Source organism: Frankia sp. CpI1-P, assembly GCF_001421075.1.
In the GTDB taxonomy this organism is placed as follows: Bacteria; Actinomycetota; Actinomycetes; order Frankiales; family Frankiaceae; genus Frankia; species Frankia torreyi.
In genome coordinates, this window is the sequence record NZ_LJJX01000040.1 from 1 (window position 1) to 57,671 (window position 57,671).

32 protein-coding genes and 38 pseudogenes (1 of these 70 running past the window's edge) are annotated in these 57,671 nt (G+C 72.8%); 43 read left to right on the forward strand and 27 right to left on the reverse strand.

Translation table 11 applies throughout. The annotated features are described in order from the left end of the window. The 8 genes and pseudogenes from FF86_RS67745 to FF86_RS55125 all read right to left on the reverse strand — a co-directional run. Positions 1-212, reverse strand: a 212-nt coding sequence (locus FF86_RS67745; protein WP_206779003.1) for a transposase, incomplete at both ends; no start/stop codon positions are given. A 280-nt stretch (positions 213-492) separates the two neighbouring features. Further along, the coding region (locus FF86_RS67750; RefSeq protein WP_396230021.1) for a zinc-binding dehydrogenase at positions 493-652 on the reverse strand (160 nt) is incomplete at its 5' end. Between the two features lies 1 nt (position 653). Continuing rightward, positions 654-1,306, reverse strand: a pseudogene (locus tag FF86_RS67755) (NADP-dependent oxidoreductase); the annotation flags it as partial. 950 nt (positions 1,307-2,256) lie between these two features. Continuing rightward, complete coding sequence (locus FF86_RS22570) at positions 2,257-2,496, reverse strand: hypothetical protein (protein ID WP_044886869.1); 240 nt, start codon at positions 2,494-2,496, stop codon at positions 2,257-2,259. 125 nt (positions 2,497-2,621) lie between these two features. Beyond that, positions 2,622-2,887, reverse strand: a pseudogene (locus FF86_RS55110) (glucan biosynthesis protein C); the annotation flags it as partial. 1 nt (position 2,888) lies between these two features. Further along, positions 2,889-3,193 (reverse strand): annotated as a pseudogene (locus FF86_RS55115) (glucan biosynthesis protein C); the annotation flags it as partial. A 4-nt stretch (positions 3,194-3,197) separates the two neighbouring features. Then, positions 3,198-3,336: pseudogene (locus tag FF86_RS55120) on the reverse strand (glucan biosynthesis protein C); the annotation flags it as partial. A 1-nt stretch (position 3,337) separates the two neighbouring features. Then, a pseudogene (locus FF86_RS55125) lies at positions 3,338-3,947 on the reverse strand (acyltransferase family protein); the annotation flags it as partial. Positions 3,948-6,268: 2,321 nt separating this feature from the next. On the opposite strand from FF86_RS55125, the gene FF86_RS22590 reads away from it, so the two are divergent. Continuing rightward, the gene (locus FF86_RS22590; protein ID WP_044886866.1) at positions 6,269-6,763 is read left to right on the forward strand and encodes a hypothetical protein; all 495 of its coding nucleotides are present in this window, start codon (positions 6,269-6,271) and stop codon (positions 6,761-6,763) included. Next, positions 6,760-7,158, forward strand: a complete 399-nt coding sequence (locus FF86_RS22595) for a hypothetical protein (RefSeq protein WP_044886865.1) — start codon at positions 6,760-6,762, stop codon at positions 7,156-7,158. Before FF86_RS22590 ends, FF86_RS22595 begins: the two co-directional genes overlap by 4 nt. A gap of 370 nt (positions 7,159-7,528) precedes the next feature. Here FF86_RS22595 and FF86_RS55130 read toward each other — a convergent pair. The 4 genes and pseudogenes from FF86_RS55130 to FF86_RS67760 all read right to left on the reverse strand — a co-directional run. Then, a pseudogene (locus FF86_RS55130) lies at positions 7,529-7,686 on the reverse strand (hydrogenase accessory protein HypB); the annotation flags it as partial. Between the two features lies 1 nt (position 7,687). Beyond that, positions 7,688-8,398: pseudogene (hypB, locus tag FF86_RS22600) on the reverse strand (hydrogenase nickel incorporation protein HypB); the annotation flags it as partial. Between the two features lie 6 nt (positions 8,399-8,404). After that, the coding region (locus tag FF86_RS22605; protein ID WP_242419301.1) for a hydrogenase maturation nickel metallochaperone HypA at positions 8,405-8,698 on the reverse strand (294 nt) is incomplete at its 5' end. Position 8,699: 1 nt separating this feature from the next. Continuing rightward, positions 8,700-8,767: pseudogene (locus tag FF86_RS67760) on the reverse strand (hydrogenase maturation nickel metallochaperone HypA); the annotation flags it as partial. Positions 8,768-9,069: 302 nt separating this feature from the next. Here FF86_RS67760 and FF86_RS22610 point away from each other — a divergent pair. The 14 genes and pseudogenes from FF86_RS22610 to hypE form a co-directional block, all read left to right on the forward strand. Further along, positions 9,070-9,995, forward strand: a 926-nt coding sequence (locus tag FF86_RS22610; protein WP_255355880.1) for a hydrogenase, incomplete at its 3' end; no start/stop codon positions are given. 114 nt (positions 9,996-10,109) lie between these two features. Continuing rightward, positions 10,110-10,545, forward strand: a 436-nt coding sequence (locus FF86_RS55135; RefSeq protein WP_396230014.1) for a nickel-dependent hydrogenase large subunit, incomplete at its 3' end; no start/stop codon positions are given. Position 10,546: 1 nt separating this feature from the next. Then, a pseudogene (locus tag FF86_RS55140) lies at positions 10,547-10,760 on the forward strand (cytochrome-c3 hydrogenase); the annotation flags it as partial. A 1-nt stretch (position 10,761) separates the two neighbouring features. Further along, a pseudogene (locus FF86_RS55145) lies at positions 10,762-11,494 on the forward strand (nickel-dependent hydrogenase large subunit); the annotation flags it as partial. Between the two features lies 1 nt (position 11,495). Continuing rightward, positions 11,496-11,717, forward strand: a pseudogene (locus tag FF86_RS55150) (nickel-dependent hydrogenase large subunit); the annotation flags it as partial. Next, entirely contained in the window at positions 11,714-12,286 is a 573-nt protein-coding gene (locus FF86_RS22620; RefSeq protein WP_063870477.1) for a hydrogenase maturation protease, read from the forward strand. The pseudogene FF86_RS55150 and the gene FF86_RS22620, both read left to right, overlap by 4 nt. After that, positions 12,279-13,610, forward strand: coding sequence for a hypothetical protein (locus FF86_RS22625; RefSeq protein ID WP_236705702.1), 1,332 nt, complete (start codon positions 12,279-12,281; stop codon positions 13,608-13,610). Before FF86_RS22620 ends, FF86_RS22625 begins: the two co-directional genes overlap by 8 nt. Before the next feature lie 176 nt (positions 13,611-13,786). Next, positions 13,787-14,908, forward strand: a pseudogene (locus FF86_RS22630) (NHL repeat-containing protein); the annotation flags it as partial. Then, a partial coding sequence (locus FF86_RS55155; protein ID WP_242419302.1) for an acylphosphatase occupies positions 14,905-15,293 on the forward strand: 389 nt, incomplete at its 3' end. The pseudogene FF86_RS22630 and the gene FF86_RS55155, both read left to right, overlap by 4 nt. A 1-nt stretch (position 15,294) precedes the next feature. Then, a pseudogene (gene hypF, locus FF86_RS22635) lies at positions 15,295-17,367 on the forward strand (carbamoyltransferase HypF); the annotation flags it as partial. A 4-nt stretch (positions 17,368-17,371) separates the two neighbouring features. Then, the gene (locus FF86_RS22640) at positions 17,372-17,638 is read left to right on the forward strand and encodes a HypC/HybG/HupF family hydrogenase formation chaperone (RefSeq protein ID WP_044886859.1); all 267 of its coding nucleotides are present in this window, start codon (positions 17,372-17,374) and stop codon (positions 17,636-17,638) included. After that, on the forward strand, positions 17,635-18,259 hold a 625-nt coding region (hypD, locus tag FF86_RS55160), incomplete at its 3' end, for a hydrogenase formation protein HypD (RefSeq protein WP_242419303.1). The genes FF86_RS22640 and hypD, both read left to right, overlap by 4 nt. A gap of 1 nt (position 18,260) precedes the next feature. After that, positions 18,261-18,780, forward strand: a pseudogene (locus FF86_RS55165) (hydrogenase formation protein HypD); the annotation flags it as partial. Then, positions 18,777-19,898, forward strand: coding sequence for a hydrogenase expression/formation protein HypE (hypE, locus tag FF86_RS22650; RefSeq protein ID WP_044886857.1), 1,122 nt, complete (start codon positions 18,777-18,779; stop codon positions 19,896-19,898). The pseudogene FF86_RS55165 and the gene hypE, both read left to right, overlap by 4 nt. A 348-nt stretch (positions 19,899-20,246) precedes the next feature. Here the strand turns inward: hypE and FF86_RS55170 are convergent. Together FF86_RS55170 and FF86_RS55175 are read right to left on the reverse strand one after the other, a co-directional pair. Further along, a pseudogene (locus tag FF86_RS55170) lies at positions 20,247-21,431 on the reverse strand (protein kinase); the annotation flags it as partial. A 1-nt stretch (position 21,432) separates the two neighbouring features. Next, positions 21,433-21,873, reverse strand: a pseudogene (locus tag FF86_RS55175) (hypothetical protein); the annotation flags it as partial. A gap of 112 nt (positions 21,874-21,985) precedes the next feature. Between FF86_RS55175 and FF86_RS55180 the strand changes: the two are divergent. The 4 genes and pseudogenes from FF86_RS55180 to FF86_RS22670 all read left to right on the forward strand — a co-directional run. Beyond that, positions 21,986-22,326, forward strand: a 341-nt coding sequence (locus FF86_RS55180; RefSeq protein ID WP_242419304.1) for a DEAD/DEAH box helicase, incomplete at its 3' end; no start/stop codon positions are given. Between the two features lies 1 nt (position 22,327). After that, positions 22,328-22,501, forward strand: a pseudogene (locus FF86_RS55185) (hypothetical protein); the annotation flags it as partial. A 1-nt stretch (position 22,502) separates the two neighbouring features. Continuing rightward, a pseudogene (locus tag FF86_RS22660) lies at positions 22,503-23,953 on the forward strand (RecQ family ATP-dependent DNA helicase); the annotation flags it as partial. A 1,152-nt stretch (positions 23,954-25,105) separates the two neighbouring features. Next, on the forward strand, positions 25,106-26,248 hold a 1,143-nt coding region (locus tag FF86_RS22670; RefSeq protein ID WP_242419305.1), incomplete at its 3' end, for a serine/threonine protein kinase. A gap of 516 nt (positions 26,249-26,764) precedes the next feature. On the opposite strand, the gene FF86_RS22675 is transcribed toward FF86_RS22670, so the two are convergent. After that, positions 26,765-27,196 carry a hypothetical protein gene (locus tag FF86_RS22675; protein WP_044886852.1) on the reverse strand — a complete coding sequence of 144 codons (432 nt, stop codon included), beginning with the start codon at positions 27,194-27,196 and terminating at the stop codon, positions 26,765-26,767. A 594-nt stretch (positions 27,197-27,790) separates the two neighbouring features. Here FF86_RS22675 and FF86_RS55190 point away from each other — a divergent pair. From FF86_RS55190 to FF86_RS22700, 9 genes and pseudogenes are all read left to right on the forward strand, one after another. Further along, a pseudogene (locus FF86_RS55190) lies at positions 27,791-28,255 on the forward strand (ATP-binding protein); the annotation flags it as partial. 1 nt (position 28,256) lies between these two features. Beyond that, a pseudogene (locus FF86_RS55195) lies at positions 28,257-29,206 on the forward strand (sensor histidine kinase); the annotation flags it as partial. Between the two features lie 8 nt (positions 29,207-29,214). After that, positions 29,215-29,324: pseudogene (locus FF86_RS55200) on the forward strand (roadblock/LC7 domain-containing protein); the annotation flags it as partial. Position 29,325: 1 nt separating this feature from the next. Beyond that, a pseudogene (locus FF86_RS22685) lies at positions 29,326-29,652 on the forward strand (roadblock/LC7 domain-containing protein); the annotation flags it as partial. A gap of 82 nt (positions 29,653-29,734) precedes the next feature. Continuing rightward, positions 29,735-30,020 (forward strand): annotated as a pseudogene (locus FF86_RS22690) (DUF742 domain-containing protein); the annotation flags it as partial. Next, positions 30,017-30,141 (forward strand): annotated as a pseudogene (locus FF86_RS55210) (ATP-binding protein); the annotation flags it as partial. The pseudogenes FF86_RS22690 and FF86_RS55210, both read left to right, overlap by 4 nt. A 1-nt stretch (position 30,142) precedes the next feature. Beyond that, positions 30,143-30,541: pseudogene (locus tag FF86_RS22695) on the forward strand (GTP-binding protein); the annotation flags it as partial. Position 30,542: 1 nt separating this feature from the next. Further along, a pseudogene (locus tag FF86_RS55215) lies at positions 30,543-30,607 on the forward strand (ATP-binding protein); the annotation flags it as partial. A gap of 57 nt (positions 30,608-30,664) precedes the next feature. After that, complete coding sequence (locus FF86_RS22700; RefSeq protein WP_044886847.1) at positions 30,665-31,891, forward strand: styrene monooxygenase/indole monooxygenase family protein; 1,227 nt, start codon at positions 30,665-30,667, stop codon at positions 31,889-31,891. Positions 31,892-31,969: 78 nt separating this feature from the next. On the opposite strand, the pseudogene FF86_RS22705 reads toward FF86_RS22700, so the two are convergent. The 3 pseudogenes from FF86_RS22705 to FF86_RS64295 form a co-directional block, all read right to left on the reverse strand. Next, positions 31,970-32,887 (reverse strand): annotated as a pseudogene (locus FF86_RS22705) (cation:proton antiporter); the annotation flags it as partial. A gap of 1 nt (position 32,888) precedes the next feature. Next, positions 32,889-33,028 (reverse strand): annotated as a pseudogene (locus FF86_RS55220) (sodium:proton antiporter); the annotation flags it as partial. Between the two features lies 1 nt (position 33,029). Further along, positions 33,030-33,384, reverse strand: a pseudogene (locus FF86_RS64295) (hypothetical protein); the annotation flags it as partial. A gap of 856 nt (positions 33,385-34,240) precedes the next feature. Between FF86_RS64295 and FF86_RS55235 the strand changes: the two are divergent. The 3 genes and pseudogenes from FF86_RS55235 to FF86_RS22720 all read left to right on the forward strand — a co-directional run. Then, a pseudogene (locus tag FF86_RS55235) lies at positions 34,241-34,846 on the forward strand (arpA protein); the annotation flags it as partial. Positions 34,847-34,922: 76 nt separating this feature from the next. Further along, complete coding sequence (locus FF86_RS22715; protein ID WP_063870478.1) at positions 34,923-35,936, forward strand: class I SAM-dependent methyltransferase; 1,014 nt, start codon at positions 34,923-34,925, stop codon at positions 35,934-35,936. 373 nt (positions 35,937-36,309) lie between these two features. After that, positions 36,310-38,160 carry a choline/carnitine O-acyltransferase gene (locus FF86_RS22720; protein ID WP_044886844.1) on the forward strand — a complete coding sequence of 617 codons (1,851 nt, stop codon included), beginning with the start codon at positions 36,310-36,312 and terminating at the stop codon, positions 38,158-38,160. A gap of 97 nt (positions 38,161-38,257) precedes the next feature. Here the strand turns inward: FF86_RS22720 and FF86_RS22725 are convergent, their stop codons facing one another. Beyond that, complete coding sequence (locus FF86_RS22725; protein WP_044886843.1) at positions 38,258-38,908, reverse strand: DUF2461 domain-containing protein; 651 nt, start codon at positions 38,906-38,908, stop codon at positions 38,258-38,260. A gap of 299 nt (positions 38,909-39,207) precedes the next feature. Between FF86_RS22725 and FF86_RS22730 the strand changes: the two genes are divergently transcribed. The 3 genes and pseudogenes from FF86_RS22730 to FF86_RS62985 all read left to right on the forward strand — a co-directional run. Beyond that, the coding region (locus FF86_RS22730) for a thiamine pyrophosphate-requiring protein (RefSeq protein WP_242419306.1) at positions 39,208-40,816 on the forward strand (1,609 nt) is incomplete at its 3' end. Between the two features lies 1 nt (position 40,817). Then, positions 40,818-40,916, forward strand: a pseudogene (locus FF86_RS55240) (hypothetical protein); the annotation flags it as partial. A 1-nt stretch (position 40,917) separates the two neighbouring features. Continuing rightward, positions 40,918-40,995 (forward strand): annotated as a pseudogene (locus tag FF86_RS62985) (hypothetical protein); the annotation flags it as partial. A gap of 136 nt (positions 40,996-41,131) precedes the next feature. On the opposite strand, the gene FF86_RS55245 reads toward FF86_RS62985, so the two are convergent. From FF86_RS55245 to FF86_RS55255, 3 genes and pseudogenes are all read right to left on the reverse strand, one after another. Further along, positions 41,132-42,592 carry a phosphotransferase gene (locus FF86_RS55245; RefSeq protein WP_242419307.1) on the reverse strand — a complete coding sequence of 487 codons (1,461 nt, stop codon included), beginning with the start codon at positions 42,590-42,592 and terminating at the stop codon, positions 41,132-41,134. Between the two features lie 154 nt (positions 42,593-42,746). Next, positions 42,747-43,350: TIGR03557 family F420-dependent LLM class oxidoreductase (locus tag FF86_RS55250; RefSeq protein ID WP_242419308.1), on the reverse strand; the 604-nt coding region annotated here is incomplete at its 5' end. A gap of 1 nt (position 43,351) precedes the next feature. After that, positions 43,352-43,703, reverse strand: a pseudogene (locus tag FF86_RS55255) (TIGR03557 family F420-dependent LLM class oxidoreductase); the annotation flags it as partial. Positions 43,704-44,005: 302 nt separating this feature from the next. On the opposite strand from FF86_RS55255, the gene FF86_RS55260 reads away from it, so the two are divergent. The 5 genes and pseudogenes from FF86_RS55260 to FF86_RS36295 form a co-directional block, all read left to right on the forward strand. After that, positions 44,006-44,628, forward strand: a 623-nt coding sequence (locus tag FF86_RS55260) for an ATP-binding cassette domain-containing protein (RefSeq protein ID WP_242419309.1), incomplete at its 3' end; no start/stop codon positions are given. Positions 44,629-44,707: 79 nt separating this feature from the next. Beyond that, entirely contained in the window at positions 44,708-45,742 is a 1,035-nt protein-coding gene (locus tag FF86_RS55265; RefSeq protein WP_242419320.1) for an ABC transporter permease, read from the forward strand. Positions 45,743-48,988: 3,246 nt separating this feature from the next. Next, positions 48,989-49,336 (forward strand): annotated as a pseudogene (locus FF86_RS55270) (hypothetical protein); the annotation flags it as partial. 1,412 nt (positions 49,337-50,748) lie between these two features. Beyond that, positions 50,749-51,294 (forward strand): glycosyl hydrolase, encoded by a 546-nt coding sequence (locus FF86_RS55275; protein WP_242419321.1) that lies wholly within the window; start codon positions 50,749-50,751, stop codon positions 51,292-51,294. Beyond that, positions 51,266-51,544 (forward strand): hypothetical protein (locus FF86_RS36295; RefSeq protein ID WP_206779004.1); only part of this gene is annotated, 279 nt, incomplete at its 3' end. The genes FF86_RS55275 and FF86_RS36295, both read left to right, overlap by 29 nt. 1 nt (position 51,545) lies before the next feature. Here FF86_RS36295 and lysS read toward each other — a convergent pair. From lysS to FF86_RS55285, 3 pseudogenes are all read right to left on the reverse strand, one after another. Then, positions 51,546-53,311 (reverse strand): annotated as a pseudogene (lysS, locus tag FF86_RS22765) (lysine--tRNA ligase); the annotation flags it as partial. A gap of 120 nt (positions 53,312-53,431) precedes the next feature. Continuing rightward, positions 53,432-53,913, reverse strand: a pseudogene (locus FF86_RS55280) (helix-turn-helix transcriptional regulator); the annotation flags it as partial. 1 nt (position 53,914) lies between these two features. After that, positions 53,915-54,328 (reverse strand): annotated as a pseudogene (locus FF86_RS55285) (cupin domain-containing protein); the annotation flags it as partial. Between the two features lie 166 nt (positions 54,329-54,494). Between FF86_RS55285 and FF86_RS22775 the strand changes: the two are divergent. Further along, on the forward strand, positions 54,495-55,013 hold the full coding sequence (locus FF86_RS22775) for a DUF1772 domain-containing protein (RefSeq protein ID WP_044886839.1): 519 nt from the start codon (positions 54,495-54,497) through the stop codon (positions 55,011-55,013). A gap of 56 nt (positions 55,014-55,069) precedes the next feature. On the opposite strand, the gene FF86_RS22780 is transcribed toward FF86_RS22775, so the two are convergent. Both FF86_RS22780 and FF86_RS55290 read right to left on the reverse strand, forming a co-directional pair. Further along, the coding region (locus tag FF86_RS22780) for a GlxA family transcriptional regulator (protein ID WP_242419310.1) at positions 55,070-55,748 on the reverse strand (679 nt) is incomplete at its 5' end. 1 nt (position 55,749) lies between these two features. Then, positions 55,750-56,134: pseudogene (locus FF86_RS55290) on the reverse strand (hypothetical protein); the annotation flags it as partial. A gap of 116 nt (positions 56,135-56,250) precedes the next feature. On the opposite strand from FF86_RS55290, the gene FF86_RS22785 reads away from it, so the two are divergent. Next, on the forward strand, positions 56,251-57,098 hold an 848-nt coding region (locus tag FF86_RS22785; protein ID WP_242419311.1), incomplete at its 3' end, for an NAD-dependent epimerase/dehydratase family protein. Positions 57,099-57,384: 286 nt separating this feature from the next. After that, positions 57,385-57,671, forward strand: the 5' end (the start) of a protein-coding gene (locus tag FF86_RS22790) for a DUF5994 family protein (RefSeq protein ID WP_063870479.1). The gene runs 358 nt beyond the window's last position; 287 of the gene's 645 nt are visible here — the first part of the coding sequence; its start codon is at positions 57,385-57,387; its stop codon lies beyond the right edge, outside the window.

Here is a 57,671-nt window from a genome sequence, read left to right on the forward strand (position 1 = left end):
CCGGTAGGCCACGTCCCACGGCGCCAGGTCATGCGGCATCCGCCGCCACGAACACCCCGCTCCCAGCACGTACAGAATCGAGTCGATCACCAGGCGTCGGTCGTACTTCAACGGGGCACCACCGCGGCACGGGTCCCGCACGGGCAACAGCGGTCCGATCACCGCCCACTGCCCGTCCGTCAACGACGTGTCGTAGGCGGCCTTACACGAACNGACACACACCGGTCCGATCGTGNCCGGAANCTCCCCGCGGGCACCCCACGACACGCCATCCCACCANCACCATCACATTCCGAACATCCCCAGTTACCCAACACCCTCTTAGGCCAGAGGTCATAGCTCGACGGTCTCCGACCGGCCGGGGAGAGTATCGGGAATCCCCCGCAGCCCCACAGCCGGGCGAAGCCGATGAGAAGGAGGCCGAGGGCCGTGTCCGGCCCTCGGCCTCCGGGTCTCATGGTTCCGGCGATCCGCCCAGGTCAGGGCTTTGGGTCAGGGGACAAGAATGATCTTCCCGCGGACGTGGCCGGTGAGGCTGAGCTCGAACGCCTTCGCGGCCTCGGCGAGGGGGAAGCGGTCCTGGATCTCGAAACGAACCACGCCCTGTTCGGCCAGCTTCACGACCGCGGCCAGCCTGTCCTCGGACGCGGCGNCCGCCGCAATCCCGGCGGCGGCGGCATGCTCGTCGGCTACGGCCGTGACCGCACGGGACAGGTCGGGAAGAAGCGCCACCGTCGCCGCGACCGACGCCGCACCGCCGACATTGTCGATCGAGGCGCTGATCGTTCCGAGGGCCTTCACGGCATCCACCAGACCATCTCCGTACGTGACGGGCTCCGCGCCGATCGAGCGGAGGTAGTCGTGGTTGGCCGGGGAGGCCGTACCGATCACGCGGGCGCCGAGCGCCTTGGCGATCTGGACCGTCGCCGTCCCCACTCCCCCAGCCGCGGCGTGGACGAGCACGGTGTCGCCCTCCCGGACACCGACCTGGTGCACCGCGGAGTACGCGGTCCCGGCCGCAACGGGCAGTGACGCCGCCTGCTCGAAGTCGACGGCGGCCGGCTTCGCGATCAGCGAGCTCGCGGGCACGTTGGCCTGCGCGCGGTAACCACCGGTGAAACCTGACCAGATGACCTCGTCGCCGACGGCGAACCCGTCCACGCCCGAGCCAACCGCGTCGACCACGCCAGCCGTCTCGTTACCCGGCACGGCGGGCAACTGCAGCGGCACAAAGTCCTTCAGGTAGCCGGCGACGACCTTCCAGTCGACCGGGTTGACCGAGATCGCCCGGTTCACGATCCGGACCNCCCCCGCGCCCGGCTCCCCCACCGTCTCCTCGGCCTGCACCAGCACCGTCGGGCTGCCGTACTCCTCGAAATAGATCTTCACGCTCATCCTGGACTCCCTGGTCATCGGTTCGATGTCGACACCGCGGGCCGGTGTCGACGCGTGCCGGGTGAGGCTCTGGGTGCCGGATCGCCGCCCTGCCGTTGCGGGTGACCCCGGGTCGGCTGTGCTCGACGAGGGGCCTCGCCGCCCATCGGATCGGACGACGCGGATNCGGCGGCGCTGTCAGGTACGGAAGACGGACGCGCTCAGCGCGAACACAACGCGGCGCTGACCCGCTGCAGATCGACGTGCAGCGCCCGGTAGGCCTGGAACGAGGCCAGGACCTCGGTGACGGGGCACCGCGCCGATCGCGCGGACCGCACCATCGCACCCGCTCCCGTCGTCGTCCGCGCGGAGGCCTCACCGCGCTCACAGCCTCAATCCTGTACTGAGACGCCCACCGCGGGCCCGCTATTCCCGACCTTTTCGATCGACCAGCGGACAACGCTGCGGTGACGACCTGCACGGATGCGTAGGCCGTTGGCGACGTGAGCTTGGGACGCCATGTATCAGCCAGCCCCGGGTCGGGTCGGACCCATGCGGCGCCCCGCGAACGCATCGCCCATCGCCGGCCCTCTAACGATCTCCGGGAGTTACTGATCTTTAATGTGCCGGGTCGGACGGACGCGGCGCCGGAGCCGGAGCCGGCGGACAGGGTAGGCGCCTGGTGATGTCAGCCTCCCTACCGTGTCCGGGAGACAACCAACAGGGCAGACCTAGCCACCACAACCTTGATCCAACGAACTACCGCCAAGCACCAGGTCGCATCGATCCCGGCCGGGCGCACCCAGCCGGGTGACGGCGCCCCTGACCCGGGCGTCGCAGTCTCCTGCGCGGAGGGTTCGTCTCCTGGCTCCGGGTTGCGCCTCAGTCATCCCGCTGGTAATAGACAGAGATCGAGTGCCAGGCGCCGTCGGCCGTGACTTCGGTGTGCATCACCAGTTCCTGGACCTCGATGTCGCCCAAGGCGTCGATCGAGTCAGCGACCCGTCGAAGGAGAGCGCCGACGTCGTCCTGGCCGGGCCCCACGGGGTTTGCCTGGGAAAAGTGGAACACGGTCCAGCGATCCCGAGCCCCGTCTCGCCACGCTGCCGCATTCTCTGCCATCCGTCAGCCTCGATTCACCGCACCATCCGGCACGCATGGCGCGAATCCACCCCTCGGCACCGCCNACGACTTCGTCGCCACGGTCAGCGAAAAGCTCCGGGCGGTACACCTCGCGAGACGCGGCACTAGAGGATCCAGCGGAGCTGCTGGGTCCGTTCCGGATCCAGGTGGTCGGCCGGGGGAAGCCAGCGCAGCGGCTGGGTCCGCTCGGACTCCGACCCTGCGGCCGTCGCGGTCGGACTACCGACAGCGCGCGCCGCGGCGGGTCGGCGATCGCCGTGGCGGCCTTCGCTGCGGGCTCCGGCCGGGAACTTCCCGTTGAAGATCTTGCGGAGAAAGGGCGACCGCAGGATGACGAAGTGGTGGAGGGCGAACGTCACGCCGAAGGTGANGGTCGTGACCAGGAGCATCTGCGGCCAGCGCAGGCTCGGGTCGAACGAGAGAAGCGTGGCGATGACGTAGATCCAGAAGTAGTGGAAAAGGTAGACCGTGTAGGACGCGTCGGAAAGGTAGCGAACGGCCGGCCGGGGGCCGGGAACGAGCCGGCTCGCCACGGCGAACAGGTTGACGGTGATCGCGACGGTGAACAGGGTCCGGCTGAGTACCACACCGGTGGACGAGGCCAGCCCGCCCACCCAGCCCCGGGTGGCCGCCAGCAGCAGGACGCCGGCCACGGCAAGCAGTATCGGCGCAGGCCNCTNGAAGGCCGGCAGGAGTCGCCGCCGATCCAGGTAGAGAAGCACGCCCAGGAGGAAGAACGGCAGGAAGTCCAGCGTCTCCTCGACCGGGAGATCGAGGGGATCGGAACCGATGGCGGGAACGACGGCGGCTCGGTACCCCNCGCGAATGAGGATGGTGCCCACCATGACCGATATGATGATCGTGGCCATGACGCGTGGTCGACCGGTGGTTGCCCGCCGGTAGACGGGGCTGGACACGACGCGGGATAGCACGGTCACGGCCGCCGGGGTGCACAACGCGTAGACGAGCAGCGCCACCAGAAACCATAGCTGCAGAAGCCAGCGCAGCTCCCCCGCCGGCTCGGGGACGGTGTGTCCCTGCAGGAATTCCAGGAACGAGACGTCCGGGTTGTGAAAGTTGTAGCTCAGCCACAGTGCGGTGGGGTTGAGCAGGACCAGGGTGGAGACGAAGGGAATTCCCACACTGGCAAGCCTGCGGCGCACGGTGCGCGCGGGTCCGTACTTCCCGACGAGCATCGCGGAGAGAAATCCGGAGATCAGAAAGAAGTCCGCCATCCGGAAGAGGCCGGAGGCATAGGCGATCCCGTTGAAGATCGGATCGTCACCAAGCGTCGAGGCGTGTACGAAGACTCCGCCCAGCATGAAGATGCCACGTAACGCGTCCAGGTAATGGTAATGTTCGTCTGGCGCGGACGGTGCCGCCTTTCCCCCCACGATCCCTCCACCAAGACCACCGGAGCGCTCCGGCATACCCCTACGGCCGACGCTCTCCAACGAAGACGCCGACGGACACACTTGTTTCCATATCGTATGGAAAGCGAAGACTGTCCCTGGCGTCGGGGGTGGGAGCGTCGAGAGGGTACGGCCGGGCAGCCGCTCGACTCCGACTCGGAGCNCGACCTTTTTCCGATGTTGATCTTCTGTTGTGCCGAAGAAGATCTGGAGATGGGTCAGGTTGTGGCAGATCGACCGGGTGGATGCTGGCGCGCGGGCTGGGAGTACTACCACCGACTCCTGCGTGGGCCCGGGCGTCGATCCTGCCGCAACGCNTTCACTAGCATTGTCAGGTCGCCCTCCCCTCGCCATTGCTCGCCGGGCGGGCCGAGCCCCCAAGCGGCCAGCACGGCGCGCTCGGCGCCATGCCACGGCGTCAACAGGCGCCGTCGCAATCCCGACAAGATCTATTCGTGGCCGCCCGAAGCACTACATTTCTTGGATGCCCCNCTCGGACCTACCCGCCAACCACGACGTTCTTACCTATCTGCGCGACCAGGCCGTGCGTCCACGCCGTGAATCCGGACGGTATGTCCTGGATGGCTGGGAGCTTCACACGCACCCCGACCTCGTCGAACGATTTGATCTGATCTCTCCGTCGCGCGCGGCCATCACACCGGTCTTTGGAGTTCCGGTNGTGGTCGCGAACGGCATTGCCGCGGCCTTCGCGACGGGCACAGGCTGGCTGCTCCTCCGTCTGCCGCAGCCGCCCACCGACGTCGAGATGGTCGAGCCGATTGCAGCACTGGACGGAAAGGGTTGGCACAGCGTCGACGCCTGGCAGGATGTGAGCAAGCGCTCACTTGGCCGATTGCAATCGCTGACTCACGCCGCCATGGAGTATGCAGCCGAGCTGGCGGGAGATTCGCCCGTGCAGCCTTCTGCTCCGCGAGAATAGCAGTCGGGGCCGGGAACCAGCGCGGCTCGGTGGCTCGGTGGCTTCGTGGCTCGGTGGCTTCGTGGCTTCCGAATCAGCCGACATCTCGGCGAGCAGCGTGGTCACGGCATTCGGGTCGGGTGGTCGGAACAACCCGCGTAGGACGTCGAGGGCGGTTCGGCTGCCAGGAGATCGCCGAGTGCGGGGCGNAGACGCCGTGATGGTCTCCGCCTGGCCATCACCCGCTCGGCCCCGGTTCGCAGCGTCCTGGGAAGGGTCAGGTATCCGCGTTTCAAGCGGACGAGCCCGCGTCCGGGCGCGGCGTGGCGCTCCGGGCGCCGAGCACAGGGACGGCACGCCCGGGGAGATCGACATTTCACGGCTGATAGCCGAGGATTTCGGTGAGGCGGGCGTCCGAGCTGCTGGGTGACGAGCACCGGCACCGGCGCGGCATCGGGGTTAGCCGAAAGCGCAGTCCGTCGGTGGCCTCGACGGCGACGCGCGCCTCGCCCACGCGGCCGCGGCGGAGATCGCGCAGATCACAGGGGTTGTCGGGTTTCGGTGGCCCAGCCGGATTGCGCAGGCGCGCGAGGCCCACGCATCACCCGAAAGTGCCATTCGCTTGCCTCCAGCGTCCCCAGGCGATTCCCTCGAAGAGGCCAGGGAACCACCGCAAGATAGGTAGTACCCGGACAATTAGGGAGGCGCTGCGCCTTGTCATCGCGATGGACCGCGAGGAGGAGCGCACGATGGTTCCGCCCGGGGGCGTCCGCCCTGGCGGAAACCGGCGCGACCACCACGATCGGGCCCGCCACGGCGGCGCGCCGCTGGCAGCCGGTCGGACACATCGAGGTCGGCCGGGACTGGCGACGCTGCGGGGCGCAGGAGGGCGGCTGCGGCGTGCTGCTCCCCCTGAACCAGCAGACCTGCCCCCGGTGCGGCCGGACGAACCGCGAGGACCTGCTGCCTCTGAACATCCGCCGGCTACTGCCCACCCACGACGCCTACGACCACGCCGTAGCCGTGCTGCGGGGCACCTGGGCCGAAGCCGACCTGCCGGACGGGCCGAACCCGCTGGAACTAGCGGGCACGCCGCTGCCCAGGACCGGCAACGAGGTTTCGGCCCTCGCACCGGATGCGCTCTCCGGCGCCGTCGACCGGCCAGACCCCCTCGGATCNCACTCCTGACGCCGGCCGATCACCCTGACGTCCCTCGCCGAGGAGATCGGCCACCTCCGATCATTTGCGTCGGCGGGTGGCGGGCTTCGGTTCCGGGGACTCCGGGAGCTCCTCCGCCACGGACTGTTCAAACACGGACTATTCAAACACTGTCAGCATCTACTGCCGTTGATCGACGATGTGGAGATGACCGCCCACCAGGACCTGGCGCTCCCCGACCCGCAGGGTCATTCCCGGTGGCATGCACGTCTTCGAGCGGCTGATCGAGACGCCCGATCTCGTGGTCGTGCTACACGGGGTGCAGGCCCAGCCGGCCGGGTTCATGGCCGGGTTGATGGCCGGGTTCTTCGCGGTCGGTCCGAACATTGTCCGGTTCCTGAGCGTCGAGGAGGAGGCCGCGGCGCGGGCGGGGCGTGAACCCGTCCCGCCCGAGGCTCCGATCTGGTCCGCCTGCGGGCCGGGGGCCGTCCCGGTGTGCTGCGAGCTCCGGCCGCCGGATCCAGCGTGCGCGCTCAGCCTGTCGCACTTCGGCGGCGGCTACACCACGGACCGACGACGATCACATGCGTGGGTCTGGGTGCGGCCGATGCCGCGTTCCGGCGATGTCGCCTGCACCGGACGCACCGCCGGACGGACAGGGCAGACCGTTATCGACGGCGCGGCGCTGCGCGCGGCGGCTCGGACCGCCCGCCGAATCCGGGCGGCCGGCCCACCGGAAGGAGAGGGCCGGCCGTGAGCGGACCGGCGAAAGCGGCCGAGCCGCCAGCATCCATCCCGGTCGGCGTCGACTGCTATCTGGTGGTGCTGGAGACACCGCGGTTCGCCGTCGTGGCCGACGGTGTGCTCGCCGAACCCGACGGCGTCGAGATCCACTTGACCGCCCTCGGTGCGGACCTTCCGGCCATGCCTGGGCCGCCATCGGCGATCATCATGCGATCCGGGTCCTGGCTCGGGCGCGCCTACGCGGTGCTGCGGGTGGAACCGCTGCCCGGCCGCGGGGATCTTCAGATCGCCGCCACCATCGCCGGACCAGCCGCCGAGACGGTGATCAGCGGCGACGACCTGCGCCGAGCCGCATCGTCGAGCACCGCCCGGCGATGGGAAAGGGGCTCCGGCGGACGCTGCGGTTGATTCCTCCCGCCGGCAGGGGTCAGCAGACGGCCGACGACGGGGGGTAGGGCTGGCAGGGCGGAGGCGGCGGGCAGCCGGCTGCGGTGGTGAGGAAGCCGAAGGCGGCGGCCACCGCGACGGCTGCCAGTACCCTGCGTTTACCCGCGTCACGTGAATGCCTGCGATTTCCGCTGGATGGGCGCATGTCTCAACCTTTCCGCGTTCCGCAATCCCGACCACAGGCTTTCTACCGGACCGGTCGCAATAACCGGACGCGACGCGCCGAGAACCGCCGACCCAATGTTCGATCTTCTCCGGATCGCCGACCCACCGGAGACGCACCACCGGATTTCTCGCCGACGCCGAAATGTCAATTAAATCAGGGCACGACCTAACGCCGGGCTGGGGCCGCACCAGGTGCTCCGAGCGGGTCTGCCAGCCAGTCGCACCAGGCGTTGACGCCCTCCCCGGTGCGAGCGCTGACGGCAAGCACGTCCACCCCCGGATTGACGGCGTCGAGGTTGCGCCGGAACGCCTCGGTGTCGAAGTNGAGATGGGGCAGCAGATCCGTCTTGTTGACGAGCACGAGATCTGCGGAGCGGAACATCACCGGATATTTGAGCGGTTTCTCCTCGCCCTCGGTCACGGCGAACACCATGGCGCGCCGGTCCTCACCGACGGCGAACTCGGCGGGGCACACCAGATTGCCGACGTTCTCGATGATGATGAGGTCGAGTTCGGCGAGCGGTAGCCGGGGCAGCGCGGAGGCGATCATCGGCGCATCCAGGTGGCATTCCCCGCCGAAGCCGTTGCCGGTGTTGACCAGGGCGATCGACGCGCCGAACCCGTCGAGGCGATCGGCGTCCAGACTGGTCTCGATGTCCCCCTCGATGACGCCGATCCGCCGGTGCGGCGCGAGGCGGCGCAGCGTCTCGGCGAGCAGGGTCGTCTTCCCGGCGCCGGGCGCGGACATCAGGTTCACCACGGTGACGCCGGCCGCGTCGAATGCCGCCCGGTTGGCCCGCGCGACCCGCTCGTTCTCCCCGAGAATCCGCTCCAGCACCTCGACCCGTTCCGCGCCGGTGCGGTAGCCGGAATGGTCCCCCACCGAACCGGGCGGCCGCGCGTGACCGTCCTTGTGCGGATGGTCATGCGGCTGACCGTTCTGGTGCGGCTGGCTGTTTGCGTGTGGCTGGCTGTTTGCGTGTGGCTGGCTGTTTGCGTGTGGCTGGCTGTTTGCGTGTGGATGGAATCGACCCATGGTTCGTCACGCCTCCACGGCGTCGGTCGCCACCTCGAAGGAGGTGACGAGAAACTCCTCGCCGCTGACCAGGACGACGTCGGTGGTGCCACAGGCGGCGCAGCGCAGGATCGGCACGGCGAGCTCGCTGTGCACGCCGCACCGCCGGCAGCGCACGCCGGCCGGGACGGACTCGACAACCAGCACCGACCCGGCCAGTACCTCGGCCCCGGCCGCGTCGGCGTGCGCCAGCTCCCAGCAGTAGACGAGGGTGTCCGGCACCACCTGCCGCAGTGCCCCCACCCGCAGATGCACCCGGGTNACCGGCCGGCCGGCCGCGTGCCGGGCGACGATGTCCGCGACGGAACGGCAGATCGACAGCTCGTGCACCGCCCTGCCCCCTCTGACGTCCAGCCGGGCTCCCTGACGTCCCGCCGGGCTTCCTGACGTCCCGCCGGACTCCTTGAACATCCGCCGGGCTCACTGTGGTCCTGCCAGGCACGCAGCGGCAAACGCCACCACGCATTGGTGGCAGCCTCCGCACACGACGCATCGGCGTCCCCTTCCCGGGCACGTAGCGTCGCTGTGCCGGCAGTCCTCGTGCGGCCTGAGCCATGCGACGCGAGGCGCGCGGCGACCGGTCGCGATCCGCCGCCCCACCGGTTGCCGGCCATCCGACGAAGGGACCACCGATGTCATCCGTGCTCTGGTTTCAGGGCGGGGCGTGCAGCGGCAACACGATGTCGTTCCTGAACGCCGAGGAACCCACCGTCATCGACCTGATCACCGACTTCGGCCTGGACCTGCTCTGGCATCCGTCGCTGGGCCTGGCCACCGGCGGGCAGGCGCGGGAGCTGTTCTGGAACTGCGCCCGGGGTGAGCAGCCGGTCGACATCTTCGTCTTCGAGGGCTCGGTGATACGCGGCCCGGACGGCAGCGGCCGCTTCGACGTGTTCGCCGACCGGCCGATGCAGGACTGGGTGCGCGACCTCGCCGGCCAGGCCCAGGTGGTCGTGGCGATCGGGGACTGCGCCTGCTGGGGCGGGGTTCCGGCGACGGCGCCGAACCCGACCGACTCCACCGGGCTGCAGTTCCACAAGCGCGCTGCGGGCGGGTTCCTCGGCCCGGACTTCCGCTCGCGAGCCGGGCTGCCCGTCATCAACGTGCCGGGCTGCCCCGCCCATCCGGACTGGATCACGCAGATCCTGGTGGCGCTGGCCACCGGCCGCGCCGCCGACATCGCGCTCGACGAGCTGCACCGGCCGCAGACGTTCTTCACCACGTTCACCCACACGGGCTGCACTCGTAACCAGTACTTCGAGTACAAGCAGTCGACGCTGACCTTCGGCGACGGGACGCGGCAGGGCTGCCTGTTCTACGAGTTCGGCTGCCGCGGGCCGATGACGCACTCCCCGTGCAACCGGATCCTGTGGAACCGGCAGTCGTCGAAGACCCGGGCCGGCATGCCCTGCATCGGCTGCACCGAGCCGGAGTTCCCGTTCTTCGACCTCGCCCCCGGCACGGTCTTCGGGACCCAGAAGGTCGCCGGCGTCATCCCGCGGGAGGTCCCCGAGGGCAGCGGCCACCTCACCTACCTGGCCCAGGCGGCGGCCGCCCGNCTGGCCGCGCCGGAATGGTCGAAGAAGGACATGTTCGTCGTCTGACCCGCCGGCAGGGCGCGCGTCCCGCCCGGGAGCGGCGCGAGGAACCGCACAGGAAAGAAGAGATTCCCATGACGACCGTCGATCTCAACGTCAGCCCGATGGGGCGCGTCGAGGGTGACCTCGACGTCCGGGTCACGATCGACGACGGGGTGGTGGCCTCGGCCTGGACCGAGGCGGCGATGTTCCGTGGCTTCGAGATCATCCTGCGGGGCAAGGACCCGCAGGCCGGCCTCATTGTGACCCCGCGGATCTGCGGAATCTGCGGCGGCAGCCACCTGTACAAGGCGGCGTACGCGTTGGACGTGGCATGGCAGACCGAGCTGCCGCCGAACGCGACGCTGATCCGCAACATCGCGCAGGCGTGCGAGACGCTGCAGAGCATCCCGCGGTGCTTCTACGCGCTGTTCGCCATCGACCTGACCAACCCCCGATACGCCTCCTCGCAGCTCTACCCGGAGGCCGTGCGCCGGTTCACCCCGTTCACCGGGTCCAGCTACGGCCCGGNGGTGGTGCTGTCCGCCAAGCCGATCGAGGTGTACGCCATCTTCGGCGGGCAGTGGCCGCATTCCAGTTTCATGGTGCCGGGCGGGGTGATGTGCGCGCCGACGCTCGCGGACGTGACCCGCTCCATCGCGATCCTGGAGCACTGGAAGACCGAGTGGCTCGAGAAGCAGTGGCTGGGCTGCTCGGTGGACCGCTGGCTGGCCAACCGCACCTGGNCGGACGTGCTCGCCTGGGTGTACGAGAACGAGGCCCAGCACGACAGCGACTGCGGCTTCTTCCTGCGCTACTGCCTCGACATCGGCCTCGACGGCTACGGCCAGGGCATCGGCAACTACCTGGCAACCGGGACGTACTTCTCCCCCGACCTGTACGGCCGGCCGACGATCGAGGGCCGCAACGCGGCGCTCATCGGCCGCTCCGGGGTGTACGCCGGCGGCGCTTACACCGCGTTCGACCAGGCCCGGGTGCGCGAGGACGTCACCCACTCGTTCTACGCGGGCACTTCGGCGCGTCACCCGTTCGACGGGGAGACCAACCCGATCGACCCGGTCCGCGGCCGCGAGCAGGGCAAGTACAGCTGGGCGAAGTCCCCCCGCTATGACGTGCCGAACCTCGGGTACGTGCCGCTGGAGGCCGGCCCGCTGGCCCGCCGGATCGCCGCCGCCGCCCCGGGCGCGGCCGCCCACCAGGACGACGACCCGCTGTTCGGCGACATCCTCGACGCGATCGGCCCGTCGGTGATGGTGCGCCTGCTCGCCCGGATGCACGAGGCGGCCAAGTACTACCAGTGGGTGCGCGCCTGGCTGGACCAGATCGACCTGCACGAGCCGTTCCACGCCACGCCGGTGCAGCGCGCCGACGGGCGCGGCTTCGGCTCGACGGAGGCGGCCCGCGGCTCGCTGTCCGACTGGATCGTCCTGGAGAACGGCAAGATCGCGAACTACCAGGTNGTCACGCCGACGGCCTGGAACATCGGGCCCCGCGACGGTGACGGCACACCCGGCCCGATCGAGGCTGCGCTGGTCGGCACCCCGGTCGCCGACCCGGCCGATCCGATCGAGCTCGGCCACGTGGCCCGCAGCTTCGACTCCTGCCTGGTCTGCACGGTCCACGCCTACGACGGGCGGACCGGCAAGGAGCTGAGCAGGTTCGTCATCAACGGGGACCTGTGAACACCGGACGGCCGGTACCCGCCGGACGGCCGGTACCCGCCAGCCCGCGGGTGCAGGTCGACCCGCCCGGCCTCGAGCCGCCGCGCTGCGACGCGGCGGTGATCGGCTGCGGGAACCTGCTGCGCGGCGACGACGGGGTGGGACCGATCCTCATCCGCCGCCTCGCCGAGGCGGGCGTGCCGGCCGGAGTGCGCCTGGTCGACGGCGGCACGGCCGGGATGGACACGGCCTTCGCGATGCGCGGCGCGCGCCGGGTCGTCATCGTCGACGCCGCCCGCACCGGCGCCGCGCCGGGCACCGTCTACCGGGTGCCGGCCGCGGAACTCACCGATCTCCCCCTGTACCTGCCACACCCGCACGCCGTGCGCTGGGACCAGGCACTCGCCTTCGGCCGCTGGCTGCTCGGCGACGACTACCCGGCCGACGTCACCGTCTACCTCGTCGAGGCCGGCGGCCTGGAACCCGGGGCCGACCTCACCCCGCCCGTGCGCCGCGCGATGGAACGGATGCAGAAGCTGATCCTCGCCGACCTGTCCGACCAGCACAGCGAGGAAGACACCCATGACTGACCGCGACACCGCGACCGACACTGCTGTGACCGACAGCGCCGTGACCGATGCCGCCGTGACCGATGCCGCTGTGACCGATGCCGCTGTGACCGACACCGCCGCGTGCTGTGCCCGGCCGCAGCCGGTCGGGGTGTTCCCGCTGCCCGCCGGCTTCCTGCTGGTGCCGGGCGGCGACGACACGGCCGAGCTGCGCCGCACGCTCGCCGCCGGGCGCCACCCGGACACCTGGCCGGCGCGCCTGCTCGCGCTGGAGCTGGCCTACCGCGGGGACATCGTCGGCGCCGCCGCCCAGCTCGACGGCGACGACCCGATCGACCGGTACAACCGGTTCGTCCTGCGCCCGGGAGGTCCCCCGGTGGAGGACCCGGCGCGGCTTCGCCAGGCCCTCGGCGCCGAGCTCGGGATCCTCGTCGACGTGGTCCGCTTCGCCCTCGGCGATCTGGCCGAGCCCCCGCCGTTGGCCGGGGAGACCGGCGAGATCGCGGCGCTGGTGCACTCGGCGCACGCCGCCCACGCCATGGCCGCCGGGCGGACCGGCGAGGCGGCGGGGGCGCTGGGCCGGGCCGTCGCCGCGGCGTGGGAGGCGTCCCCGGGCCTCGCCGCGCAGCTGTTGTCCACCGCGGCGGACCTGCGCCGCAGCGTCGAGGGGCCGACGGACGACGTCCTCGCCGACCTGACCGCGGCGCTCGCCGCCCTCGACGCCACCGAGCTCGTGATCGCCCGTGCCGAGCTGCGCCTGGCCCTCGGCGCGGCCCACCAGGAGCGGGCCCGCGACGATGCGGCGGCCCTGCGCACCGCCGTGGAGCACTACCTGGCCGCGCTCCGGCTCATCAGCGTGGACAGCGCCCCGGAGCTGTTCGCCGCGGTGCAGGTCAACCTGGCCACCGCCTACCTGGCGATGCCGATGAGCCAGGCCTCCGACCAGTTGCGGATCGGCGTCGCGATCCAGGGCCTGCGCACGGCGCTCGCCGTGTACACCCCCGAGACCCACCCCGAGCAGTGGGCCAGCACCCAGCTCAACCTGGCCAACGCCCTGGTCTACGCGCCGTCGGCGCATCAGAAGGACAACCTGATCGAGGCGGCGGCCCGCTACCAGCAGGTCATCGTCGCCCGCGACCGGGACACCGATCCGCTCGGCCACGCCCGCGCGCTGGCCAACCAGGGCAACGCACTGGCCCATCTCGGCGCCTACGACCAGGCGACTGCGGTGTTGCACGAGGCACGGACGATCTTCGAGGAGTCCGGGGCGGACGACGCGGCGCTGACGGTACGCGGCGTGCTCGACGAGATCGCCCGCCGACGCGGCGCGCCCGGACCTGCATGAGGTCCCCCCGGTCGACGGCCACCGTCCCCGGCACCGGGACGGGTACCGCCGCCGCGAACGGCACGGAGCCGGGGGGTGCGCCGACGCGGGACGCGGTGGACGACGGCACGGCACCACAGATCGCGACGGCCGGCGAAACGGCTGCGGGCGACGCCGCGACGGCCGGCGGCGCGACNGCCGGCGGCGCGACGGGGTGGGAACCGAGGGTGTGGCTCGGCGCGCCGGCGCCGGGAGGGCTGGCGCTGCCCGCGGCGCGGCCGTCGCCGTCCTGGCTGTACGCGCCGCGCGGGGTGTGGCTCGGCGACGACCTGCTCGTGGTGGCCGACTCGGGCAACCACCGGGTGCTGATCTGGCACGGTCGCCCGGCCCGCGACGGTGCCCCCGCCGACGTCGTGCTCGGCCAGGCCGACGCGAGCAGCGAGGGCCCGGCGGCCGGCGGACGCGGGCCCGAACGGGGGATGCACCTGCCGACCGGGATCGTCGTCACCGACGGCCGGCTCGTCGTCGCCGACGCCTGGCACCACCGGATCCTCGTCTGGAACACGGTCCCGACGGCCACCGACACCCCTCCCGACCTGGTCCTCGGTCAACCGGATGCGGCGAGCGTGCGGGAGAACCGGGGCGGGCCGTGCGGACCGACCACCTTCTACTGGCCGTTCGGCGTGGCCGTGATCGGCGGGCGCTTCTACGTCGCCGACACCGGCAACCGGCGGGTGCTGGGCTGGTGGGGCGGCCTGCCAGCCTCCCCCGATCAGGCCCCCGACCTGATCCTGGGCCAGCCCGATCCGACCAGCCGGGAGGACAACCGCGGGGGCCCGGCCGGGCCCGCCACCTTCCGGTGGCCGCATGACGTCGCCGGGAACGCCGGGCGGCTGCTCGTCGCCGACGCCGGCAACCACCGGCTGCTCGGCTGGACGCCCCATCCCGACGCCGACACCGCCGCCGGCCTGGCCCTCGGCCAGGCCGACCTGACCGGCTGCGGTGAATCCCCCTACGCCCCCGGCCGGGCCGACACGCTGCGCTTCCCCTACGCGGCCGACTGCGACGGCGATCTGCTGGCCGTCGCGGACACCGCCAACAACCGGATCCTGCTCTGGGACGGCCTGCCACAGGTCACCGGCGCGGCGGCCACCGCCGTACTCGGCCAACCGACGTTCGCCGACACGGGCGAGAACCGCTGGTCGGGCGTCACCGCCGACACGTTCTGCTGGCCGTACGGCCTGTCCCTGTCCGACGGCCGGCTCGCCGTCGCGGACTCCGGCAACAACCGGGTCGTCATCTGGGAACGGCGGCCATGATCGCGCCGCGCGCCGGCGAGAGGTCCGCGCCGCACCCGCCGGACGGGCGGGTGCGCCGACGGGTCGTGGTCGAGGGCATCGTGCAGGGCGTCGGGTTCCGGCCCCACGTCCACCGGTTGGCCAGCAGCCTTGGGCTCACCGGCTTCGTCGGCAACGACTCGGCCTCGGTCTTCGCGGAGGTCGACGGCGACGCCGCCCACGTCGCCGAGTTCCTTCGCCGGTTGGCCCCGGCCGCGCCGCCCCTCGCCCGCGTCGACCGCATCACGGTCACCACCGTTCCCCATCCCCTCCATCCGGGCGGGGGCGCGTTCCGGATCGTGGCCAGCACGGCCGCGGCCGGCGCGCGGACCCTGGTGCCGCCGGATGCCGCGGTGTGCGCGGACTGNCTGCGCGAGCTGTTCGACCCGGCGGACCGGCGTCACCGCCACCCGTTCATCACGTGCACGAACTGCGGCCCCAGGTTCACGATCATCGAGGCGCTGCCGTACGACCGGGCGGCGACGACGATGGCCCGCTTCCCGATGTGCCCGCGGTGCGCGGCCGAGTACGCCGACCCCGCCGACCGCCGCTTCCACGCCGAGCCCATCGCCTGCCCGGACTGCGGGCCGCGGCTGTGGTTCAGCCCGGCGGACGGGCCGGCGGTGACCGGCACCGACGCGGCGCTCGCGGCCGCCCAGCGGGCGCTGGCGGCCGGCGCGGTCGTGGCGGTCAAGGGTGTCGGCGGCTACCACCTGGCCTGCCGCGCCGAGAACGACGAGGCCCTGGCCCGGCTGCGCGGGCGCAAGAACCGACCGGACCAGCCGTTCGCGGTGATGGCCCGCGACCTGGCCACGGCCGCCCGAGTCGGGGTTGTCTCGCCGACGGTGGCGGCGCTGCTGGGCGCGCCGGCCGCGCCGATCGTGCTCACCGGCCGCGCCCCGGGGGCGCCCGTGTCGGCCCTGGTCGCACCGGGCAGCCCGCTCATCGGGCTGATGCTGCCGTACACGCCGGTTCACCACCTGCTGTTCGCGCCGATCCCGGGCGGCGGCCCGCCGCCGCGACTGCTCGTGATGACCAGCGCCAACCGCTCCGGCGAGCCGATCTGCTTCGACGACGGCGAGGCACGCACCCGCCTCGCCGGACTCGCCGACGCCTTCCTCACCCACGACCGGCCGATCCTGGCGCCGTGCGACGACTCGGTGCTGCGCTGCGACGCCGAGCAGGTCGTGCCGCTGCGCCGAGCCCGCGGCCACGTCCCGCTGCCGGTGGATCTCCCCCGCCCGGTCGGGCCGGTGCTCGCCGCCGGCGGCGAGCTGAAGAACACGCTCTGCCTGACGACCGGGCGGCGGGCGATCCTGTCCCAGCATCACGGCGACCTGGGCAGCCTCGCGGCCATGGCGGCGTTCGAGCGGTCCGGCGCGCGGATGGCACGCCTGTACGGCGTCGAACCCGCGGCCTTCGCCGCCGACCCCCACCCCGGCTACGCCACCCGGGCCTGGGCGCAACGAGCCGCCGGCACCGACCGCCCCCTGCGGCTGGTGCAGCACCACCACGCGCACGTGGCGGCGCTGCTCGCCGAGCACGGCCGACTCGGCGAGCCCACCGTCGGCGTCGCCTTCGATGGCACCGGCTACGGCGGCGACGGCACGATCTGGGGCGGCGAGGTGCTCCTCGTCGGCTCCGACGTCACCCGCGCCGAGCGCATCGCCCACCTGCGCCCGGTCGGCCTGCCCGGCGGCGACGCCGCGGTGCGCAACCCGTGCCGGGTGGCGCTGGCCCACCTGGCCGCGGCGGGCCTGGCCTGGTCGGCGGATCTCGCCCCGGTGCGGGCCTGCTCCGCCGCGGAGTTGAGCACAGTGCGCACCGCCCTGGACCGGGGCGTGGCCTGCACGCCCAGCAGCAGCATGGGCCGGCTGTTCGACGCGGTGGCGGCGCTGCTCGGGGTGCGCCAGCGGACCACCTATGAGGCGCAGGCCGCCGTCGAGCTGGAGGCCCTCGCGGCCAACGGTCTCGCGGCCCACGGTCTCGGCGCTGGCCGGCGGGGCGGTGACAGCAGACCCGAGGCCGCCGGGCCGATCGCGGTCGTCGCGGGGCGGCGGCCGCTTGCCTTCGGGCTGGCCGACGGCGTCCTGGAGCCGGCGCCGGTGCTGGCGGGCCTCGTCGACGGCCTGCGGGCGGGCGTGGGGGTGCCCGCGCTGGCCGCCGCGTTCCACCTCGCCGTCGCGGACGCGGTGGCCCGCGTCGCCGAGGTCGCGCGGCGGCGATACGGCGTCGGCCTGGTCGGGTTGACCGGCGGGGTCTTCGCCAACGTCGTGCTGCTGCGGGCCTGCCGGGCGCGGCTGGCCGCCGCCGGTTTCGACGTGCTCGTTCATCAGGAGGTACCGGCGGGCGACGGCGGGCTGGCGCTCGGCCAGGCCGCCGTCGCGGCGCTGGCCGGCGATCAGGATCCGGCGCCGGTCGCCGACGGGAAGGAAATGTGACGCGATGTGCCTGGGGATACCCGGCCGGATCATCGAGATCTGGGATGACCGCGGCACCCGGATGGCGCTCGTCGACTTCGGCGGCGTCACCAGGACCGTGTGCCTGGCCTACCTGTCCGATGTCACCGTCGGGCAGTACACGATCATTCATGCCGGTTTCGCGTTGACGACCGTGGACGAGGACGCGGCGCGGCAGACGCTGGCGATGTTCCGCGAACTCGGGCTGCTCGACGAGGAGCTCGGCGCGGCCGAAGCCGAGGTGGGCCGGTGAAGTACCTGACGGAGTTCCGCGACCCGGAGCTGGCCCGGTGGCTGCTGGACGCGATCGCCGCCACCGCGAGCCGGCGCTGGACGCTGATGGAGGTCTGCGGCGGCCAGACGCATGCGATCATCCGGCACGGGCTCGACCAGCTCCTCGCCGACCAGGTCGAGTTCATCCACGGGCCCGGCTGCCCCGTCTGCGTGACGCCGCTGGAGACGATCGACCGGGCGCTGGCGATCGCCGCCCGCCCGGAGGTGATCTTCTGCTCGTTCGGGGACATGCTGCGGGTGCCGGGCAGCGACACGGACCTGTTCACGGTGAAGGCCCGTGGCGGGGACGTCCGGGTGGTGTACTCGCCGCTGGACGCCGTCCACCTCGCCGAGGCGCATCCCGACCGGCAGGTCGTGTTCTTCGCGGTCGGCTTCGAGACGACCGCACCGGCCAACGCGCTGGCGGCGGTGACGGCACGGCGCCGCCGGCTGGCGAACTTCTCGATGCTCGTCAGCCACGTGCTGGTCCCGCCGGCGATGAGTGCGGTCGCCACCGCCCCGGGCAACCGGGTGGAGGCGTTCCTCGCCGCCGGCCACGTGTGCACGGTGATGGGCACCGAGCAGTACGAGCCGCTGGTCGNCGCGCACCGGATGCCGATCGTCGTCACCGGGTTCGAGCCGCTGGACCTGCTCGACGGGGTGCGCCACGCCGTCGCGCAGCTCGAGGCCGGCCGGGCCGAGCTCGCCAACGCCTACCGGCGGGCGGTGCAGCCCGAGGGCAACCCGGCCGCCCGGGCGATCCTGGCCGAGGTGTTCACGGTGTGCGATCGGGCCTGGCGGGGCATCGGGACGATCCCGGACTCGGGCTGGCGGCTCGCGGACGCGTGGCGCGACTTCGATGCGGAGATCCGTTTCGACGTCGGCGGCCTGACCGTCGCCGAACCGGCGGCGTGCCGCAGCGGCGCGGTGCTGCAGGGGCTGCTCCGGCCGCCGGACTGCGCGGCGTTCGGCACGTCCTGCACGCCGCGCCGCCCGCTGGGGGCGACGATGGTCTCGGCGGAGGGAGCGTGCGCCGCCTACTTCCAGTACCGGCGCCTCGCCCCGGCCGGCAGGGCCCACACCTCGGACTCCGCCGGGCCGGCAGCGGCGGTGGAGGCATGACCGACCTGGCGGACATGACCGGCTGGGCCTGCCCGACCCCGCTGCGTGACCATCAGCGGATCGTGCTGGGCCACGGCGGCGGCGGCGTGCTGACCAGCGAGCTGATCGAACACCTGTTCCTCCCGGCGTTCGCCGCAGGCGGGTCGACAGCGCGACGTGACCCGGCTGCGGCACTGCTGGACGCGGCGTCGGCAGCCTCGGCGGACGCGGCACTGGCGGACGCGGCGGTCCTGGCCGTCGGCGGGATCAGGCTGGCGTTCACGACGGACTCCTACGTCGTGCGGCCGCTGTTCTTCCCCGGCGGCTCGATCGGCGAGCTCGCCGTCCACGGCACCGTCAACGACCTGGCCTGCCGCGGCGCGGTCCCGCTGGCACTGTCGGCCGGGTTCATCCTGGAGGAGGGGCTGGAGCTCGCCGTCCTCGGCCGGGTTGCGCAGGCGATGGGCCACGCCGCCGCGGCGGCGGGGGTGCGGCTGGCCACCGGCGACACCAAGGTCGTCGAGCGCGGCCTCGCCGACGGCCTGTACGTCAACACCAGCGGCGTCGGGCTCGTCCCGCCCGGAGTGGACGTCCGGCCCGACCGGGCGGCGCCCGGGGACCGGATCATCGTCTCCGGGCCGATCGGCGAGCACGGGATCGCGGTGCTCAGCGTGCGTGAGGGGCTGGAGTTCGGCGGGGACGTCCGCTCCGACACCGCGGCGCTGCACGGGCTGGTCGCCGCCATGCTGGCCGCGACCATCCCCGGGGTGCACGCGCTGCGCGACCCGACCCGCGGGGGCCTGGCGACCGCGCTGTGCGAGATCGCCGCCGCGGCCGGTGCCGGCGTCGAGTTCACCGAGTCCGCGGTACCGGTGCCGCCCGTGGTCGAGGCGGCCTGCGGCTTCCTCGGCCTCGACCCGCTGCACGTGGCCTGCGAGGGCCGGCTCGTCGCGTTCGTCGCCGAGGCCGACACGGACGCGGTGCTCGCCGCGATGCGGGCGCACCCGGCGGGACGCGACGCGGTGGTGATCGGCTCCGTCACCGCGGAGCACCCGGGCGTCGTCGTCGCCCGCACCGCCTTCGGCGGGACCCGCATCGTCGACCGACCGCTCGGCGAGCAGCTCCCCCGCATCTGCTGATGCGTCGGCTGAGCCCGGCCGATACCGCCTGGGCTCAGCCGGCGGCGCCGATCCGCACCGAGCAGTCACTGGCGGCCAGGTAGACCTGGCTGCGGCCGCCGGGGTCGAGCCTGACGACCGGCGCGTCCTTGGTGGCGGTGGCGAAGTCGACGTTCTCCCCGCTGGCGAGATCGCGCAGCACGAATTCGCAGGACTCGCTGCCGTTGAAGTCCTTGACCTGGACCTCGACGGCGCTGGGGGCGTGGAAGGCGCTGCTGTCGCCGGTCTGCTGGACAGTGAACGNCAGGGTCGCGTCGCCGCCGCCGGCCAGTGCGCTCAGTTGGCAGCCCGTGGTGGACGGCGTCACGNCCAACTCGATCCGCCCGGTCTGGTGGACCTGGAACATCCTTTCCCCGTAGACGGTGTCCGACCCGGTCAGCCCCGACGGGTTGGCGCCGTGCGGCGACAGGGTGCAGCCCACGTCGTTGCCCGACTGGCGGTCGGTGACGACCAGCCGCCAGGGGCCGGTGGCGGCGTAGCTGAAGGTCGTCGGCCCGTCCGCGCCGGAGTCCCCGCGGGTGAGCAGCACGGCGGTGACCGCTGCCGCCGCGAGCACGACGACCGCGACGCCGAGCCCGAGCAGCCGGGCACGGCGCCGACGCTTCGGCCCGCCGGCGGAGGCGCCGGCGGAGGTCCGCTCCCCCGCCGCGGCGTCGGCGAGGCCGGACAGGTTCCACGGTGGTGTGCCAGCGGGCGTCGGGCTGCCGGCGGGCGTCGGCGGCGACGGGATCGTCGGCGGCGGGCCGCTCGGCGGGGTGGGTGCATGGACGGTCAGCGTGACATCCCGGTTCGGGACGGACCCGGCTGGACGAGCCGAGTCGTGCGGTCGGCTGGCGTCCATCAGCACGCCCCCGCCGGCCGCAGCACCCGGTCCCGAAACAGCGCCCGGTCCCGAAACAGCGCCTGAACCCGAAGCGGCTCCCGGACTGGAGACGGCTCCCGGACCCGCGGCGGCGTCGCCGCCGGCCGCATCGAGGCCGGCCGCGTCCGCGAGGGCCGCGCGCAGGTCCGCAGCCGTCGGCCGGTCGGTGGGTTGGCGGGCCATCGACCGGGCGACAAGCTCCCGCAGCGACGGGGCGATCCGCGCATAGTCCACCCGGGGTTCCTCGTGGACGATGCGGTAGGTCACCGCGTCGGACGGCCCCTCCCCGTAGGGCGGCTGCCCGGTGGCGCCGTAGCCCACCAGGCCACCCCAGGCGAACACGTCGGAGGCCACGGCGGCCTCACCGGCGGTGACCTGTTCGGGGGCCAGCCAGGCCGGCGTGCCGATCAGCACTCCGGTCGCGGTGAGCTGATCGGCGTCGCGCACGGCGGCGACCCCGAAGTCGATCACGATCGGCCCCGCGGCCGTCCACATCACGTTGGACGGCTTGAGGTCGCGGTGGATGAGGCCGGCCGCGTGGATCGAGACGAGCGCGTCGGCGAGCCCGGCCGCCAGCCGCACCTGGTCGGCCTCGTCGAGGGGGCCGTGGCGGGTGATGTGCTGGCCCAGGGNGGGCGCGGCGAGGAACTCGGTGGCCAGCCACGGCGGCTCGGCGGTGATGTCGAAGTCGAGCAGCTTGGCGGTGTGCCGGCCGCGGACCCGGAAGCAGGCCTGCAGCTCCCGCTGGAAGCGGACCCGGAAGCTGGGGTTGTCGGCCAGCTCGGATCTGATGATTTTCACGGCGACCTGGCCGAGCGGGCCGTCGCCGAGGTAGACCACGCCCATTCCGCCGCCGCCGAGCCGGCCGAGCAGGCGGTGAGGCCCGACCTGGACGGGGTCGGTGAGGCGCAGGGCCGCGACCGCGCCCCGCTCCGGGTCGGTTGGCATGACGCGATCTTCTCCTCGGCCCGGACCGCGGCCGCGCCGAGCCCACGGGTGGACAACTCCCGCCGGTGCTGGGCGTCGCGGTGACAAATCATCTGGATGGTAGCGAGCCCGCGCCTGTCCGCCCATGGTCGTCGGCTTCCCGACCTCGACGAACGTCCCGGGCTGTGGACCACGGCGGTTGTCCACAAGCCGCGGACCGCGGTCCACCGACCCGGACGGATGGCCGTAGGGTGGCGAAATGACCTTGCCGCCCGGCCCCGAGGGGCACCCCGCCGACCCGTCGGGCACCTCCGCCGGTGCCGCCGGGAGCGCCGAGGGTGCCACCGGTACCGCCGGTACCGCCGGCGCCGCCGCGCAGGTCCTGCGGCGGGTCTTCGGCTACGAGTCGTTCCGGTCGGGCCAGCGGGAGATCATCGAGCATGTCGTCGACGGCGGCGACGCGCTGGTTCTCATGCCCACCGGCGGCGGCAAGTCGCTGTGCTACCAGATCCCCGCCCTCGTCCGCCCGGGCACCGGAATCGTGGTGTCCCCGCTCATCGCCCTGATGCAGGACCAGGTCGACGCGCTGCGGGCGCTCGGNGTGCGGGCCGGCTTCCTCAACTCCAGCCAGGACCTCGACCAGCGGCGGACAGTCGAGGCCGCCTTCCTCGCCGGCGAGCTCGACCTGCTCTACCTCGCGCCGGAACGGCTGCGCGTCGAGGCGACGCTGCGCCTGCTCGACCGGGGCAGGATCTCGCTGTTCGCGATCGACGAGNCGCACTGCGTCGCGCAGTGGGGGCATGATTTCCGGCCCGACTATCTGATGCTGTCGATGCTGCACGAACGCTGGCCGAGCGTGCCGCGCGTCGCGCTCACCGCCACCGCGACGCCGGAGACGCACAAGGAGATCACCACCCGGCTGGGCCTGGCGGACGCCTACCACCACGTCGCGGACTTCGACCGGCCGAACATCCAGTACCGCATCGTGCCGAAGAAGGAGCCGAAGGCGCAGTTGCTCCACCTGCTGCGCACCGAGCACCCCGGTGACGCGGGCATCGTCTACTGCCTGTCCCGGGCGTCGGTCGAGAAGATCGCCGAGTTCCTGGCCGGTCAGGGGATCCCCGCGCTGCCGTACCACGCAGGGCTCGACAACCGCGTCCGGGCCGAGAACCAGGCCCGCTTCCTGCGCGAGGACGGCATCGTCATGGTCGCGACGATCGCCTTCGGCATGGGCATCGACAAACCGGACGTCCGCTTCGTCGCCCACCTCGACCTGCCGAAGTCCGTCGAGGGTTACTACCAGGAGACCGGGCGCGCCGGTCGGGACGGCCTGCGCTCGACCGCCTGGCTGGCCTACGGACTGCAGGACGTCGTCCAGCAGCGCCGGCTCATCGACGCCTCCCCCGGCGACGCGGCGCACCGCCGCCGGCTGGGCACCCACCTCGACGCCATGCTCGCCCTGTGCGAGACGGTCGAGTGCCGCCGCGTCGGCCTGCTCGCCTACTTCGGCCAGCGCGGCACCGCGGCCTGCGGCAACTGCGACACCTGCCTCGAGCCGCCGCAGTCCTGGGACGGCACGGTCGCCGCCCAGAAACTGCTCTCCGCCGTGCTGCGCCTCGATCGGGAGCGCCATCAGCGCTTCGGCGCGGGCCACGTCATCGACATCCTGCTGGGCCGGTCGACGCCCAAGGTCACCCAGCACCGCCACGAGACCCTGACCGTCTTCGGCGTCGGCGAGGATCTGCGCGAGCTCGACTGGCGCGGGGTCGTGCGCCAGCTCCTGGCCCAGGGGTTGCTCGCCGTCCAGGGCGAACACGGCACGCTGGCGCTCACCGAGGCCAGCGCGGACGTGCTGCGCGGGACGCGCACGGTGGCGCTGCGCCGCGAGCCCGAGCGGGTCGCGCGGTCGAGTGCCAGAGCCGGCGGCGACGCCGCCTCGGCCGGCGCGGGCCGGGCCCGGCGCACCGCGTCGGTAGATCTGCCGGCGCAGGCCGCGCCGGTGTTCGAGAAGCTGCGGGCGTGGCGCGGCGCCACCGCAAAGGAGCAGGGCGTCCCCGCCTACGTGATCTTCCACGACGCGACGCTGCGCGAGATCGCCACGCAGCTGCCGACGAGTCTCGCCGACCTCGCCACGATCAGCGGCGTCGGCGAGAACAAGCTGGCCAAGTACGGCGAGCAGCTCCTCGACGTCCTCGCCGGGTCCGCCGAGCCTCCCGAACCGGACTGAACCACCGACCCGGGTCGAACCGGCGACCCGGGTTGAACCGGCGACCCGAGTTGAACCGGCGAGGTGCACTCGGCGACGGCACCCGGCCGGCGTGCCGAGGCCCCCACGCCGCCCGGGGCGCGGGTCAACTCCCGTCGGGGGCCGCCGTGCGGCCGGTGAACAGGGCCACCTCGCCGACCTGTTCCAGGGTGTGCTCGGCGAGGACGGTGCCGAGCGCGCGGTCGAGGTCGGCGGCGGTGTCCTCGGTGTTGTTCAGGATGCCGCGGCGGTTCAGCAGCCGGATCATCCGGCGGGCGCGCGGCGGTGTCCCCGGCCCCGGCGCGAGGATCGTGCTGCCGAACACCACCCCGCCCGGTTCGAGCACCGCGGCGATGTTGCCGAGGACCGCGGGGGCCTTCTCGTCGAGCCGGCCGGGGATGCAGTGCAGCAAGTAGCCCACCCCGGCCGAGGCGAACGGCGCCCCGGGCAGGTCGGGAAAGGGCTCCAGCGCGTTGACGACGGCGGTGCTCACTTCGTGGTGGCGGATCCGGCGGGCCGTCCAGCGCAGAGTGTTCTCGTTGAGGTCGGCGAGGGTGATCGCCGCCCNCCCCGGCCAGCGGGCCCGCGCCAGGTGATAGCCGGTACCGACGCCGACCTCGAGATGCCGGACGGTCGCGTACGCATTGTACTGTCGGTTGATCACGGCGGCCGGACAACGCCACACATACCGGTTGTTCAACCAGGTCACCGAGATGTCGTAGAACGCGAGGGCCGCCCATCCGTAGGTTTCGGCGGCGGCGCGAACCTCGGGTGCCGCCGCCTCCACTGCGCTGGGCACGGGCCGGGCGGCCCGCCCGCGGCGGGAAAACCGTTGCATGGCCTGCTCCTCTGGCGCGATGAACGGAAGACCGGGTAGGGCGCGAAGATATCCCGAATAGGCGGCTCGCATTCGTGAAACCGCGCGGAAGTCAGCGGTCGCGAGCGGCGTGGTGCGGCGCGGCAGGAAATGCCGCCGGCGCCGCACGGGGCCGCTCGTGGCGGCGTCCGCGTGACGCCCGGCGCGCTGCGGCGACGAGCCGGGCGGAACGTCCGGAAGCAAGCCGGAGCAGGACGATTCAGCTAGAATCGGTCGGCCGATGTCTCCCTCCGCCGCCCCGGGAAGAGCGATCTCGCATGCCGGATCCGCGCCTTGGCCCGTTCCCCGTCGACTTTCGCGTGCACGGCCTGCGCACGCACAGCGAGGCCGGCGCACGGGACGATTTCGAACAGATGATCGCCCAGCTCGTCGATGCGCTGCATCCGGGCTTCCGGCTGATCCGGCTGATAGGCGCCAACCCCGGGTCCGCGGGGATCGATGTCTTCCTCGGCCACCTCGATGACCGGATCATCGCTTGGCAGGCCAAATACCTCCTGCCGTTGGTGCGGGAGAGCCATCGCGCGCAGATCAGGGACTCGTTCCGGGCCGCGGTGCGGAATGCACGCGAGTACGGCTATGGGATCGACCGGTGGATTCTCTGCGTTCCCGGTTCGCTGGATCAGCCGACGGCGATGTGGTGGGACCGCTGGCGGCGCGAGCAGCAGGCGGCAACCTCGATCCGCATCGACATGTGGGACGAGAACGGCCTGCGGGCCCGACTCGGCCGGCCGGTGGCCGCGCACGTGCGCGCCGCCTACTACGCCTGGCCCCGCGCGGCCGGCTACGCCTGGTCCGGCATGGCGGACGGGCCGACGCCGGTCACGGATCCCCGGCCCGCACGCCGCACCACGCCCGCCGACGTGTCCTGGTTGGGCGGTGAGACGGTGCGGGTGGCAGCCCGCACCTGCCTGTTGGAGGGGAATCCGTGGGAACGGCGCGGCGGCGACGGATCCTGGGTGCTGCGGGAGGGAACCGCCTCACTGCCGGGTCCGCCGCCGCGCCCGGTGTGGTTTCGCCACGTCCTCGTGCGCCGGCCGGGGTTCGCGGCGGACGCGAAGCTCGCGACCGTGGACAGTCAGATCCGCCTGCTCGCCGAGATCGGTGGTCGGCGCGGCCTGCCCGACCTGATCGAGGGCCAGGTGACGCCGGTGGAGGCCGGCCTGCTCTCCGGCCGGCTGGCGGGTCCGACCTGGCGGGAGGTCTTCGGCCCCCCGCGCCGCGCCGACCGGGGGCCGACCCGGCCCCGCCTCCATCCGGTACGGCCGACCGGACCCGGCTACCCGTCCCCGCGCCCGACGGCAGGCCCGAGGCTCTGGGGTGCGCCGCCGGGTGAGGGCCGGGCGGCGCTGGGCCGCACCTGGGCACCGAACCCCTCGACCGCCGTCGCCCTGCTGCGCACCNCCGCGGGCGCGGGTGACGTCCTCGCGGCCCTGCACGAGGCGGGGCACAGCCATCGGGCCCTGACCCCTGATGGCCTGATCCTGCCGGGGGCCGACCCGCAGGCGGGACCGCCGACGCTGCGCGACCTGGGGCTCGCCACAGTCGCCCGCCACGCCGAGGAGGGGCCGGCCGAGTACCGGGCCCCCGAGCAGGAGCGCCTCGGGCTGCACAAACCGCGGATCGGGGTGCGCACGGACGTGTTCCGGCTGGCGGCCATGGCCTACCACTGCCTGACCGGCGTCATGCCGGCGCGCGGCGGGCCGGCGCCGCTGCGTGGGCTTCCGCTGCCGTTTCCGGTGCCGGACACCCTCGACGAGGTGCTGGTCCGGGCGCTCGACTCGGATCCGGCACGCCGGCCCGCCCGCATCCGCGTCCTCGCCGACGCCTTCCGGGTCGGCGCCGACCATCTCGCCCGCTGGGGCTACTGACGACCTGGCGGTGCGCGGCAGCCGCAGCGGTGCGAGACGGCCCCGGCGCTACGGCGTCGAGGCGGCGGCGCAGACCGTCGACCGGGCCAGGGCCAGGATGGCGCCGGAGGTCGGCTGGTCGGGGGTGATGCCGCCGTCGGCGAACCGGGCCGGGATGCGGGTCAGCGCGAGGCGGTCGCCACCCTCGGGGAGGTCGTCGAGGCAGAGGTGGGTGCCGTCGTCGCGCAGGGCGGTGTCGCTGCGGCCGGCGGCGAGGGCGGGGAACTGCGCACGGAAGGCCGTCACGAACGCCGCCGCCGCCTCCGAGTCGTGCATCAGGTCGAAGGCGCTCCCCCCGCCCGCGGCCGACGCGCCGGCGCTGGGCGTGGCCCCGGCGGGCGGCCCGCCGGATCCCCCGGCGCCGCCAGCGCCCCCAGAACCGCCGCAGGCTGCGAGAACGGCGACGAGGGCGGTCAGAGCGAGCGCCCGCCAGTTCTTCATCGGCTCCCCTTGCTCGTGGAACTCCCCTTGCTCGTGGAAGGAGCAGAGGCTAGCCGGCGCGGGCGGGCACCGTGCCGGCGGGGGCAGGCGGTCGACGCCCTCGCGCGCAGTCCGCGGCCGGCGGCGCCGGTCGGACCAACCACGGACCCGCCCGCACCGATCCACGCCGTAGCGACCCTGTTGGTCCCACATAGTTCTCCGGGTAACGGGAAATCTGCCGTGCCGTCGATGCGCCGGGCGGTATTGCGGGCCCCACGGGCATCCCGGCGGGCGCATTGCCGCCGCCATGGGGAACGGGTCCGCGCAATGCGCTGTCCACGGGTTGTGCCGGGCGCGGTTGACCCCGACCACATCCGGGGATCCCGCCGTAGCCGCAGGCCAGTCGCCCGCCCACCGCGTTCATCCGGTGTTACCGGCGGCACCGCGGCAGATAGCCGCGCCCATTCCCGCCGTCGATCGGAACAACTAGGGACATCTCACCCCGGGATCGGGCAAGTCGGTTGGACGAGGCCGGCGGGCGTCTGATTGCATACCAGCCTGACGGGGGTGCCGGAGGCGGGAGGGACCCGCACGAGAGAGAGCAGTAAGGACGGGATGACGACACGAGCCCGAGAACTGTTCCAACGATCGCGCGCACTGCTCGGAAACTCCCGCGAGGTCGCCGCGCAGCTCCTCGCTTCGCCCGGGGCGCACTCCCGCCCGGCGGTCCCGCCCGCCGCGGCGCCGACGAGACCCGCGCCGGGCTCCACAGCCATGCCGGCGCCGACCACCGCCCAGCCGGCGGCCACCGCCCTTCCCGCGAACACCGCCCTTCCCGCGAACACCGCCCTACCCGCGGGAACCGCCCTCCCTGCGGACGGCGACCCGGCCGCGGCCATGACCGCGGCCGCGGCGCAGGCGCTGTCGGCGATCTGCGCCGACGTCGCGCTGCGCGACCTGAACCTGGTGGACTCCCTGCTCTCCCAGCTCGAGGAGATGGAGGCCCGTGAGGAGGACGCCGAGCGGCTCGACGAGCTCTACCAGCTCGACCACCTCGCCGCCAGGCTGCGCCGTAACGCCNAGAACCTACGCATCCTCGCCGGGCGGGACGCCAGCGAGACGGCGTCGGACACCGCGGCGATGGTCGACGTGATCCGCGCGGCCATGTCCTCCATCGACCACTACTCCCGCATCGCCATCGGCCGGGTCGTCCCGCTCGGTGTGGTCGGATTCGCCGCCGAGGACGTCGGCCGGCTGCTGGCAGAACTGCTCGACAATGCCACCAAGTCGTCTCCGCCAAGCGCGCCGGTGCGCGTCGGCGTGCACCTGACCGAGCAGGGCAGCGCGCTGCTACGGGTCGAGGACGAGGGCATCGGCCTGCCCCCGGAGCGGATGCGCCGGCTCAACGAGCGGCTGCGCGCCGGCCCGACCCTCGACGACGACGCCGTGCGGCACATGGGGTTGGCCGTGGTCGGTCGGATCGCGGCCCGGCACGAGATGCGCACCTGGCTCGACCGCCGCCACCCGCACGGGACGACCGCCTCGGTGCTGCTGCCCGCAGCGCTGATCTGCGAGCTGCCCGAGGCGAGCTGGTCGGGCGCCCAGACCGTCACCGTCGCGCCCGCCGTCTCCGCCGTGCGTACCGTCGGGTCCGCGGCGCACGTGGCGACGGCCGCCGGGCTGCCCGGACGCCGGTCCGCGCACCTGGCCCGACCGCGCCCGACCGCGCCGGCGGCCCACTCCGCGCGGCCGACCGCCTCTCCGGCGCTGCGGCCCGTGCCGAACCCGCCAGCGAGCCGGCCAGCGAACCCGGCCGCCGGCCCGGCCGCCGTCGAGACCACTGCCAGCGGCCTGCCCCGCCGGGTGTCACGCAGTCTGAAGAACGGCACCGGCCCGCTCGCGGCCCCGCCGCCGGCGGCCCCGCCCGCGGCAGGGGCGGCCCAGGTGGCGGACCACGAGCGGCTGCTCGCCGACCTCGGTGCGTTCACCGAGGGGGAACGCACCGCCCGTGACGAGCAGCGAGGGGCCTGAGAGAAGCCGTGACGGATACGACCAACCGCCAGGGACACGACGACTTCACCTGGCTCATCAACGACTTCGTCGCCAGAGTGCACGGGGTTTCCCACGCCCTGATCCTGTCGTCCGACGGNCTGTCGCTCACCTCCTCGGACACGGTCGGCACCGTCGAGGGTGAGCAGCTCGCCGCGATCGCCAGCGGGATGCTGAGCCTCGCCCGCAACAGCGCCGCGCTGTTCGACAAGGGGACCTGCGAGCAGATCATTGTCCGGATGTCGTCGGGATACCTGCTGTTCATGGGCATCGACGCGGGCGCGGGCCTCGCGGTGCTCACCGACGCTGACTGCGACATGAAGGTCGTGGCCTACGAGATGACCCAGTTCGTGCTGCACGCCGGCCACGCGCTGACCCCGCAGACCCGCGCGGACCTGCGCCGCGTCCTCGCCGGCCGGCAACTGTGACGCCGGAACCGCGGGCGCGGACGCGGACGCGCAGCCGGCGCATCCGCCCGTACGCCCTCACCGGGGGACGCACCAGAACCCNCCACCACCTGCTGGTGGAGACGCTGGTCTCGGTCCCCCGCTACGACCCGGCACTGAGCGAGTCACTGATGCCCGAGTCGAAGGCGCTCTACGAGCGGGCCCGCGCGCAGTTGTCGATCGCCGAGCTGTCGGCGATCCTGTCGATCCCTCTCGGGGTCGTCCGCGTGCTCATCAGCGATCTTGCCGCCCAGGGCGCGGTGTTCATCCATCCGACGGCGCACGCCTACTCCCACGACCGCGGTGTGCTGGAGCGGATCCTCAGCGGGCTGCGGGAGCTGCCGGTCTGAGCGGGCACGCACCGGGACAGGTCGCCGGCGCCGACCCGGACCAGTTGATGATCTCGGCGAAGATCGTGATCGCCGGCGGGTTCGGCGTCGGCAAGACGACGCTGGTCGGCTCGGTGTCGGANGTGCCGCCGATCAACACCGAGGCGTGGATGACCGAGGCCAGCGAGGGCGTCGACGACCTGCCCCCGCACGGCGAGAAGACCACCACGACGGTCGCCATGGACTTCGGCCGGATCTCGCTGGACTCCGACCTGGTGCTCTACCTGTTCGGCACGCCAGGCCAGGCGCGGTTCTGGTTCCTGTGGGACGACCTGTCCCGCGGCGCCCTGGGCGCGATCGTCCTCGCCGACACCCGCCGGCTCGACCAGTCCTTCGCCGCGGTCAACTACTTCGAGCATGACTCGACGGTGCCCTTCCTCGTCGCGGTGAACCTGTTCGACGGCCGGCTGTGGCACGACCTCGACGAGGTGCGGGACGCCCTCGCGTTGCGACCGAGCATTCCGCTGATCACCTGTGACGCGNGGGACCCGGCGTCGACCGCCGAGGCCCTGCGGGCGCTGGTCCGCTACGCCATGTCCCTGGCCTGACCCACCGTCCCTGGCCTGACCCACCGTCCCTGGCCTGACCCCGAGGAGGACGCACCCATGCGCAAGATCCTGATCGTCGGCGCCGGCCAGTCGGGCCTGCAGCTCGCCCTCACTCTGCGGGAGCACGACTACGACGTCACGATGATGTCGGCGCGCACCCCCGAGGAGATCCGCACCGGCCGGGTGATGTCCACCCAGGCCATGTTCCACACGGCGCTGCAGCACGAGCGCGACCACGGGCTGAACCTGTGGGAGGCCGACGCGGTCGGGATCGAGGGGCTGGGCGTGTCGCTGGCCGCGCCGGACGGCACCCGGGCGCTGGACTGGTTCGGCCGGCTCGATCATCCCGCCCAGTCCATCGACCAGCGGGTGAAGATGGCCGGCTGGTCGGAGCTGCTCGAGGAACGCGGCGGCAAACTCATCATCTCCGGGGTCACCACCTCCGACCTGAACCACCTCGCCGAGCTGTACGACCTCGTCATCGTGGCGGCGGGCAAGGGCGAGCTGGTCGGTCTGTTCGACCGGGACGCCGCCCGCTCGCCGTACACCGCGCCGCAGCGGGTGCTGTCGCTGGCATACGTGCACGGGCTCGCGCCGCGCCCCGAGCACCCCGACGCCCCCGGCGTCCGCTTCAACATCGCCCCCGGGGTCGGGGAACTGTTCGTCATCCCGGCGTACACACTCAGCGGGAACTGCGACATCCTGTTCTTCGAGGGAATCCCCGGCGGCCCGCTGGACTGCTGGGACGACCACCCCGAGCCCGCCGAACACCTGCGCCGCATCCTCGAGCTGACCCGGACGTACGTGCCGTGGGAGCACGAGCGCTGCACCGACGTGGAGCTCACCGACACCCATGCCACGCTCGCCGGCGGCTACACCCCCGTTGTGCGCCGGCCGGTCGGCGAGCTGCCGTCGGGCCGGGCGGTGCTGGGGATGGCCGACGTCGTCGTCGCCAACGACCCGATCACCGGGCAGGGCGCGAACAACGCCGCGAAGTGTGCCGCCTCCTACCTCGACAGCATCCTCGCCCACGGCGACAGGCCGTTCGACCGCGCCTGGATGCAGGGCGCCTTCGACCGGTACTGGGACTACGCCCAGCACGTCACCACCTGGACCAACGCGCTGCTCGCCCCGCCGCCGGAGCACGTCCAGCAGATCCTCGGCGCGGCGGGGACGCACGACGCCGTCGCCCGCCGCTTCGTCAACGGCTTCGACGATCCCAGCGACTTCCAGCACTGGTTCCTCGACCCGGCGAAGACCGCCACCTACCTCGCCGGCTTCTGAGACAGCCGGCTCGCCTCGCTGGTCGGCGTTGGCGCGGTGGCGTCGAGGGGTGACCGGGAGGCCGGGATGGGAGTCACNGGCGGCACGGGAATGCCCAGGCGGTCGAGCAGCGGGCTGGTGGCCGCGGTGGTGAGCAGCGCCATCACGACCAGCGCCGTGAAGGTCGTCCGGTCGAGCACGCCCATGTCCAGGCCGATCTGAGCCACGACGATCTCGGTGAGCCCACGGGTGTTCATCAGCACGGCGAAGGTCGTCGCCCCTCGGCGGCCCAGCCCGGCCAGTGCGGCGGCACCGCCCGCCCCGATGATCTTGGCCGCGAATGCCACCGCCACGATCAGCAGGATCTCCAGCAGGCCGCGCCCGTCCACGGCGCCGAGATCCACCGACAGGCCGGCTGCGACGAAGAAGACCGGCAGCAGGATCGCCCCGAACCGCTCGATGTTCACACCCAGGTCCGGCGCGAGCCGGCCGAGGCTCGACCGGGGCAGCGCGGCGCCGAACGCGAACGCCCCGAACACCGGGTGCAGCCCGATCTCGGCGGTCGCCCACGAGCAGATCAGCAGGCCGACGACGGCGAAGGTGAGCAGGGCCGGGCCGACGCTGCGCGGATCCGCCCGCGCCGCCGCCCGCTGCGCCAGCACCCGGGCCAGCGGCGCCACGACGACCGCCAGCACGGCGACGAGGCCGGCGAGCTCGCCGACCATGCGCAGGAATCCCCACGGGCCGCTCGCATTCACCACGGCGACGACCACCGCGAGTGTGCACCAGCCGACGGCATCCCCGATGACCGCACAGGTCAGCGCCATTCTCCCGACGACGTCGCCGGCCATACGCCGCTCGGTGAGAATGCGGGCGAGTACCGGCAACGCGGTGATGGACATGGCGGTGCCAAGAAACAGCGCGAACGGCAGGAGGCCGACCGCCTTTCCCTCGACGCTCCGATGCCACGGATGCAGGATGGCGGCAGCGCCGATACCGCTGCCGAACGGCACCAGGNTCGACGCGGCCGTCAGGGCGGCCGTCAGCCCTCCCCTACGGCGGACGTCACCGAGGTCGTGGTCGTAGCCGACGACGAACATGAACAGCACCAGGCCGAGCTGGGACAGGATGTTCAGGTACGGCCGGATGTCCGGGGGGNACAGCGTCCTCGGCAGATCTCCCGGCAGCAGGCCGAGCAGGCTCGGGCCGAGCGCGAGGCCCGCGAGGATCTCGCCGATCACCACGGGCTGTCGGCATCGGCGGGCCACCTGCGCGAACAGCGCGCTGAGGGCGATGATGAGCGCCGCGTCGGCGAAGACAACGGCGACGACATGGTCCGCGTGCGGGGCTGAGGCCACTGCGGGCGTCCTCTCGATTCTCCCCCGGCCGCGATTCCCCACGGCCGTCACCGGAAGCGGAATCGGAATCGGGCTGGCACAGATGGTATTCAGATTCGCTCGCCGATTCGCCTGTTCGGAGAATCTCGATCGCCGCCCGCGGCACTCTCCGGGCACCGTGCGGGGAGCCGCGCCGCTGCGGGCCGGGCCGGCCGGACGTGACCCGGACGACGGGCCAGGAGACGACGGACCAGGCCGCGCGGAACGCCGGGGATCGGATTGTCAGCCCGCGCTCGCCCCCACGGACCCGCGGCTCCTGCGCTCGCGCAGGCTACGCGGGCGCAGGGTCGGTCCGGAGGTCGACGTAACGCCAGGCGATCGGCCGGGCGCGCGGCCGGGCGCGCGGCCGGGCGCGCGGCCGGGTGCGCGGCCGGGTGCGCGGCGATCCGCCGCACCTGGTGGCACGTTCGGGTAGGTGAACCCGGTCCACACGGGCGGGCGCGGTATGGCCCACCGTCCGCCGCCGACCGTAAAGGTGCAGGTCACCTGCCTTTGCGGTCCTGGCGGCTACGGTCGATCGAGCCTGGCCCTAGCAGCCGGACAACGGCACACGCCAACAGTTCCGGCCGGCCAAACCACCGATCGTGTCGCATCTCACACTAACCTTCACCATCGTGACTTCCGGGTCAACATGGGGTAATTCCCGTTCCGGTCACGGAAGGTTCACGTTGCCGGGAACAGCCGTGAACGGGTGGTGGAGAGGAGTGTCATGAGTGCNGCGGACGCTCGATCAATCAGCGAGTTGGTCGACACGACGAGTTATCCCCTCGCCGACCCGGCCAACCCGCTGTGGTGGACCGCCGTCTCCCGCGCGCGGCACGATCTGCGCACAGACGGTTGTTGCGTGCTACCTGGATTCATTCATCCCACCGTGTTTCCCGCCCTGGCCCGAGAATGCGCCACCGTGGCCCCGCTGGCCTACGACGAGATCGAGACCGTCAACGCCTACAACATTGCGATCGACTCCGCGCTNCCGGCCGACCACCCCGGCCGGATCGCCATGCGCCGGGGTAACGCCTTCGTCGCCCGGGACCAGATTCCCACCGACTTCGCCATCCACTGGCTCTACCGCAGCGAGCCGTTCCAGCGCTTCGTCGCGGCCTGCTTCGGGCTGGTGCAGGTGCATGAACTCGCCGATCCGCTGGCCGGGCTCTGCCTGAACGTGATCACCCCGGGGCTGGAACACCCCTGGCACTTCGACACCAACGAGTTCGCGGTCAGCATGCTGACCCAGGAGCCGGAGTTCGGCGGCGAGTTCGAGTACTGCCCGAACATCCGCACGGCGCAGGCGGAGAACTTTCCCGCCGTCCGAGCCGTGCTGGCCGGCGAGGGCGCTCACCTCGTCCGGCGCCTGGTCCTTCGCCCCGGCGACCTGCAGCTCTTCCTCGGACGTTATTCCATGCACCGGGTCAGCCCCGTCCAGGGCGAAATCGCCCGACATTCGGCGATCTTCGCGTACACCGAGCGGCCGGGAGTGGTCGGCAGCGTCGCCCGCACCCGCCAGCTTTTCGGTCGCGTCCTGCCCGGCCACCTGGCCGCGGAGGCGAGCGCCGTGCGCGTCGACGCACTGCTGGACTGAACCCGCCCTCGTCGAGCCCCCGCGAGCCCCCGCCGGTCCCGACAGCCGCACCGCCGTTCGAGGAGGAGCGTCCCGCGTGCATTCCGACGCCGACCCCACCGACGCCGACCCCACCGACGCCAACACCACCGACGCCCATCCCGTCGACGCCCAACCCATCGACGTCGGTGCCGATCCGGCCGGCCAGTTCGACGACGGCCTGCGGTTCGACGACGGCCTGCAATTCGACGACACCGGCAAGGTCGCCCTCGACCACATCTACACGCAACCCGACCCGCAGGCCTACTTCAGCACCCTGCGGACGCTCGGCTACCACATCCCCCAGCTCGCCAAGCCGTTCTTCAGCCGGCTCATCGACGAGTGCCGGGCACAGCGTCGGCTCCCCCCGACCGTGCTGGACATCGGCTGCTCCTACGGGATCAACGCCGCACTGCTGCGCTGCGACCTGACGATGGACGACCTGTTCGAGCGTTACGGCGGCCAGCCCAGTCCGGGTCGGGATGCCCTGCTGGACCGCGACCGCGACCTCGTCCGCGCCCACCGCCGGCCGAGCGGGACTCGCTTCGTCGGTCTGGACACCTCCGCGCCGGCGATCTCCTACGCGCTGGCCGCGGGTTTCCTCGACGAGGCCGTCTGCGCCGACCTGGAGCAGCGGGACCCCACCGAGGCCGAACGCGCCCGCCTCGACGGCGCCGACCTCGTCATCTCCACGGGCTGTATCGGTTATGTCAGCGAACGGACGCTCGCCCGGGTGGCCCGCGCGGCCGGCGACCGGCGACCCTGGATGGCCCACTTCGTGCTGCGGATGTTCCCCTTCGCGCCGTTCACCGAGACGCTCGACGAGCTCGGCTACGAGACCGTCCATGTCGACGGGGTGTTCCCGCAGCGGCGCTTCGCCTCCGCCCAGGAGCAGGAGCAGGTCCTCGACACGCTGGCCTCGGTGGGCGTGGACCCCCGCGGGCTGGAGACCGAGGGCTGGCTCTACGCCCAGTTGCATGTCTCCAGACCGCGCAGCGCCGCTGGCCGCGGGGCGAATCGGCCCGTCTTCGGCCAGCAGCCCGCCGGCACCCTGACCGGGCGGCGAACCTGACAACCGTGACGGCGAACCTGACAACCGTGACGGCAGACCTGACAACCGTGGCGGCGGACGCGAGGACTGTGGCGGCGGACCCGAGCGCCGTGGTGAGCCAGTCGGTACCACCCAGGGGTGGCGACGACCCGCACGATCCGGTCGTCTCATGGGACCCTCGAGCTCCGGCGGACCCGGCGACGCCGGACCCGACACAACCCGATCAGCGCCCCCGGCGGCGCGCTCGGACCAGGCCGGGACTCCGCGCCCAGTCGAGACACCGAGACCAGCCCCACCGCCGCGACCAGCCCCACCGCCACAGCCAGCCCCACCGCCACGACCAGCCGAGTCCCTGAGACCAGCCGAGCCCCCCTGAGACAAGCCGAGGCCCAGGATGAACGCGACCCCATCCGACCAGCGCACCACCGGAACCTTCGCCTACGACGACCTGCTGCCCCGGGTGCCGCTGCCCACGCTCGCGGCGAGCTGCGAGCGTTTCCTCGAGTGGTCCGCCCCCCTGCTCACCCCGGCCGAGCGCGCGACGACCGCGGCGGCCGTGACCGCCTTCCAGGGCTCCGATGGCCCCGGTCCGGTCCTGCACGCCGCGCTGGAGCGCTACGAGGCGACCGAGGGCGTGCAGAGCTGGCTGGACGACTTCTGGGACTCCCGTTACCTCGGCCGGCGGGACCGCATCGCGCTCAACGCCAACTACATCTTCCTGTTCACCGACGACGACGCCGCCGGCGCGGCGGAGCAGCCGCAGGTCGAGCGGGCCGCGGGCCTGATCGCGGCGGCCGTCGACTACAAGCTGCGCCTCGACGACGAGCGGATCGAACCGGTCCGGCAACGCGGTCAGGTGCTGTCGATGGCCCAGAACACCTACCTGTTCTCCACCACCCGGATCCCCGGCGCCGTGCAGGACACCGTGCGCACCCCGTACAGCGACGCCTGGCCCGGCCCCTCCCCCGCGCGCCACATCGTGGTCCTCCACCGGGGGAACATCGTCCGCCTCGACGTGGTCGGCCCGGACGGGCACCCGTACACGCTCGACGACCTCGCCGCGGGCCTCACCGCCGTGCTCAAGGCGGCGCCGACGCGGGTACCGGCCGACGCCGCGGTCGGCCAGCTCACCACGAAGGCGCGCGCCGCCTGGGCGCAGAGCCGGGAGCGGCTGTCCGCCCTCGACCCAGCCAACGCCGCCGCGCTTGACACCATCGAGACCGCGTTGTTCTGCCTCTGCCTGGAGGAGGCCACGCCGGCCGACAACCTCGCCGCCTGCGACCAGCTCCTGCACGGCGACGCCGGCAACCGCTGGTTCGACAAGGCCGTCTCGCTGATCGTGTTCCCGGACGGCCGGGCGGGCATCAACGTGGAGCACTGCGGCCTGGACGGCACGACGATCCTCAGCTTCGTCGACGACCTGCTGTCCACCTCACCGCAGGAGCACTCGGCGAGCTCCGGTGCCCAGCCGCAGGGCCTGCCCGCCGTCGAGCCCGTCGGGTTCGTCCTCGACGCCGACCTGCGTGCGGACATCGCCGACGCCGGCGCGTCGTTCACGGACTTCGCCGCGGCGACCGCCTCGACCGTGCTGTCCTTCGACGACTTCGGCCAGAACCGGGCCAAGGCGCTGCGGACCTCGCCGGATGCCTTCGTCCAGCTCGCCTACCAGCTCGCGCACGTCCGGGCCAAGGGGCATGTGGGCGCCACCTACGAGTCGATCGCGACGCGGCAGTGGCGGCGCGGACGCACCGAGGCGATGCGGGTCGTCACCCCGCAGATCCATCAGTTCGTCGCGGCGATGCAGGACCCGGCCGCCGACCCGGCGGCGAAGCGGGCCGCGTTCCGTGCCGCCGCCGACGCGCACGTGCGCCGCGCGAAGGACTGCCAGGCCGGGCGCGCGCCCGAGCAGCATCTGTGGGAGCTGCAGTTCATCGCCCGCCGCCGCGGCGCCGAACTCGGGGTGAGCGAGCCGATCGCGCTCTACGACACCCCAGGTTGGTTGAAGACGCGTGACGACTTCCTGAGCACCAGCTCGGCGCCGTCGGTCAACGTCGAGTTCTTCGGCTTCGGCTCGACGAGCAGCCAGTGCATCGGCGTCGCCTACGTGCTGCTGCCGGACCGGTTCAACCTCTACCTGAGCACCCCACGCGCGGTCGCCGACGGCCTGCACGCCTTCGCCGAGCAGCTCACGATCGCCCTGCGCGAGCTGCAGGACCTCCTCGCCGACGAGCCGCCCGCGCAGTGACGCCGCCCGCGCAATAGATCCTCCCGCCCGGCCCGGCCCCGCCTCGGTTGCCGGGCCGGGCGGGACCCCCGCGGAACGCGCGGGCTCGACCCTTCCGTCAGCGGCGGCGGTCCTGGGGGAGGCGGGTGGGGCCGACGTGGCGGTCGAGCCAGTCGCGCAGGACGCGCATGTCACGCCAGGCGGCGGCGACGCGGTCGACGCATTCGGGCTCGGCGAGCCAGGGCGGCTCGCCGAACTCGCGGTGGACGGTGAGCGTGCGGTGCCGCAGCAGCTCGATGCGCGGATGGTCGGCGTCGTAGCCGCGCGGACGGGTCTTCAGTCGGGTGCCGGAGATCTCGTAACCGTCCTTACGCAGGCCCGCGACGACGGCTTCGAGCTTCGGGCCGGTGACGTCGTCGGCGACCGCGGCCCGTAGCCGCTCCACCTGGTCCGGCGCGGTCTGCCAGTAGCCGGTGGCGACCATCAGCCCGGCCGCGGACACCTGGACGTAGCCGCCGTGCTCGTTGTGGGCGCCGATCACCGTCTTGTACGGCGACTTGTCCTTCGAGAAACGGACGTCGCGGTTCGGCCGGAACAGGTGCGGCTCGCCGAACTCCGGTTCCAGGGCGTCGAGCAGGGCGACCATCGGGCCGCGCACGGCCTTGGCGTACATCTCGCGATGGTCCGTCCAGTACGCCTTGCTGTTGTCGGCCTCCAGCCCGTCGTAGAAGACCAGGGCTTCCGGCGGAAAACCGGTGAACTCCGACATCGGTACTCCTCACGTCGACGGACAGGACGGACCGCTCCAGCCGCGCGACGGCCGTTCGCGCTCGGGCCGCAGCCTATGACCGGGCACCGACAGAACCGGCCGGAACCCCACGGCCGCGTCATCCACGCCGCTTTCGGTCGGGCGGGAGCGCCGCCGGTTTTGGACGTCGGGCGCGGGTAGGGGACCCGACATACCGGCGTTGGCAGCGGCGGGCGTTGGCACCGGCGGGCGTTGGCACCGGCGGGCGCGGACAGCGGCCGGCGTGGGCAATGGCGACGCGCGACGAGAGGAACGGCTTCATGAGCCAGACCGTGGGCGACTTCATCCTGGCCCGGCTGCGCGACTGGGGCGTCGAGCACGTGTTCGGCTATCCCGGCGACGGCATCAACGGGCTGCTCGCCGCCTGGGGGCGGGCCGAGAACCGACCGCGGTTCATCCAGGCCCGGCACGAGGAGATGGCCGCGTTCTCGGCGGTGGGGTACGCGAAGTTCTCCGGGAAGGTCGGGGTCTGCGCGGCGACCTCCGGGCCGGGCGCGATCCACCTGCTCAACGGGCTGTACGACGCCAAGCTCGACCACGTCCCGGTGGTCGCGATCGTCGGCCAGACCAACCGCAGCGCGATGGGCGGCTCCTACCAGCAGGAGGTCGACCTGCTCAGCCTGTTCAAGGACGTGGCCAGCGAGTACGTGCAGGTCGTCAACGTCCCCGAGCAGCTCCCCAACGTCCTGGACCGGGCCCTGCGGGTCGCCCTCGCCGAGCGGGCCCCGACCTGCGTCATCCTGCCCGCGGACGTGCAGGAGCTCGACTACTCCCCGCCGACGCACGCGTTCAAGATGGTGCCGTCCAGCCTCGGGGTGCGCTGGCCGGCGGTGTCCCCCGACGACGCCGGCGTGCGGGCCGCCGCGGAGCTGCTCAACGCCGGGAAGAAGGTGGCGATCCTCGCCGGCCAGGGAGCCCGCGGCGCCCGGGCGGAGCTGATCGAGGTCGCCGACCGGCTCGGCGCCGGCGTCGCGAAGGCGCTGCTCGGCAAGGACGTGCTGCCCGACGATCTGCCCTTCGTCACCGGCGCCATCGGCCTGCTGGGCACCCGGCCGAGCTACGAGCTCATGCGGGACTGCGACACGCTACTCACGATCGGTTCAAGCTTCCCCTACACCCAGTTCCTGCCCGATCTGCACCAGGCCCGCGGCGTGCAGATCGACCTCGACGCCCGCTACATCGGGATGCGCTACCCGTACGAGATCAACCTGGTCGGGGATGCGGCGGCGACCCTGCGGGCGCTGCTGCCCCTGCTCGACCGCAAGGAGGACCGCTCCTGGCGGGAGACGATCGAGGGCAACGTCGCCCGCTGGTGGGAGACCGTCGAGCGGGAGGCGCACGTCGAGGGCAAGCCGATCAACCCGATGCGGCTGTTCTGGGAGGCCTCCGCCCGGCTGCCCGACAACACCATCCTGGCCGCCGACTCCGGCTCGGCGGCGAACTGGTACGCCCGCGACCTGCGCCTGCGCGGGGACATGCGCGGCTCGCTGTCGGGGACGCTCGCGACGATGGGCCCCGCCGTGCCGTACGGGATCGGCGCGAAGTACGCCCACCCGGACCGGCCGGTCGTCGTGTTCGAGGGCGACGGCGCCATGCAGATGAACGGCCTGGCCGAGCTGCTCACCATCGCCCGCTACTGGCACGAGTGGTCCGACCCGCGGTTCGTCATCGCCGTGCTGCACAACAACGACCTCAACCAGGTCACCTGGGAGATGCGGGCGATGCAGGGCGCGCCGAAGTTCACCGAGTCGCAGACGCTGCCCGAGGTCTCCTACGCCGACTTCGCCCGCGCGGTCGGCCTCGGCGGAATAGCCGTCGACGAGCCCGGCCAGCTCGGCCCCGCCTGGGACCGGGCACTCGCCGCCGACCNCCCGACCGTCCTCGACGTCCGCACCGACCCGGACTTCCCCCCGATCCCGCCGCACACCACCTTCGAGCAGGCCAAGGACGCCGCCGAGGCCCTGCTCAANGGCGACGAGAACCGCTGGGGCATCATCTCCGCCGGCCTGCGCACCAAGGTTCAGGAACTCCTCCCCCACCGCGCCTGACGCACCAGAACTTCCGTCCGGCACCCGGCCTGGCCTCCATTGCGGGTCCAGGTGAATCGAGAAGGACCGGGCGGCCGATGGAGGTCACCGGCCGCGATGCGAGCGCGGGCGTGACGCTCCCAGACAGCGACGTTCATCAGGACGGGGTCCACAGGAAAGTGCCTGCTTCGTGGAGGTGTCGTCGGATGACGGTGGCGGTGAAGGTGTCCTGGTCGAAACTCGGCATCCACGTGGTGGCCTGTTCCAGGTACCAGGCGATGATCCACAGCCGGTGCCAGCCCAGCGCCCACCGTTCCGCCGGCAGGCCCGCGCGGGAACGGGACGCCTCTGCCGCCCCGCCGGCCCTGATGTAGGCCCAGATCAGCCGTCGCAGGCTCGCCGAGTCCGCCGGCTGCTGGGTTCCCTGCCAGGAAGCCAAGTCGAGCAGGCCCGGCCCGATGAAGGACCGCGCCCAGTCCAGCAGGTGCCATCCGTCGTCGCGGACGTGCAGGCTGGTCGGGTGGAACTCGCTGTGGCACAGCCCGAACGGTGCCAGTTCGACGCCGTCGGCGAGGCGATCGGCGTGATCGGCGAGCCGCGCCAACGGCTCGTCCAGATCGGTGCTTTCCGTCCATCGTCCCGCTGCCCGCAGCTCCTCCAGCCCGGCGATGGCCTGACCTGGCAGGGCGGTCAACGCGACCCGGTCGAGAACCGGCAGCGCATCGGCGGGTTTCGCCTCGTGCACCGTGACCGCCGCGGTAGCTGCGTCGGCCATGGTCGCTTCCCGGTCCGCATCGCCGAGGTCCTCCATCAGGACGCCGAGCCGGCCGCCGCGAACGACGCTGGCGAATACCACCGGGACGGGAACACCCTGTCCGCGGACGTGTCGGAGTACGTCAGCCTCTGCCGTGAACGGCTCCCGCGCCCACTTGAAGATCATCTCACGATCACCGGCGAAGCGGACCCGTTCCACTCCGGACAGCGCCCAGGCCCGGACGTGGACCCGAGCGACCGGCGATCCCAGATGGGCCAGTTCGGCCAGGTCAGCCAGGAGCGGGGACAGCGCATCCATGAGTGTCTCTCCGAGGGGCTCGCCGCAACGAGCGGGACGGGACCGGCCGGTGAGGCGGGGTACCGTCTCCGGCCGGTCGGCTGGAGGGCAGGGGCAGGCGGCCGGGACGGGTCCGGTGAGGGCGAGGATCCGATCGATCCAGTCCCGCTTGAACGCGCCCAGGTCGGTGCGGAATCGGGTCAGATCGACGCCGTAGGGCACGACGGCCCCGCCGGACATGTTCGGTGACGACTGGCAGCCGTGGACGAACCGGCCGCCGAGGGCGGCATGCGCCTTCACGGTGGTGAGTCGCCGGTACTCGTTGAAGAAGCCTCCGCGGTAAAGGGCGTCGATCCGCTCGGCGTCGTCCGCGTCGAGATCGAACACCACCCGGGCAGTGGTGGGGAAGAACCACGCCGGTCCGATGTCGGAGATCTCCTCGGACATCTCCACCCGATTCAGCGCCGCCAGGGCCGCTGACTCCCGCGGGATGCGAAGGTCCTTCTCGGTGACGTCGCCGAGGTCCAGGTCGTCGAGGGTGTCCGGGGAGAACAGGTGGCCGTACACCTGATCCGCCGTGTGCAGGACGGCCGCCGGGTCGATCGGCAGCGGAACTGGGGATGAGCGGAGCGCAGATCGTCTGCGCCATCTGATCCCCTAGAGCCACGCGCCTGCGCGGTGCCGCCCAGCGGACGTGTAATCAGCGGGTTGCGGGCGCACGTCAGTGGAAGCGGGGCAGGATCTCGCGGCGGTAGAAGTCGAAGAAGCCGGCCTGCTCAGGGCCGATCTGGGTCACGTAGACCTCGGTGTAGCCGGCGTCGACGTACTCCTGGACCGCGCGGACGTGCCGCTCGACGTCCGGCCCGCAGACCGCCGACGCGGCGGCCATCTCCTCGGTGACGAGCGCGCTGGCCTGTTCGAAGTGCGCCGGCGTGGGCAGTTCCTGGGACAGTTCGCCCGGCAGCGCGCTGTTCGGCCACAGCGCGTGGACGGTCTTGCGGGCCTCGGCCTCGTCCTGCGCCCAGCAGACCTTCAGCGAGCCCTGCTTGGGCCGTCCAGCGCCGCCCGCCTCGTCGAACAGGTGCAACAGGTCGGCGTCGGGAGCGACCCCGCAGTACCCGTCGCCGATCCGCGCCGCCAGGCGGACCGCGGCCGGGCCGAACCCGGAGACATACACCGGCGGCGGGTCGGCGGGCAGCGAGTACAGCCGCGCCCGGTCGACCGTGTAATGCCGGCCGCGGTGGTTGACCATCCCGCCGCGCCACAGCTCGCGGATGACGGCGACGGCCTCCTCCAGCATCTCCAGGCGGACCTCGGTGGCCGGCNAGCCGTCGCCCAGCACGTGCTCGTTGAGCGCCTCCCCGGAACCCACGCCGAGCTGGAAGCGGCCGGGCAGCATCGTCGCGCAGGTCGCCGCGGCCTGCGCGATGATCGCCGGATGGATCCGCACGGTCGGGCAGGTCACCGCGGTGGTCAGCGGAACGCGCTCGGTGACCTGCCCGATCGCGCCGATGACCGACCAGACGAACGGTGCCTGTCCCTGCGCGTCGTTCCAGGGATGAAAGTGGTCGGAGATCCACAGACCGTCGAAGCCGGCCTGCTCGGCGGCCTGTGCCTGCCCGACCAACGCCCGGGCGCCGTGCTCCTCGCAGGACAGCGCATACCCGACGAACGACATCATCCTCACCTCGGCATCCCTGCGTGTCGGCATCCCTGTATGTCGACATCCCTGCGTGTCGGCATCCCTGTATGTCGGCATCCCTGTATGTCGGCATCCCTGTATGTCGGCATCTCGGCGTGTCGGCATCTCGGCTCGTCCGCCCTTGGGGGTGCCGCCACCGCAAGCCGCCAAACATGCAGGGCCGGCCGTACAGGCGACGCCGGACGCCCATCCGACGCCGGACGCGACGCTGCGCNCGAAACCGCGGCGGAACTCGCCGGGACGCCCGGTCGCGCGGATCGGGACGCGGCGTTGACAGGATGCGGCGGGTGCACCCCGGACTGGAACCGACGCCGAGCGTGACCAACGCGGCCGGGGTCGCCGCTCGCCGCGCCCCACCCGGCGCGCACAGAGACGTGGCTGCGGTCTCCGCGACCGACGTGCGGATCCGGCGCGGGGCGCGCCGGCGGGGCCGCGGCGGTCACCTTGTCATCCACGGCGTCTCGTTCACCGTGCCCCGCGGCAGCGTGACGGGGGTGATCGGGCCGAGCGGCGGCGGCAAGACCACGCTGATGCGGGCGATCGTCGGGGTCCAGAGCGGGGTGGACGGGGACCTGCGCGTCCTCGGCTACGCCGCCGGCGATGCCTGCCTGCGCCGGCGGGTCGGCTACGCCACCCAGGCCGCGTCGGTGTACGGCGACCTGACCGTGCGGGAGAACCTGCGCTACTTCGCCGCGCTCGCCCAGGCCGACGACCCCGACGACCCCACCCGCGCGCCCGGTTACCTCGACGCGCTGCTGGCCCATGTCGGCCTCACCGAGCAGTCGTCCAGGCTGGTCAACCACCTCTCAGGCGGCCAGCGCTCGCGGGTGTCGCTGGCCGTCGCGATGATCGGCGGCACCGACCTGCTCGTCCTCGACGAACCCACCGTCGGGGCCGACCCNCTGCTGCGCCGACGGCTGTGGGCCGACTTCCGCCAGCTCGCCGAGCGCGGCACGACAATCCTGGTCAGCTCGCACGTGATGGACGAGGCGATCCGTTGTGACCGCCTGCTGCTGCTCTACGAGGGGACGCTGCTCGCGCAGGGCACACCGGCGGACCTGCTCGCCGCCACCGCCTGCGCCGACCTGGAGGAGGGCTTCCTACGCCTCGTCGAGGCGCCGAACCGGCTGGCCGGGGCCGGGGCCGGCGACCGCGCCGGTCCGCAGGCCCGACCCGCGCCGACCACACCCACTGGGGGCGCCACCGAGGCGCCGCGCACCCCGAATCCACCGCCGGACCATCCCCCCGGCGTCGCACCCTGCCCGCGCCGCAAGCCCATCGACGAGCTGCGCACCGGCGCCACGGCCGCCCGGGTGCTTCGCCAGCTCGGCCGCGACCGCCGCACCCTCGCCCTGGTCCTGTTGCTGCCGCCGGTGCTGCTGCTGACGTTGCGCCTGCTGTTCCACCGGTCCCCCGACACCTTCGACCGGGTGGGCCCTGCGCTGCTCGGGATCTTCCCGCTCATGACGATGTTCTTCGTCACCTCCGTCGCGATGCTGCGCGAGCGCACGTCCGGCACGCTGGAGCGGCTGCTGACAAGCCCGGTCGGCCGCGGGGACCTGCTCGTCGGCTACGGGCTGGCGTTCGCCGTGCTCGCCGCGACCCAGGCCGCGTTCGCCACCGCGCTGACCGTGGGTGCGCTCGGCCTGACCGTGCGGGGATCGGCCCCCATGCTCTTCGTGGCGGCCATCCTCAGTTCCTTCCTCGGCACCGCGCTCGGCCTGTGGATGAGCGTTTTCGCCCGTACCGAGTTCGAGGCCGTGCAGCTCATCCCGGCCGTGCTCATCCCGCAGTTCATGCTGTGCGGCATCCTGGTGCCGCGGCACGGCATGCTGCCGACGCTCGACGCGATCAGCACCGTCATGCCGATGACGTACGTCGTCGACGCCATGGCCCGGCTGTCGACGTCGCGGCACGTCGACCGGTGGCTGACCCGCGACATCCTGATCGTCACCGGCTGCACCCTGGCCGCCCTCGGCCTCGCCGCAGTGACGCTGCGCCGCCGGCACCCGTAGATCCGGGGCGAATGGAGGGACGGCGTCGCAAACGCCCCTGCCGACCCATCCCGGGTTGTTACGATCGCCACCGTCGTCCTCAAGGTGTTGCACCGTCGTCGATGTGGAGGGCCATCGTCGATGTGGAGGGATGCGGGCAAGGCTCGCCGACCGCCCACCAAACAGGCACCGGGTGGCGGGGCCGCCTCCGCCCAACAAAACCGGCACCGGGTGGCGGGACCGCCTCCGCTCGCCGCGGCCCCGGCATGGTAGATCGCATCGATCGGCCCCGGCAGCGGTCGGGTACGGCACATCCGGCCCGCCCGGCCCGGGAGAGCCACCCATATCGGGCTACCATCGACCTGCTGGCTGCCAGGCGTGCGGCGCCTCGGTGGATCCCTGTGGGGTTCGCCGGGCGAGAACCTCGGTGGCCCCCGGCGGGATACGCCGGTCAAGGTCGGGCTGATGCGGCATGGAGAGGACGGTCGGCGGTGGATGGATGAGTCCGGCCACGGATTCCCATCCGACGACGATCAGGGTGGTCCGCCGGCCACCCGCCTGCCGCGGCGGCCGAGCGGGCGACCTCCGGTGACCCGCGTCGAGCCGGGTCCCGCGACCACGCAGACGACCCAGCGCCTCACCGCGCCGCGCCCGCGCCGCTCGGACGCGCCCCCCTCGGACCCGAACGCCGCGCCCCGCGACCAGGACCAGCTCACCGATCAGGACCTGCCCGCAGGCCAGGCGCAGCCGCCCAACCAGGAACGGCGGACGGACCAGAAGCGCCCGGCAGACCGGCACCGGCCCGCAGAGCAGCACCGTCAGACGGAGCAGAGCTCGCCGACGGAGCAGCGACGCTCCGGCCCGCCGCCCCCGTCCAGTCCGGCGAGTCCGGCGAGTCCGGCCGAGCTCACGTCGACGACCGAGCTGGCCGCGTTGCGCCGCCGTCTCGGCATGCCCGAGGTCGCCGAGGCCCGCCGGACCGAACACGAACGCCGGGCCGCGCAGGACGACGGCTCGGGCCGGCGCGACGACGGCCGGGCCGAGGGCACCGGCCCCGGTCGAGACCGCCACCGTGGCCGCGATCTGGACCGGGATCCCGCGCTGTATCCCATCGGCCGGGCCCAGCGGGCCAGAGAGCATCGTCAGTACGCCGACCGCAGCCGGGTCGCCGACCGCGGCCAGGGCACCGGGGGCAGTCAGGGCGCCGAAAGCGGTCGGGTGGCCGAGAGCGGTCGGGTGGCCGAGAGCGGGCCGCAGCGCGGGCGCCTCGAGGAGTCGGAGACCGCCGCCGACCACCGGCAGGGGCACGGATACGGCCACGGCCGCGAGTTCGGCTACGGCAACAGCTACGGACGGGGCCGGGGCTCCGGCCGGGAGGGCACCGCCGGGCGGGACCTGGGCCCACGCGGCGAGCCACCCGTGCGCGAGCACGGCGGGGGTGAGTCGAACCCGGCGCGCCGGGTCGAACCGTTCGATCACGAGCGGACACAGATCATCCGCGGGCTGCGCGTGCGTCGGGTGCCCGGGGCGGACAGTTTCCGTCCCACCCACGCGCCCACGGCCGAGGGCCTGATCCCGATGTCCGGCACGATGACCGGCGAGTTCTTCCTCGGCGGCCTCAACCGGCCGGATCCGGCGATCGACGGCCGGGGCGGTGCCGGCGCGGATGGAGCGGCCGGCGGGACGTTGGGCGCGCCCGCCGGGACGGCCGTCGCGAACCGTCCCGAACCGGTCGACTACGGCCTCGCGGACCTCAGCGAGGACGCCGGCGTGGGCGGGCGGCACCGCGTCGAGCGGACGACCCGCGGATCGAGCCGGTCCCGGGCGATCTGGACGCTCGTCGACCAGGTGCTCTCCAGCGGCACGAACGCCGTGATGTCGTTCATCATCGCCCGCAGCGTGAGCTCGTCGGAGTTCGGCGCGTTCGGTGTGGCGTTCGCGATCTTCTCGCTGATGATCGGTTTCTCGANGGCCGCGGGCACCGCGCCGCTGGGCATGAAGTTCGCGGACGTGTCGCCCCGGGTGTTCCGGGCGGCGGGTGCCGCGGGCACCGGCACCGCCTTCGTCATCGGACTNCTCTCCGGGGCGGTGACGCTGGCCGTCGGCCTCGCACTCGGCGGCGGCGTCGGCCATTCCCTGATCGCGATGGGACTGGTGTTCCCGGCGCTGCTGCTCCAGGACGCCTGGCGGCAGGTGTTCTTCGCCGAGGGCCGGCCGGCGGCCGCCGCCGCCAACGACGGAATCTGGGCGATCGTCCAGTTCGGGGCCATCCTCCTGCTGATCGTCCGCGATGTGTCGACCTCGTGGGCGATGCTGCTGGCCTGGGGCGGTGCGGCGGCCGTCGCGGCCATCCTCGGGATCTATCAGGCCGGCTTCCGGCCCGCGACGAACCAGGTCCGGTCCTGGATCGTCGAGCATCGCGACATCAACGGCTACATGAGCGCGGAGTACCTCACCGTCCAGGGCGCCCAGCAGGCCTCGACGCTGCTGCTCGGCACCCTGGGGGCGATCGACCTCGTCGGCGCGCTGCGCGGCGTGCAGACCCTGCTCGGACCGACGACGATCCTCGCCGTCGGGATCGTGAGCTGGGCCGTCCCGGAGTTCTCCCGTCGTAAGGACATGTCGGCCGGGGCGCGGCTGCGCGCGGCCTACGCCCTGTCGGGAGTGATCGTCGCCGTCGGCGTGGTCTGGGGAACGATCTTCCTGTTCCTACCGACGAGCATCGGCCACTCCCTGCTCGGCGACACCTGGGGGCAGACCCATCATCTGCTGGCACTGTCGATCGTGCAGCAGACGGGGCCGGCGGCGACGGTGGGGCCGGCGTGCATGCTCTACGCGATGGGGCAGGCCAAACTCACCTTCCGCGCCAATGCCATCCTGGCCCCGCAGCTCCTGCTCTACCCGATCATCGGGCTGGAGCTCGGCGGCGCGTCCGGGGCGGTCATCGGCTACATCGCGGCGTTCTGGATCACGGTGCCGTTCTGGTTCCTGCTGGTCCGCCGGGTCGCCCGCGAGATGGAACAGGACGGCGCCCCGAGCATCGCCACTGCGGAGCCAGCCGATGCGGCTCCGGCCGGATCGGAACCGGCCGAATCGAACGAGCCCGGATGAGCCACATCGTGTCCGGCCCCACCAAGGGGGGTCAGGAAAATCTTCCGATCACGACCGGTCCGCCGGGGGGCGGCGACCATATAGGTAGGATCTCGACCGGCGTCGAGACCGTTCCGGTGAATGCCGCCTGGACCCGGGCCAGGCGGGGGGGTTGAGATGATTCTGCGCATCCTGTATCGATCCGTTGGTTCGGAGAACGCGAAGAACCGACCGGCGTTCTACAGCAAGCGGCTGGCGCTCGCGTCCCTCCTGCGCGCCGTCGAGAAAGTCGAGATCCCGACGAGGATCGTCTTCGTCAACGACGGTCCGATGCCGGCGGATCGTCTTTCGATGATGGCGGAGGCCGGCGAGGTCGTCCCGGTCACGTGCGGCAGTAATCGCGCGTCGTATCGCCACGTCCTACGCATGCCCAGGCTTCGCCGCTGGGCCGCCGACGATCTCGTCTGGCTCGCGGAAGACGACTATCTGTACACGGAGAACTCGCTCTCCGCGCTGGTCTCCGCCNCCACCGCCCGCCCGGACGTCGAATACTTCACCCTGTACGGCACGTCGCGGCTGGCCGCCACCTCCACCCGGCGACGCCCGCAGGTCACCGACGACGGCAGCATCCACGAGCACGCCCCGATGATCGAGGGGGTGACCTGGGCTCGCACCGCCACCACGACCAGCACCTTCGGTCTGCGCGTCGGCACCCTCGTCGAGGACGAGCTGCTGCTGCGCTCGATCCCCTTCGTCGGTGGCGCCTTCGACCGCGCGACCTGCCTGACGCTGCAGGGTTTCCAGCCCTTCCGGCTGCCGGAACTGGGCGGTGAACCACCGTTGGTGGCGCCCTCGACGGCCGCCGCGCGGATCGCCCGCCGGGCGGCGCTGACCGGGCTGCGGGCCACCCTGAACGCGGTGGCGCTGGCCCGACCCGAGCGGCGGCGGCGGACCCTGCTCGTCCCCGCGCCCTCCCTGGCCACGCACATGGAGCTGGGTGCCGCACTCGTCCCCGGCCACGACTGGCCCGTGGAGGCCGACGGCGTCCGGGCCTGGCTGGAGTCCCGCAGCGCGAACCCGGTGGAGCCGACGACGGAGCCGAGCCCGGCGCAGCCGACCCAAGCGCAGCCGACCCAGCCGCAGCCGGCCCACGCGCAGCCGGCCCAAGCGCGGGCAGCCCACACGCGGGCGACCTCCTCGGTGGGTGCGAGGCCCAGCACTGCAGCGGCGAGCGAGAGAGCGACCGCCGCCGGAGGGCTGGCGCCGACCGCCACAGCGGGTGGGCCGGCCGCGGGCACGACCGCGCCGGGCGTCCTGGTGTCCGGCACCGCCCCGCGGTCCGTTCCCATGGGCGGCGCGGCCACGTCCGCGTCGCCGACCGCCGGGCTGTCGCCGCTGGCGGCGGCCGATCAGTCGTCCGCACCGGGCGCCGGCGTGACCTCGCCCACCGCGGCGCCGGTCCTCCGCAGGCCCTCCGTAGCGTGAGAGTGCGACGCCGGTCGCGATTGGTCTCGCTGTCGCTGCTGCTGGTCTCCGTACTGCTGACCGCCGGGCTCGCGGCGTGCTCCGGTTCGTCGAAACCCNCACCCGGCCCCGTCGGGGTGCACTGGGTGTCCGGCGCCAACGGCAACTATCCCGCCGACGTCAACGCCTGGGGAGCGTTCACCGGCCGCCAGGTCGGGCTCGCGATCGTCTTCACCGAGCGCAAGGACTGGTACAACATGGTCTCGGNGGACTGGCCGACAGCGGCCTTCACCCGGGACAAGTTCCCGGGTGAGCTGTCGATCGCGCAGCCGCCGTTCCCCCGCGACGGCAACGAGGGGACCTGTGCGAGNGGCGCCTACGACAACTACTGGCGAACGTTCGGCGCGACGCTGACGAAGTTCGGCCGCGCGGACGCCTACATCCGGCTCGGCTGGGAGTTCAACGGCGATTACATGTACTGGCACGTGCGCAATGTCGAGACCTGGAAGGCGTGCTTTCGTCGGACCGTGACCGCGCTGCGCTCGACCGCGCCGGCCGTGAAGATCGACTGGAACATGAACGCCCACACCGACAAGCTGCCCGGGAGCGGGCGGGACGTGTGGGACGCCTATCCCGGCGACCAGTACGTCGACGTCGTCAGCATCGACTCCTACGATTTCTTCCCCACGTCGGTCAGCGAGAAGAGCTGGAACCGCCAGTGCCACCAGCGGTCCGGACTGTGCACGGTGATCAAGTTCGCCCATGATCACGGCAAGAAGTTCGCCGTCCCAGAGTGGGGGGTGGTCCGGTCGGAGGGCGGCGGCGGCGACAACCCCTTCTACGTCCAGAAGATGTATGAGACGTTCGCCGCCAATGCCGCAAATCTGGCCTACGAGGCGTACTACAACAACTCCGAGGCGAAGAACGTCCGTTCGTCGCTCTACCAGCCGGATCTGAACCCCACGTCGTCGAAACGCTATCTGAAGCTGTTTGGCCCCGCCTCGCCCGGCACCGGCTGACCACGCAGCTCGCCGCACTGCCCCCGGTGCGGCCGAGGTCCTCGGCGACCCGGGCCACCACCAGGTACTCCTGCACCGAGGCGGGGACGAAGGAGAACCGGTCGTCGTCCCCGCGGACGAGCAGGCTGTCCGAGCCGGCGGGCACAGCCGATCGCCGGTCCGCCCGGACCTGCACGCCTTACTCGGCGGCGGTGAGCAGGGCTCGGATGCGCTCGGGGCCGACCGCCAGCAGCAGGGTGGGCAGGCGCGGNCCGGTGTCGCGGCCGACCAGCAGCCGGTAGATCAGGACGAAGAACGCGCGCTGGGCCTGCTTGAGCTCGGCGGTGGCCGGTGCGTCGGCGGGCAGCCCGCGCAGCAGCTTGGGCACGGCGTAGGTCAGTGTGGTGAGCCCGTCCAGCGACCAGTCCTCCTCGAGGCCGTCGACGAGGATGGCGAGGGCCTTGGTCTCGTCGGCGCTCAAGCCCGCCAGCGCCGCCCGGTCCGGCTCGGTCCGCACGATGGTGCGCTGCTCGGCGGGCACGTGCTCGCCGGTCCAGGCCCGGGCACAGCCCAGCCGCGGCTGGAGGTCGTCGAGCGTGAACGGTGCCTGCCCCGTGCCGTCGGCGCCGCTCTCGCCGGGCGCGTCGCTGCCGCGGGCCTGGCGCAGGATCCGCAGGATCTGGGTCGGGTCGTCGGCGGTGATGTCGCAGATCGACGACAGCAGCCGGAAGGGGAACACGGTGCGCGGCGCGTCGACCGGGCCGCCCTCGACGGTCCCCCGCGAGCGCGCCACCACGGTGTCCTCCGCGGGTTCGGCCGTGCCGTCGCCGACGCGGCGGTTCAGCGCGTCCCACTCGTCGTAGACGCGCAGCACCTCCGCCCCGAAGTCGACGGTGATGGCCTGGTTCGGTCGGCGCCGGGCATAGATCCAGCGCACGATCGCCGGCTCCAGGATGTGCAGGGCGTCCGCGGGGGTGGGGGCCCCACCCGCCGATCCGGAGAGCTTGGCCCGCCCGCGGACCCCGACGAAGGAGTACGGCAGGTACACCGGCGGCTCGCCGCCGAACACCTCGCGGACGATGCTGCCGCCGACGGTGAAGCTCGACCCGGGCGAGGAGTGGTCCACCCCGCCGGCCTCGAAGGCGACGTTCTCGAAGGCCCAGCGCATCGGCCAGTCGACCTTCCACACCAGCTTGCCGTTCGCCGGCCCCCGCACGTCGAACCGGCCGTGGTTGCCGCAGGCGGAGCAGGAATAGTCGCCCTGGCCGGCCACCGGATCGAAGAACGCCACCACCGTCGTGTCGCGACCGCAGACCTCGCAGTAGGGCCGGAACGGGAAGTAGGCCGACGCCGACGCCGAGCCCTCGTCGTCGGCAGCCCCCTCGTCGGCGGCGACGTCGACGTCCGCCGGGGGGACGTCGTCGGCCCCGCCCGGCGCCGCCGCTCCCCGCCGCCCGCCGCGCCCGGCCCGGCCGCCGGGACCGGAACCGCCGGAACCGGAACCACCCGCCCCGGAACCATCCGGCCCGGAGCCGGCGGGTGCCGCGGTGGGCGATGGTTGCAGCGTGCGGTAGCGGCCGAGGATGCCGTCGATGGTGGGGGCGGCGGCGATCGCCCGGGCGATGCCGTCCGCGTAGGCACCCGAGCGGTACATCTCGGTCTGGCTGATCTCGCGCACCTCGATGCCGAGGCGACACAACGCGTCCCGGAACGGCGCCTTGAACCGCTCCGCCCAGCTCGGAAACTCGCCCCACGGATCGGGGACGGCCGTCAGCGGCCGGCCGACGTGTTCGGCGAAGTCGGCGGGCACCCCGGCGGGCACCTTGCGGAGCCGGTCGTAGTCGTCCCAGGACAGGATGTGCTCACAGGGCACTCCGCGAGCACGAATCTCCTCGGCGACGAGATGCGGGACGAGGATCTCCCGCAGGTTGCCGAGGTGAATGGGCCCCGACGGGCTGATCCCCGACGCGCAGACGACCTTCCCGCCCCCCGGGCGCCGCTGCGCCCGCTCGATCGCTTCGTCCGCGGCCCTGGTCATCCAGTCCCGGCGATCAACCACAGTCCCACCACATCCCGACGTCGAACCCTTGACAACAACCCTAACGGTCTCGCGCCGAGCCCCCGCCCCGGCGGCCTGCTCACCGTGCGCGGTGTTCGNGGGGGCTGACGCCGTAGTGGCGGCGGAAGGCGGTGCTCAGGGCGAAGGGGCTGCCGTAGCCGACCCGGCGGGCCACCGATCCGACGGAGGCGTCCGGTTCGCGTAGCAGGTCGGCGGCCAGTGCCAGGCGCCAGCCGGTGAGGTAGGCGATCGGGGGCTCGCCGACGAGATCGGTGAACCGGCGGGCGAAGGCGGCCCGGGAGGCTCCGCAGGCGGCGGCAAGCTCCGCGACCGTCCACGGGTGTTGGGGCGTGTGGTGCACCAGGCGCAGCGCCGGGCCCACGACCGGGTCGTCGTTCGCCCGCCACCACGCGGGGGCAGCCGCCTCGGCCCGGGCGAACCAGGTGCGCACGACCGCGACGACGAGCAGATCCAGCAGCCGGTCCAGCACGATCTCCTGACCGGGATCGTCCCGGCCGACCTCGCGGGCGAGCAGATCCACGAGCGGGGAGTCCCAGTCGCCGGCCCGGACCACGGCGAGCNCCGGCAGCGCGGTGAGCAGCCGACGGCTGACCTCGGTGCGCAACTGGTAAACGCCGGCCACCAGCTCGGCCGCGCCGTCGCGGCTGTTACCCCAGGCGCGCAGCCCGAGTTTCATCGACAGGTCGAGGCTCTCCCCGGACGGGGTGGTGCAGACCTGGCCGGGATGGATGACGATCTGGGCCGGGGTCGCCGGGTCGTCGGCCACTCGATACGGCTCGGGCCCGCGGATGACGATGACGTCCCCGGCGGTCAGGCGCACGGCGGGCCGGTCGTCGGGGACCACCCACGCGTGCCCGCGCACGATCGCGACGATGGCCAGCGGGGCCTCGTCCTGGATGCGTAGCGCGACCAGGGCGGGCTCATGGTCAGGCGCAGCAGGAAGGCACCGTGCGCCCGGGGGCCGTCCAGTAACCCNGCGATCGCGTCCATGCGGGAGATCGTAACGGCGGCCCAGCCCTCACCACACCGGATGGATGGACGCTCGCGTATGCAGACGAGCGTCCGGGCCATGGCTCGTCCCGATCGCGCGCATTTCACTGGATCACGACAGCTTCCGGCCCGGCCAGACAGGACGGCGCACATGACCTCCAGGGTTCTGCCCACGCTCACGCTGATCACCGCCGTCGGGGCGGCGGTCGTGGGCGGGGTGCTCTTCGCCTTCTCCGCCTTCGTGATGACCGCGCTGCGCCGGCTGCCGCCCGACCAGGGGCTCGCCGCGATGCAGAGCGTCAACCGCGAGGCCCCGACGGCCGCCTTCATGCTGGTCATGTTCGGTACCGCCGCCACCTGCGTCGTGCTCGGCGTCGCGTCGGTGCGTGATCCGCACGAGCCGGGGGCCTGGTACCGCCTGGCCGGGGCCGCGCTCTACCTGCTCGGGGTGCTGCTCACGATCGCCTACCACGTGCCCCACAACGACGCCCTCGCCCGGGTGGACCCGACCACCGCCGGCGCGGCCGACTCCTGGCTGCGCTACGCGGGCGACTGGACGGCCTGGAACCACGTCCGGACGCTGCTCTCGGTCGCCGGCGCGGTCGTCCTCGTCGCCGCGGTGCGAGTAGGCGACCGGGCCGCGGCGGCGCTCCCGGATCCGACCGGATGAGCAACGAGGCCGGCGCGGCGGAACCGGCCCCACGGGAGGCAGCGCCATCCCGCCTGTCAGACGGCGCCGCAGTGGGGGCGGGCGAAGGCGGTGCGGTAGGCGGTCGGGGTGAGCCCGGTGCGGCGCAGCAGGTGCTGACGCAGCGAGTCCGCCGAGCCCAGCCCGCTGCGCCGGGCGACATGATCCATCGTCAGGTCGGTGGTCTCCAGCAGCTCGCGGGCCCGCTCGATGCGCTGGTGCAGCAGCCACTGCAGCGGGCTGAGGCCCGTCTGGGCCCGGAAGCGCCGCCCGAGCGTCCGCTCACTGACGTGCGCGTGCGCGGCGAGGTCGGCGAGGGTGAGCGGCTCGTCGAGGCGCGCCAGCGCCCAGTCCCGGGTGCGGGCCAGGCCGCTGCCGTCCGGGCCGGGCAGCGGCGTCGGGAGGCGCTGGTTCTGGTCGCCGGCGCGCGCGGGGGCCGCCACCGCGAGGCGGGCCGCCGCGTTCGCGACCGCGCTGCCGTAGTCGCTGCGCACCAGGTGCAGGCACAGGTCGATGCCCGCGGCGAGCCCGGCCGAGGTCACGATCTGGCCGTCCTCGACGAACAGCACGTCCGCGCGGACGTCGACGGCGGGGAAGCGGCTGCTCAACGCCCCGGCCTGCACCCAGTACGTGGTCGCCTGCCGGCCGTCGAGCAGGCCGGCCTGGGCCAGGACGAACGCGCCGGTGCAGATCGAGGCGATCCGGCGGCCGGCGGCCNCCGCCGCCCGCAGCGCGGCCAGCACCCGCGCATCGGCGTCGACCCGGGCACCGGTGCCGGTGACGATGACAGTGTCCGCGCAGGCGACGGCGTCGAGCCCCCGGCTGACGGTGAGGCCCATCCCGCCACCGTCCCCTTCGACGGCGACCGGCCCGGGGTCGGCCGCGCAGACGACCACCTCGTAGCCGGGCCGGTCGGCGACGAACGTGGCGCCGAGGACGAGCTGGGGGATGGACAGGTCGAACATCGTCACCGGCGGCACGGCGATCACCGCGACCCGGTGCGGCGGGCCGGACGGGCCAGACGAGCCGGGGGTACCGGGGGTGGTGATCGCCGCGGGCATGGTTCCCATCATCACCGCGGCAGCGCGGCCCGATCCGATCATGGCGGAAACCTCCGGACATCTGGCGTCCGAAGGGCTGCCGCGGGTGCGCGGGCCCGACGAGGGTGATCCGGACGAGCCCGGTCCGCACCGGGACGCCCACCCACGAGGAGCAAGTAATGAGCCTGCACGTGATCGTCGGGGCCGGCGCGACCGGCATCGCCACCGCCCACCTCCTCGCCGACGCCGGGGATCAGGTCAGGCTGGTCACCCGCAGTGGCCGCGGCCCCCGCCGTCCGGGGATCGAGCTGGTGGCGGCCGACGCCACCGACGCCGACCGGCTGACCGAGCTGACCACCGGCGCGCGAACCCTGTTCGGCTGCGCCGCACCCGCCTACGACCGGTGGCCGGCGCTGTTCCCGCCGCTGGCCGCCGCGCTGCTGGCAGCCGCCGAGCGCACCGGCGCCGGCTACGTCATGCTCGGCAACACCTACGGCTACGGCCCGGTCGACGGGCCGATCACCGAGGACCGGCCGCTGGCCCCGATCACGGTCAAGGGGCGGGTGCGGGCCGCGATGTGGCACGACGCTCTGGCCGCCCACCACGCCGGCCGGGTCCGGGCGACCGAGGTGCGCGCGGCGGACTTCCTCGGCGCAGGCGCCTACTCGCTCTACAACCTGCTGGTCGCGCCGAAGATCCTCGCTGGCGCGCCCGCCGCCTTCCCGGGGGACCTCGACGCCGCCCACAGCTGGGCCTACGTCGGCGAGGTCGCCCGCGCCCTCGTCGCGATCAGCCGGGATGACCGCGCCTGGGGCCGGAGCTGGCACGCGCCGAGCGTGCCGCTCTCGGTGCGTGAGCTGTCCCGGCGGCTCGTGGCCGCCAGCGCCCCCGATACCGCCGACACCGCCGACACCGCCGAGGCGCGGGAGCCGGAGCTGGTCCGGTTGACCGCGGCGGAACTCGCCGCAGCCGGCGCCGCCGACCCCGTGACCGCCGAGGTGGTGGAGATGCTCTACCTGTACGAGCGNCCCTGCGTACTCGACTCGACCAGTACCGAACAGACGTTCGCGCTGCCCCCGGGCAGCCTCGACGTCGCGCTGGCCGAAACCGCCGCCGCGGACCCCGGCAACGGTCGCGCCGGCCTCCGCGGCGAAGGGCGGACGGTCCGGTGACCAGGGTTCCGCGCGGGCGGTACGGCCGCCGGGCGTAGCATGGTCGTTGACCGGGTGTACCGCGAGCGTCGACCAGCAGGCCGACCCAGCCACCGGTCGCAGCCATCCGATGGTCATCGTCATCGGAGTGAGGCGGCCGTCATGACGACGAGCCCGCATGTCCCTCTCACCGACCGCGCCGACATCGCTCGGTTCGATGACGACGGTGGCGCTCCGTCCCGGTTCACGACCTCGCATCCCGCGACGCCTCCGGCCGCGGCATCGCCCGCCAAGCCGGGCGGCGCAGACGTCGGGGATGGTGCGGCCGCGGCCGCGGCCCGCCTGACGTTGTCCCCGGACCGCGGCGAGGGTTCCTTTGACGGCGGCTGGTGGCCGCGGACGATGCGGCTCACCGACGAGCTGCCCGGCCTTCTCACCGCGCTGGCGGG

Excerpts from the sequence above, each read along its gene's own strand:
- FF86_RS22700 (WP_044886847.1), top strand. The coding sequence starts at position 30,665 with ATGCGCAAGATCCTGATCGTCGGCGCCGGCCAGTCGGGCCTGCAGCTC.
- FF86_RS22625 (WP_236705702.1), top strand. The coding sequence starts at position 12,279 with ATGACTGACCGCGACACCGCGACCGACACTGCTGTGACCGACAGCGCC.
- FF86_RS22590 (WP_044886866.1), top strand. The coding sequence starts at position 6,269 with ATGCACGTCTTCGAGCGGCTGATCGAGACGCCCGATCTCGTGGTCGTG.
- FF86_RS22720 (WP_044886844.1), top strand. The coding sequence starts at position 36,310 with ATGAACGCGACCCCATCCGACCAGCGCACCACCGGAACCTTCGCCTAC.
- FF86_RS22725 (WP_044886843.1), bottom strand. The coding sequence starts at position 38,908 with ATGTCGGAGTTCACCGGTTTTCCGCCGGAAGCCCTGGTCTTCTACGAC.
- FF86_RS55275 (WP_242419321.1), top strand. The coding sequence starts at position 50,749 with ATGTACTGGCACGTGCGCAATGTCGAGACCTGGAAGGCGTGCTTTCGT.
- FF86_RS22640 (WP_044886859.1), top strand. The coding sequence starts at position 17,372 with ATGTGCCTGGGGATACCCGGCCGGATCATCGAGATCTGGGATGACCGC.
- hypE (WP_044886857.1), top strand. The coding sequence starts at position 18,777 with ATGACCGACCTGGCGGACATGACCGGCTGGGCCTGCCCGACCCCGCTG.
- FF86_RS22775 (WP_044886839.1), top strand. The coding sequence starts at position 54,495 with ATGACCTCCAGGGTTCTGCCCACGCTCACGCTGATCACCGCCGTCGGG.
- FF86_RS55265 (WP_242419320.1), top strand. The coding sequence starts at position 44,708 with ATGGACGAGGCGATCCGTTGTGACCGCCTGCTGCTGCTCTACGAGGGG.
- FF86_RS22570 (WP_044886869.1), bottom strand. The coding sequence starts at position 2,496 with ATGGCAGAGAATGCGGCAGCGTGGCGAGACGGGGCTCGGGATCGCTGG.
- FF86_RS22675 (WP_044886852.1), bottom strand. The coding sequence starts at position 27,196 with ATGAAGAACTGGCGGGCGCTCGCTCTGACCGCCCTCGTCGCCGTTCTC.